Annotated in this window: 29 protein-coding genes (1 of these 29 only partly in view); 11 read left to right on the top strand and 18 right to left on the bottom strand. The window is 71.5% G+C overall.

Features of this window, described 5'->3' with window-relative positions; all coding sequences use genetic code 11:
* On the bottom strand, positions 1–42 hold the 5' end (the start) of the coding sequence (locus WME82_RS35005) for a glycosyltransferase family 39 protein (RefSeq protein WP_438038846.1). Its footprint begins 1,767 nt before the window's first position; only the first 42 of its 1,809 coding nucleotides appear in the window; the start codon lies at positions 40–42; its stop codon lies off the left edge, out of view.
* A gap of 318 nt (positions 43–360) precedes the next feature.
* Between WME82_RS35005 and WME82_RS35010 the strand changes: the two genes are divergently transcribed.
* Both WME82_RS35010 and glyA read left to right on the top strand, forming a co-directional pair.
* Complete coding sequence (locus WME82_RS35010; RefSeq protein ID WP_438038847.1) at positions 361–1,677, top strand: dihydrolipoamide acetyltransferase family protein; 1,317 nt, start codon at positions 361–363, stop codon at positions 1,675–1,677.
* Positions 1,674–2,945: a serine hydroxymethyltransferase gene (glyA, locus tag WME82_RS35015; protein WP_437740844.1), complete on the top strand. Its 1,272-nt coding sequence runs from the start codon at positions 1,674–1,676 to the stop codon at positions 2,943–2,945. The genes WME82_RS35010 and glyA overlap by 4 nt, the downstream gene beginning before the upstream one ends.
* 139 nt (positions 2,946–3,084) lie before the next feature.
* Here the strand turns inward: glyA and WME82_RS35020 are convergent, their stop codons facing one another.
* Positions 3,085–3,897 (bottom strand): hypothetical protein, encoded by an 813-nt coding sequence (locus WME82_RS35020; protein WP_437740845.1) that lies wholly within the window; start codon positions 3,895–3,897, stop codon positions 3,085–3,087.
* 206 nt (positions 3,898–4,103) lie between these two features.
* On the opposite strand from WME82_RS35020, the gene WME82_RS35025 reads away from it, so the two are divergent.
* Together WME82_RS35025 and WME82_RS35030 are read left to right on the top strand one after the other, a co-directional pair.
* Positions 4,104–4,451: a hypothetical protein gene (locus WME82_RS35025; protein ID WP_438038848.1), complete on the top strand. Its 348-nt coding sequence runs from the start codon at positions 4,104–4,106 to the stop codon at positions 4,449–4,451.
* A 179-nt stretch (positions 4,452–4,630) separates the two neighbouring features.
* The gene (locus WME82_RS35030) at positions 4,631–5,266 is read left to right on the top strand and encodes a hypothetical protein (protein ID WP_437740847.1); all 636 of its coding nucleotides are present in this window, start codon (positions 4,631–4,633) and stop codon (positions 5,264–5,266) included.
* Positions 5,267–5,466: 200 nt separating this feature from the next.
* Here the strand turns inward: WME82_RS35030 and WME82_RS35035 are convergent, their stop codons facing one another.
* A complete protein-coding gene (locus tag WME82_RS35035; protein ID WP_012239209.1) occupies positions 5,467–5,805 on the bottom strand; it encodes an HU family DNA-binding protein in 339 nt (112 codons plus the stop codon).
* A gap of 350 nt (positions 5,806–6,155) precedes the next feature.
* Positions 6,156–18,329 carry a tetratricopeptide repeat protein gene (locus WME82_RS35040; protein ID WP_438038849.1) on the bottom strand — a complete coding sequence of 4,058 codons (12,174 nt, stop codon included), beginning with the start codon at positions 18,327–18,329 and terminating at the stop codon, positions 6,156–6,158.
* A gap of 749 nt (positions 18,330–19,078) precedes the next feature.
* Between WME82_RS35040 and WME82_RS35045 the strand changes: the two genes are divergently transcribed.
* Positions 19,079–19,702: a hypothetical protein gene (locus tag WME82_RS35045; RefSeq protein WP_438038850.1), complete on the top strand. Its 624-nt coding sequence runs from the start codon at positions 19,079–19,081 to the stop codon at positions 19,700–19,702.
* A 212-nt stretch (positions 19,703–19,914) separates the two neighbouring features.
* On the opposite strand, the gene WME82_RS35050 is transcribed toward WME82_RS35045, so the two are convergent.
* Both WME82_RS35050 and WME82_RS35055 read right to left on the bottom strand, forming a co-directional pair.
* Positions 19,915–20,997 carry a hypothetical protein gene (locus WME82_RS35050; RefSeq protein WP_438038851.1) on the bottom strand — a complete coding sequence of 361 codons (1,083 nt, stop codon included), beginning with the start codon at positions 20,995–20,997 and terminating at the stop codon, positions 19,915–19,917.
* A gap of 116 nt (positions 20,998–21,113) precedes the next feature.
* Positions 21,114–27,140, bottom strand: coding sequence for an AAA family ATPase (locus WME82_RS35055; protein WP_438038852.1), 6,027 nt, complete (start codon positions 27,138–27,140; stop codon positions 21,114–21,116).
* A 363-nt stretch (positions 27,141–27,503) separates the two neighbouring features.
* Here WME82_RS35055 and WME82_RS35060 point away from each other — a divergent pair, with 363 nt between their 5' ends.
* On the top strand, positions 27,504–32,378 hold the full coding sequence (locus WME82_RS35060) for an AAA family ATPase (RefSeq protein ID WP_438038853.1): 4,875 nt from the start codon (positions 27,504–27,506) through the stop codon (positions 32,376–32,378).
* 97 nt (positions 32,379–32,475) lie between these two features.
* Here the strand turns inward: WME82_RS35060 and WME82_RS35065 are convergent, their stop codons facing one another.
* Positions 32,476–34,203 carry a leucine-rich repeat domain-containing protein gene (locus WME82_RS35065; protein ID WP_438038854.1) on the bottom strand — a complete coding sequence of 576 codons (1,728 nt, stop codon included), beginning with the start codon at positions 34,201–34,203 and terminating at the stop codon, positions 32,476–32,478.
* Between the two features lie 666 nt (positions 34,204–34,869).
* Here WME82_RS35065 and WME82_RS35070 point away from each other — a divergent pair.
* Both WME82_RS35070 and WME82_RS35075 read left to right on the top strand, forming a co-directional pair.
* On the top strand, positions 34,870–35,598 hold the full coding sequence (locus WME82_RS35070; protein WP_438038855.1) for an enoyl-CoA hydratase/isomerase family protein: 729 nt from the start codon (positions 34,870–34,872) through the stop codon (positions 35,596–35,598).
* Positions 35,599–36,119: 521 nt separating this feature from the next.
* Positions 36,120–37,211: a cellulose binding domain-containing protein gene (locus WME82_RS35075; protein WP_438038856.1), complete on the top strand. Its 1,092-nt coding sequence runs from the start codon at positions 36,120–36,122 to the stop codon at positions 37,209–37,211.
* A gap of 300 nt (positions 37,212–37,511) precedes the next feature.
* On the opposite strand, the gene WME82_RS35080 is transcribed toward WME82_RS35075, so the two are convergent.
* Positions 37,512–39,548: a DUF4041 domain-containing protein gene (locus WME82_RS35080; protein WP_438038857.1), complete on the bottom strand. Its 2,037-nt coding sequence runs from the start codon at positions 39,546–39,548 to the stop codon at positions 37,512–37,514.
* Between the two features lie 303 nt (positions 39,549–39,851).
* Here WME82_RS35080 and WME82_RS35085 point away from each other — a divergent pair, with 303 nt between their 5' ends.
* Positions 39,852–40,295 (top strand): hypothetical protein, encoded by a 444-nt coding sequence (locus WME82_RS35085; protein WP_438038858.1) that lies wholly within the window; start codon positions 39,852–39,854, stop codon positions 40,293–40,295.
* A gap of 371 nt (positions 40,296–40,666) precedes the next feature.
* Here the strand turns inward: WME82_RS35085 and WME82_RS35090 are convergent, their stop codons facing one another.
* The 4 genes from WME82_RS35090 to WME82_RS35105 form a co-directional block, all read right to left on the bottom strand.
* Complete coding sequence (locus WME82_RS35090) at positions 40,667–42,385, bottom strand: DUF262 domain-containing protein (RefSeq protein WP_438038859.1); 1,719 nt, start codon at positions 42,383–42,385, stop codon at positions 40,667–40,669.
* A complete protein-coding gene (locus tag WME82_RS35095; RefSeq protein ID WP_438038860.1) occupies positions 42,385–43,464 on the bottom strand; it encodes a hypothetical protein in 1,080 nt (359 codons plus the stop codon). Before WME82_RS35095 ends, WME82_RS35090 begins: the two co-directional genes overlap by 1 nt.
* Positions 43,454–44,719 (bottom strand): AAA family ATPase, encoded by a 1,266-nt coding sequence (locus WME82_RS35100; RefSeq protein WP_438038861.1) that lies wholly within the window; start codon positions 44,717–44,719, stop codon positions 43,454–43,456. The genes WME82_RS35095 and WME82_RS35100 overlap by 11 nt, the downstream gene beginning before the upstream one ends.
* A gap of 570 nt (positions 44,720–45,289) precedes the next feature.
* The gene (locus WME82_RS35105) at positions 45,290–46,867 is read right to left on the bottom strand and encodes a hypothetical protein (RefSeq protein WP_438038862.1); all 1,578 of its coding nucleotides are present in this window, start codon (positions 46,865–46,867) and stop codon (positions 45,290–45,292) included.
* Positions 46,868–47,178: 311 nt separating this feature from the next.
* On the opposite strand from WME82_RS35105, the gene WME82_RS35110 reads away from it, so the two are divergent.
* On the top strand, positions 47,179–47,415 hold the full coding sequence (locus WME82_RS35110) for a hypothetical protein (protein WP_438038863.1): 237 nt from the start codon (positions 47,179–47,181) through the stop codon (positions 47,413–47,415).
* Positions 47,416–47,485: 70 nt separating this feature from the next.
* On the opposite strand, the gene WME82_RS35115 is transcribed toward WME82_RS35110, so the two are convergent.
* A complete protein-coding gene (locus WME82_RS35115; RefSeq protein ID WP_437740857.1) occupies positions 47,486–48,163 on the bottom strand; it encodes a DNA alkylation repair protein in 678 nt (225 codons plus the stop codon).
* 338 nt (positions 48,164–48,501) lie between these two features.
* Complete coding sequence (locus tag WME82_RS35120; protein ID WP_438038864.1) at positions 48,502–50,664, bottom strand: toll/interleukin-1 receptor domain-containing protein; 2,163 nt, start codon at positions 50,662–50,664, stop codon at positions 48,502–48,504.
* A gap of 1,788 nt (positions 50,665–52,452) precedes the next feature.
* Between WME82_RS35120 and WME82_RS35125 the strand changes: the two genes are divergently transcribed.
* The gene (locus WME82_RS35125) at positions 52,453–53,544 is read left to right on the top strand and encodes an SBBP repeat-containing protein (protein WP_438038865.1); all 1,092 of its coding nucleotides are present in this window, start codon (positions 52,453–52,455) and stop codon (positions 53,542–53,544) included.
* Positions 53,545–53,857: 313 nt separating this feature from the next.
* On the opposite strand, the gene WME82_RS35130 is transcribed toward WME82_RS35125, so the two are convergent.
* The 4 genes from WME82_RS35130 to WME82_RS35145 are packed head-to-tail and all read right to left on the bottom strand — an operon-like array spanning position 53,858 to position 57,432.
* Positions 53,858–55,447 (bottom strand): caspase family protein, encoded by a 1,590-nt coding sequence (locus WME82_RS35130; RefSeq protein WP_437852135.1) that lies wholly within the window; start codon positions 55,445–55,447, stop codon positions 53,858–53,860.
* Positions 55,444–56,211, bottom strand: a complete 768-nt coding sequence (locus WME82_RS35135) for a DUF4384 domain-containing protein (RefSeq protein ID WP_438038866.1) — start codon at positions 56,209–56,211, stop codon at positions 55,444–55,446. The genes WME82_RS35130 and WME82_RS35135 overlap by 4 nt, the downstream gene beginning before the upstream one ends.
* Positions 56,208–56,717 (bottom strand): RNA polymerase sigma factor, encoded by a 510-nt coding sequence (locus tag WME82_RS35140; RefSeq protein ID WP_157907086.1) that lies wholly within the window; start codon positions 56,715–56,717, stop codon positions 56,208–56,210. The genes WME82_RS35135 and WME82_RS35140 overlap by 4 nt, the downstream gene beginning before the upstream one ends.
* Before the next feature lie 19 nt (positions 56,718–56,736).
* The gene (locus tag WME82_RS35145) at positions 56,737–57,432 is read right to left on the bottom strand and encodes a hypothetical protein (RefSeq protein WP_438038867.1); all 696 of its coding nucleotides are present in this window, start codon (positions 57,430–57,432) and stop codon (positions 56,737–56,739) included.
* Between the last annotated feature and the right edge of the window lie 239 nt (positions 57,433–57,671).

Below are 57,671 nucleotides of genomic sequence, written 5' to 3' on the forward strand. Positions count from 1 at the left end.
GGGGGCGGGGGCTGCGGTCGCATCCGGCGCGGCGTCACGCACGGGGCCCTTGTACCGGCTGGGGCCCGCCAGCGTCTACGTGCGTCGACATACGATTCCAGCCGCCCTGGCCTCGGTGGAGGCGCGCCCAGGTGGAGGCGTGCCTCGGTGGAGTCGGCTCGCCGTGGCCGAGACCGACGCAACTGACGCAACCGACGCGCCGACGCGACCCACAAAAAAGGATACACACCGGACGAACACTGTGTCGTTGCTCTCGAAGGGCGGGCGGCGTATACGACCGTGCCGCCTTGCCCGGAGAGGTGAAACGGGCGCTCACGGCGGCGCGCGTTGGAGGCGCGAGAAGCGATGGTCGAAGTCCGCATGCCACAGCTCGGTGAGAGCGTGGTCGAGGGAACCGTCTCGAGGTGGCTCGTGCGCGAGGGCGATTTCGTCAAGCGCGAGCAGCCGCTGCTCGAGGTCGCGACCGACAAGGCCGACACGGAGATCCCGGCGCCCGTCGCGGGTCGTGTCTCGCAGATCGCGGTGGCCGAGGGCACCGTCGTCGCCAAGGAAGGTCTGCTCTGTCGGATCGACGAGACGGCGCAGGGCGAGGCCCAGGCGACGGCCCAGCGCGCGAGCGCGCCGCCGGCGCCGGCGCCGTCCGAAGCGCGGCCCGCCGCGCCGGCGCCCGGCAGCAACGGACACGACGAGAGCGCCCGCCCCCTGACGAGCCCGTCGACGAAGAAGCTCGCGCGCGAGTCGGGCGTCGACCTGCGCGACGTGCACGGGACAGGCGATCACGGCCGGATCACCCGCGACGACGTGATGCGCGCGGCGCACGGCGCGTCGGCCGAGCCGGCGCCTCAGCCGAGCGCGGCGGCCCAGCCGGCGAGCGCGGCCGCGGAGCTCTCGCAGCTCATCCAGGCGAGCGGCGGGTTCGTGCCGCCGGTGCCCGGCGTCGGGTACGGCGCGTACAAGGTGCCGCCCTACTCCCCGAAGCCCGGCGACAAGGTGGTGCCCTTCAGCCGGCGCCGCCGCATCACCGCCGACCACATGGTCTATTCCAAGGTGACGTCGCCGCACGTGGTGACGGTCGCCGAGGTCGACCTGCACGAGACGTCGAAGCTGCGCGACCTCCACAAGGACGAGTTCAAGCGGGCGGGCGTGTCGCTGACGTTCCTGTCCTTCATCTGCGCCGCGGCCGTCCGCGCGCTGCGCGAGCACCCGGAGTTCAACGCTCGAGTGCTCGAGAACTCGTACGTGGTGCTGCGCGACGTCAACCTCGGCGTGGCGGTGGACACGCCCGGCGGCCTCATCGTCCCGAGCATCAAGCACGCGGACGAGCTGTCGCTGCGGGGCATCGCGAGGAGCATCGACGAGCTGGCCGGGCGCGCGAAGTCCGGCAAGATCACGGCCGACGATCTCGCGAACACGACCTTCACGGTCTCGAACCCCGGCCTCAAGGGGAACCTCTTCGGCGGCGCGATCATCTCGCAGCCGAACGTGGGCATCCTCCGGATGGGGGAGATCAAGAAGCGCGTCGTGGTGGTCACGAAGGACAAGGAGGACTCGATCGCGATCCATCCGGTCATGTTCCTCGCGCTGTCGTACGACCACCGCATCATCGACGGGGTGCTGGCGAACTCGTTCCTCTGGCGCGTCACCGACATCCTCACACGCGGGGAGTTCGAGGTATGAGCGCGACAAGCGAAGTGCAGGGCCTGCGGGCACTCAATGAGGTCGATCCGGAGATCGCCGAGCTGATCCGCCTGGAAGAGCGGCGGGAAGCGGACACGCTCCGGCTCATCGCGAGCGAGAACTACGTGTCTCGGGCGGTGCTCGAGGCGACGGGCTCGGTGCTGACGAACAAGTACTCCGAGGGGTACCCGCACAAGCGGTATTACGAGGGTCAGCAGCAGGTCGACGTGGTCGAGGAGCTCGCGCGGACGCGGGTGGCCAAGCTGTTCGGGGCCGACCACGTGAACGTGCAGCCCTACTCCGGGAGCCCGGCCAACCTGGCCGTCTACCTCGCGTTCGCGCAGGCGAACGACACGATCATGGGCCTCGGCCTGCCCGCGGGCGGGCACCTGACCCACGGCTGGTCGGTGAGCATCACCGGGAAGTACTTCAAGAGCGTCCCGTACGGGGTTCGCGAGAGCGATCACCGCATCGACCTGGATCAGGTCCGCGACCTGGCGCGCGCCCACCGGCCGAAGCTCATCTGGTGCGGGACGACGGCGTACCCGCGGACGCTCGACTTCGCCGCGTTCCGGGCGATCGCCGACGAGGTGGGGGCGATCCTGGCGGCGGACATCGCGCACATCGCGGGCCTCGTGGCCGCGGGGGTGCACCCGTCGCCGGTGGGCATCGCCGACGTGGTGACGTCCACGACGCACAAGACCTTCCGGGGCCCGCGCGGCGCGATGATCCTCTGCAAGAAGGAGCACGCGGGCGCGATCGACAAGGCGGTGTTCCCCGGCCTCCAGGGCGGCCCGCACAACCACACGACCGCGGCCATCGCGGTCGCGGCGAAGGAGGCCTCGGAGGAAGGGTTCCGGGCCTACGCGAAGCAGATCGTGGTGAACGCGCAGGCGCTCGGGCGCGCGCTGGAGTCGCGCGGCTTCCGGCTCATCACCGGCGGGACCGACAACCACCTCTTGCTGATCGACATGACGCCGAAGGGGATCGCAGGCAAGCCGTACGCGCAGGCGCTCGATCGCGCGGGCATCGTGGCGAACTACAACTCGATCCCGTTCGATCCGCGCAAGCCGTTCGACCCGTCGGGGCTCCGCATCGGCACGCCGGCGGTGACGTCGCGCGGGATGGGCGTCGCCGAGATGGAGCGCCTCGCGGCGTGGATGGATGAGGTCGCGCAGAACGTGAACGACGAGGCGCGCATCGCGCGCATCGCCGCCGAGGTCGCGGAGCTCTGCCGCGGCTTCCCGGCGCCCGGCATCCGGCTCTAGCCGGCCCTGCGCCGAGCCACGGCGCTGCGACCGAGGACGCCACGGAGAGCGATCTCCTGGCGTCCTCGGCGCTTTTGTGGCCGATACCCGAGGACGCCGGGGAGAGCGATCTCCTGGCGTCCTCGGCGTCCTGGCGCCGTCACTTCACGTAGAGCTGCGCGGCGGCGACGCCCGATCCGGAGGTGGCCTTCACGATGTACTTGGCGTTGATGCCGACGGGGAGCGACCAGCGATAGCAGTTGCCCCGACCGCCGAGCGCGGCGTTCGCGCCGCTCGAGTTGTCCTGCGCCAGCACCGATGAGCCCATCGGGATCGGGGTCAGCGCGACGAGGCTGATGTCGAGCTCGGTGATCCCCGCGCCGACGCCGACGATCGTGTAGCACTTGCCGGGCATCAGCTGGATCTGCTGCTCCAGGGTCTGTCCGGCGCTGAACTGCCCCGCGATCGGCCCTCCCTCCTTCGTCATGCCGGGCGCCTCGGTCGCAGCGAGGTTGTTCAGCGGGATCGTCGCGGCGGAGGCGAGGTTCGGATCGATCGCCGACGCGCTGCCGGAGCTGCTCCCGCCGCTCGGGGCCGGCTGCTGCCCGCCGGTGGTCTGCTGGCCAGGGAGCGGGAACGGCCAGGGAAAGCCGCCAGGCTGCGCCGTCGGGGCAGGCTGCGTCGTCGTCGGGGCAGGCTGCGTGGGGGCAGGCTGCGTGGGGGCAGGCTGGGTCGGAGCAGGCTGGTACCCCGGCTGCTGGTAGCCGGGCTGCTGGTACCCGGGCTGCTGATACCCCGGCTGCTGGTAGCCGGGCTGCTGATACCCCGGCTGCTGATACCCGGGCTGCTGGTAGTAGCCGGGCGGGGGCTGGTTCGCGTAGCTCGGCGGCGTGGACGCCTCCCGCTGTTGACAACCAGCAGCGAGGGCGGCGGTGAGGACCAGGGCGGACAGGACGCCAATCGTACGGAGCAAAAGAACCTCCTCGAATTTCCGGCAGAACGCCGCGTTCAATCTCACTGACGGGCTCGCGACGCAACGGGTCGCTCGCGGGAGCTCCCCGGCGCGCCCCCCCGAAGCCCGCTCAACCGGGCTCCAGGTCCGTCCGCCGGATGTCGCTTTGGACGTGGCACGCCCTCGCTTTCATCGCTCCCATCCGACGGATTGATGCTGCTTCTGCCATGATTTCCCGGGTTATTGCGGCCAGGCGCGGCTGGCTCGGGTCAAAAAGTGAGGTAGCCTACGGCATGACTGACCACGGCTCCCGAGCGAAGCTCGATCGTCCCGGAGAGTTTGCTCAGTGGTTCCTGGAACGAGAAATGCTGGCGAGCGCCGGCATGGGGCTCGCGGCCGACAGGGCGCGGCTGCACCTCGGACGCGCGGTCACGTTCCTGGAGCAGGGGATGCTGCGCGAGTCGCTTGTGGAGGCGAACTCTGCCGCGTACCTCGATCAGGCGATCCGACCCGAGGCGCTGCTCATTGCGCGCATGTGCATCCTGCGCGAGTTCGTGGGCGAGCCCGGCGGCTGAGCGGCGCGAACACTCGGACGCTCGCGCCGGCTTGCCAGCGGGCTTGCGCCGCCGGCGCAGCCGCGCAAGACGCCTCGCGCATAGCCCCCGCCCCCTGGCGGGTGTATGAGCGCCACGAGCACAGCTGTCCCAACGAGGGGCCGCGGCATGCGGCAGGGCTGTGCGCGAGGAGGCCGCAGATGACGGTGACGGGTAGGTCGTTGGGTTCAGCAGTGCTCCTGGCGCTGTCGGTGGCAGCGCTGGGCTGCGGCGGCAGCAGCAAGGAGTCGGAGTTCGCGGACGACGCCCCGGACGCGGGGACGCCGCCGCCCCCGCAGCCGACAGCGTCCGTGCCGCCCCCGGACGCCGGCCTGCCCCCGGTCGCGGTGCCCACGGTGGCGCCCTGCGATGGAGTCCAGTCGCTCGCGATGACCACCATGTTCCAGGGTCGCGCCGCCGGCGAGGCGCCGAAGATGCAGCCGGAAGGGGCGCCCGTCTGCAGCGTGGTGCCCGAGGGACAGACGGCCTCTGGGCAGACCTTCATGCTCCAGCCGGGCAATTGCTACACGTTCCTGGCGCAGGCGCTCCCCACCGTCACCGAGGTGGACATCCAGCTGGAGATCGACCTGAACGCCGGAGGACAGCCAGGGCTCGCTGCGTTCAACCTGAAACCGGTGCTCGCTGTCGACTCCGACACCGGCCCGACTGCCGCCATCGGAGCCAAGCAGAGCTGCTACCAATGGCCGTTCCCCATCGCGGCGACGGCCAAGCTGGTTGTCAAGGCGCGCACCGGCTCGGGACCGGTGGCGGCGCAGGCCTACAGCCGCAAGAAGTGAGCTGACCTCGCCGCGGGGGCGGCGGCGGCGTCGAGCCGCCCGGCTCCCTGGCGGCGCGCATTGCCGGCGCGCCGCGCGCGCCCCCCCGGTGCGCGCGCTGGACGCCCACCGCCGCCCCGGCGATGGCGCGCCGGGGCCATGGAGCAAGAACGGCCACGTCGCCGTGGCCGCCCTGCGCTCCGCTGGGAGATCCCGTAAGACTACAGGAGCGCGTCCTTGATGGCCTTGATCGGCCGAGCGCGGACCGACTTGCTCGCCGGCTTCGCGGCGAAGGTCATCGGCTGCTTGGTAAACGGGTTGATCCCCTGGCGCGCCTTCGTCGCAGGGCGCTTGACCACCCGGAACTTCGCGAAGCCGGGGAGCGTGAACACGCCCGACTTCTTCAGCTCGCGATGACCGATCGTGATGAGGGACTCGAGAACGTTCTTGACCTGCTTGCGGCTCAGCTCATCACCGGCAGCTTCGGTGATGGCCTGGATCAGGCCGCTCTTGCTCAACGTCTTCTTCGCGCCGCCCCCGGCCGTCTTCTTACTTGCCATGGCACTCTCCTCGGACATGAGCTCGCGCGCGACACCTCGCCGCGCACAGCCTCAGTGAACCTTACACACGGCACAGGACAAAAAAAGACAAAAATGCGGGGAGAAATAGCGATTTCTGAGACGGGGCATCGCGCGGACCCCTGAAAGACCGCGCCGGAGCGGCGCGCCAGAGGGGGAACCAGCCGCCGCGAAGGGCGGCGGCGCGGCGCCGTCGCGGTCCGGAGAGCGTCAAAAAACGCCTGGAGTCGCGCGGTTTTACGCGCTTCACGTCCTGCGCGCGCCGCCTGGGGCGGCCGCGGAGGCGGCCGCCGCGACCTGGGCATACCCGCGGAGACGCGCGGGACAGGCCCTCAGCCGGCGCGCAGCTCGTCGAGGAGCGCCCGGGCTGCCTCGAGCGAACCGTCCTCCGAGACGGACTTGTCGAGCATCAGGCGCGCTTTCCGGCGGTCGCCGGCCGCGAGCGCCATCGCGCCGAGGTGGTAATAGGCGAGCGCCCGCGCGGCGGGCGTCGTGCCTCCCTCGCCGGGCTCGGGGGAAATCTTCATCAGGGTGACCGCGCGGTAAGCGCGCGCGGCGATGTCCTCCTCCCCCAGCCCGAGCGCGCTCTCGCCGAGCTCCATGGCGATCTCGCCGTTCTGAGGATCGTTCTCGAGCGCCCTCGTGAGCGCCGTGAGCGACTCGTGCAGATTCCCCTCGGCGTCCTCGATCCGCGCGACGCGGTGGTAGACGGCGCCGAGGTGCCGCGAGCGGCGCCCCTTGGCAGCCACGATGAGCTCGGCGGTGACCGCGCGCGCCTCCCTCGAGTCGCCCGCGGCGATCAGCGCGTCCACGAGCAGGAGGGCGACCTCGTTCTCCTCGGGGCGCAGGGAGCGCGCCTCCCGGAGCGCCGCGGCCGCTTGCGCGGCGTCGCCGACATCGAGCAGCAGGCGGCCGGCGGCGACGAGGAGCGTGAAGCGGCCGGCCACGTCGGACGCCGCGGCGGCGTCCTCGAGCGTGATGGCGGCGAGCTCGCGGTTCGCGCCGATCTCGGCGTAGAGCGCGCGCAGGCGGTCGCGGATCTCGGCGTTGCCCGGCGCGGCGCGGAGCGCGCGCTCGAGCCCGCCGCGGGCGTCGCCCAGGTGGCCCGCGCGCGCGCAGGCGCCGGCCAGGAGGAGCGCCGTGGCGACGAGGGCGTCGCCCTCCTCGAGCGCGATGAGCCTGCGGTAGACGGCGCTCGCGGCGTCCCACCGCGCGGCGGACTCCTCGAGGCCGGCGAGCGCCTTGAGCGCGGCGCGGTCCTTGGAGTCGGCGTGGAGCAGATCGCCGAGGTGGGCGCGCGCGCGCTCGACGTCGCCCGAGCGCGCGAGGATCTCGGCGAGGCGCAGCCGGAGCGCGCGCGGCGAGGCGGCGCCCGCCGCCTCCGCCGCGGCCTCGCTGGGCGCGCCCGCGGCCTCGGCCTCGGCGGACCGCGCCGCCGCGCGCCCGAGCGCCCGCTCGAGCTCGGCGACGAGCTCGCTGGCGTACTCGGCGCCGCCGAGCGCGTAGGCGCGCTCGAGATCGGCGACGGCGCGGTCGCCCTGGCCGAGCGCGCCGTGGATCTCGGCCCGCGCGCGGTAGAGCCACGGGTCGTCCGGGCTCGCCTCGAGCGTCGCCGTGAGCGCGCGGGCCGCGCGGGCGTGATCGGAGACCGCGCCGCACGCGTCGATGAGCGCGATCAAGACGTCGCGATCCCCGGGCGCGACGCGGAGGGCGCGCTCGAGGAGCTCGGCCGCCGCCGCGGCGTCGCCCGCGCGATCGCGGAGGATCTCGGCGGCGCGGCAGAGCGACTCGACGCGCGCCTCGTCGCCGTCGGCGCCGTGCGCCGTGAGCACGTGGAGCTCGGCGAGGGCGTGCCAGGCCTCGCGGGCCGCGTAGCGCGACGCGAGCTCCTCGCGGAGCCGATCGTTCGCGGGGTAGACGGCGTACCCGGCCTTGAGGGCGGCCTCCGCCGCGGCGTCGTCGCCGCGCGCGCCGTGCAGCTCGGAGAGCTCCAGGGCGAGCTGGGCCGCCTCGGCGCCCTGCTCGGTGCGCAGGAGCTTCTCGAGCGCATCGATGAGGTCTTCCGCGTTGTCGCGCTTCCGGCTGAGGCGCACGAGCGCGCGGAGCAGGTCGCGGTTCGCGCCGTCCCAGTCCGCGGCCCCGAGGTAGACGTCGCGCGCGCCGCGATCGTCGCCGCGCTGCTCGAGGAGGGCGCCGAGGCGCATCGAGATCGACGCGATCGACGTGACGTCCGCGCGATCCTTGGCGGCGTCGAGCTGCAGCGCGAAGAGCTCGCCGAGCTCGTCGGTGCGGCCGGCCTCCTCGAGCATGGTGGCGAGGAGGATGGCGGCCTCCACCTGGGTCGGATCCTCGTCGAGGATGTCGCGGAGCAGGACCGCCGCCTCCTCCGACGACTCCCGCGCGAGGAGGCGCGCGCGCTCGAGGCGCAGCGCGCAGCGCTCGGAGAGATCGTCGACGAGGTGCGCCGTCTCCTCGAGCAGCGCGGAGAGGCGCGCCGCGTCGCCGCTCCGCCGGTACACGCCGGCGAGGGGCGTCCAGATCTCGCGCTCGGCGGGCTCGCGGGCGCGGAGCTCCTCGTAGAGGCGCGCTGCGCGGGAGAGGTCGGCGAGCGGGCCGGCGGCGAGCTCCGCGGCGTGCAGGAGCAGCGCGCGCTCCTCCTCGGGCGCCGAGGCGCGCGCGGCGCGCTCGCAGAGCGACGCGGCGGCCGCGAGATCGCCGGCCTCCTCGCGGAGCTCCGCGAGCGCGACGAGCGCCCACGCGGAGCCGGACGGATCGGACGAATCGGACGAACCGGACGAAGATCGCGCGCCCGAGCCGACGATGCGCAGCAGGATCGACTCGGCCAGCCCGCGATCGCCGAGCGCGCGGGCGGTGCGGACGGCCTCCTCGAGGACGCCGGGGCCCTCGATCTCGGCGAGGAGCAGCAGCGCGTCCACGAGGGCGCGCGGCCGCCCGCTCTGCCGGGCGAGGCGCTCGAAGAGGCGGATCGCGCGCGGGTTCCTCGGATCGGTGCGGAGCGCGTCGCGCAGGATCGCCTCGGCCCGGTCCGGATCGGCGTGGAGGTCGAGCGCCTCTTCGAGGAGCGAGATCGCCTGATCGACGTCCGCCGCGTCCGCGGCGAGCAGCGCGGCCAGGCGGTACCGCGGCCCGGCGCGATCCGCGACGCCCGTGGAAGCGGCCGGCGCGTCGGCGAGGCCGATGCGCTTGCCGAGCACGTCCGCCTGCGCGGCGCGATCGCCGAGGCGCGCGTAGATGGCCTCGAGCGAGCTCCACAGCTGATCGATGTCCGCGCCCGCGTCGCGGCCCGCGGGCGGCGCGCCGGCCGCGATCTTCGCCTCCGCACGGCGGTAGACGGCCGCGGCGCGCTCCTGATCGGCCGGCGAGAGCTCGAGGGCGCGGCCGAAGCGGAGCAGGAGCGCGACCTCGTACGGCTCGGAGGCCGCCCGGGCGACGAGCCGCTCGACGAGATCGAGGTACCGCTGCGTCTGGCCCGAGCGGCGCGCGAGCTCGAGGGCGGCGTCGTGCGCGGCGCCGGCGCCCGGGGTGAGATCGAGGGCGCGCAGGCGGGCCGAGAGCGCGAGCTCCGGGCGATCGAGCGGGCCTTCGTAGAGCGACGCGAGCTCGCCGAGCGCCGCGGCGGCGTCCTCGGCGGGCCCCTCGGCAGGGCCGGCGAGCCGCGCCTCGAGGGCGCGCGCGAGCAGGTCGTGGCGCCCGCGGGCGCGCAGCGCGGCGAGGAGCTTCTCGTGCTCGGCGTCGCTCTCGCGCGCCGCCTCGAAGGCGGACTCGACGTACTCCGCCTCGCGCTCGGGCGCCCCCTGCCGGCGCGCGATCTCGCCGAGCGCGAGCAGGACCTCGGCCCGGCTGAACGAGGTGGAAGGCGGGAGGCCCACGCTGGAGCGCATCGGCGGCATCGTGCTGCGCCGCGCGCCGACGAGCCCCTCGCCCTCGTCGCGGGGCCGGCGCGCGACGAGCAGCAGCGCGCGGTAGGCGCGGTGCGCGCGCTCGAGCTGGCCGTCCTCGAGGGCGAGGCCGGCGAGGCCGTGGAGCGCGTCGGGGTGCGCGGGGTCGACGCGCAGCGCGAGGTCGAACTCCGCCATCGCGCGGGCGCGATCGCCCGTGGCGAGCGCGACGCGGGCGAGCTCGTAGTGGACGAGCGCGCGCTCCTTGGGGCGGCGGGCGCCGAAGTCGGCGATGATCCCGCGCAGGGCCGCGGTCGCGTCGTCGGTCCTGCCGGCGGCGGAGAGGGCGCGGCTCCGCGCGAGGCGCAGCGAGAGGTCGTCCGGCGCGAGCGCGATGGCCTCGTCGAACAGCGGGATCGCGGCGGCGGGCGAGCCGCCGCGCGTGAGGTAGAGGTCCGCGGCCTCGCGGAGGAGCGAGAGCCGGGCCGGCGCCTCGTCGGCGCGCGCGGCGTCGCCCGCGATGAGCGCGGCCAGGGCGCTCCACGCGCCCGACGCGCGGTAGAGGTACGCGAGCCGCTCGCGCAGCGGCGCGGGCTGCGCGGCGCGGGGTAGCGCTCGCTCCAGGGCGGCGCGGGCGCGATCGGGCTCGCCAGCGGCGAGGTACGCGTCCGCGAGGCGGAGCGCCGCCTGGTGCAGCTCCTCGGGCGCCGCGCCGGCGCAGAGCCGCTCGAGCGCCTCGGCGGCGGCTGCGTGCTCGCCGCGGCGCGCGAGCAGCCGGGCGAGGGCGTCGAGCGCCTCGACGGACCCGATGTCCGCGGCGCGGCGGTAGCTGACGATCGCGCGCTCGGGCTCGTTGAGCTCGTGCTCGGCGAGGGACGCCGCCTGGAGCCAGAGCTCGGCGGCCGCCGTGCCGGCGTCCGCCGACCCGCGCGCGGCCGCCTGCTCCTCGCGGAGCAGCATGAGCTCCCGGTGCAGCCCGCCCGCCTCGAGGAGCGAGGCGAGCCTGTCGATCGACGCGCCGTGCCCCGGGCTCTCCGCGAGGTTCCGGCGGAGCAGCGCGATCGCCTCGGACGCGCGCGTGGCGTCCGCGAGGAGCTCCGCGGCGTCGTAGCGGAGCGCGACGCGGCGCTCGAGATCGCCAGAGACCTCGATCTGCAGCTCGCGCAGGCGCACGAGCTCCTCGCGCCGCCGGGCCGCACGGAGCAGCGCGGCGAGGCTCTCGCCGACCGACTCGTCCGTCGGATCGTCCGCGAACAGCCCGCCGTAGAGGGCGATCGCCTCGCCGGGCTCCGCCGCCTCGGCGGCGACGCGCAGCAGCCGGCGCCGCTCGCTCGACGCGAACGGGAGCGCGGCGCCGCGCCGGCACAGCGCGACGATCTGCGGCCTGTCGCCCGCGCCCGCGAGCATGCCGACGAGCGCGTCGATCGCCCAGAGGGCGGCGCGCGAGGCCGGCCACGCGCCGGGCGCAGGGGGCTGCTCCTCCTCGTCGACGAGGCGCTGCACGGCGAGATCGAGGAGCTCCGCCGCGATCTCGCGGGCCCGCGCCGCGTCGCCCGCGTCGCGCGCCGCCTCCACGGCCTCGCGGTAGAGGGCGAGGTCGTGCCCGGTCGCCGCGGCGAGCCGGAGCAGCGTCGGGACGAGCGAGGGCCCACGCCGCCGCCGCAGGAGCTCCGCGAGATCGAGCAGGATCGCGCGGTTCGCCGGGTCGTGGAGGAGCGCGCGCTCGAACGCGCGCTCGGCGGCGTCCTCGTCGGCGCGCGCGTCGCGGTGCCAGCGGCCCACGCGGGCCGTGAGGTCGCGGAGCGTGGCGGCAGGGACGTCGCCGCGGCGCTCGAGCTCGGGCAGCGCGTCGGCGATCGTGTGCCAGCGGCCCGCGAGGTCCGTGAGCCGCAGGAGGCCCTCGGGCGGCTCGGCGCCGGGCGACAGGAGGAACGCGCGGAAGGCGAGCTCGAAGGCGCCCTCCCGATCGTCGCCTCGCTCCTCGAGGAGCGCCGCGGAGGCCTTCAGGATGGCGACCCGCTCGGCGTCCGTCCCGGCCGCGGTGAGCCGCGGCTCGAGCAGCGCGATCTGGCCGCGCCAGTCGTCCGCGTCGGCGCAGATCTCGAGCAACGCGCCGACGGCGGCGACCAGCGCGCCGCGGTGCTCGGCCGACGCCGGGTCGATGCGGCGGAGCAGCTCCTCGAGCCCCGCGCGCGGCGCGGGCGAGCGCGCGTCCCGCTCGCCCCCTTCGGCCGCCCCCCACTCGCCCTCCCCGCCTTCGCCCTCGCCGCCCCCGCCCTCGACGCCCGCGCGGCGCGCGTTCCGCTCGGCTTCGTGCGCGCGGCGGTAGCCCTTCACGGCGAGCTCCCACGCGAGCGTGCGATCGCGGTGCGTGTCGCCGAGGCGCTGGAAGAGCTCCACGCTGCGCGCCGCGCCCGCCCCGCCGGGGAGCGCGCCGGCCGCGGACGCCTCGACCTCGAGCAGCGCGACGAGGTCGCCCCAGCGCTCCGCGCGCGTGTAGAGCGCGGCCAGCGCGTTCCCGCTCTCCGGGTCGGGCGCGAGCTCCTCGCGGATGCGGCGCCAGGTGGCGATGGCCTCGTCGGCGTCGCCGAGCTCGCGCTCGAAGAGCCGCGCGACGCGCCCGAGATCGCGCCGGCCGCCCGCGCCGCCGCGCACAGCCGCGCGGCGCTCCAGCACGGCCGTGAGCTCGCGGTACCGCCCGCCCTCCTCGAGCAGCGCCGCGAGTCCGTCGAGCGCCGCGAGATCCTGGCGGTCGTCGACGAGGCGCGCCGAGTACGCCGCGATCGCCCGCGCCTCGTCGCCGAGCCGCGAGGAGGCGAGCCGCGCGAGCTCGCCGAGAGCCTCGCGCCGCGCCGCCGGGTCCGTCTCGATCGCGGCGAGCGTGTCGAGCACGTCGCACCGCTCGACGACGCGGTCGGCCTCCGCGAAGAGCCGATCGAGCGCGCGGGCGGCGTCCCGCGCGGACTCCGCGTCGCCGCTCGCCTCGGCGAGCGAGAAGAGCCGGCGGAAGAGCGCGATCGCCCCGTCGGCGTCGCCGAGCCGGTCGCGGCGGAGGAGCGCGGCGTCGCGCACGAGCGAGAGCGCCTGCCGCGCGTCGCCGGCGCGCGGCTCGGCCGCGGCGAGGACCTCGGCGAGGCGGTCGTGCCGGCCGAGGCGCTCGGCGAGCTCGGCGAGCTCCGCGCGATCGCCGGCCTCCGATGGCGTGAGCTCGACGAGCTCGGCGAGCCGCGCAAACGCGCCCGGCTCGTCGCCGAGGGCGTCGCGGCGGAGCCGCACGATCTCGCGCAGCAGCGCCGGGCGGTCGCCGGCGTCGGCGCCCTCGAGCTGGATCTCGAGCACGCGCACGAGGTCGGTGGGCCTCGCCTCCTCGCGGTAGTGCTTCGCGAGCAGCGCGGCCGACCGCTGCCGCGCGGCGAGCGCGCCGGCCTCACCGGCGGGCGCCTGCTCGGGCGGCAGCCCCCCGAGGATCCGCTCGAGCAGCGCGAAGGCGTCGACGGGGCGCGGCGCCGCGCGGGCGGCGCGCGGCTCCGGGGGCGCGTCGAGGAGCTTCTCGACCACGGGGAGCGCCGACGCGGCGTCGCCGACGCCCTCGATCCAGAGGAGCGCGACGCGCTCGCGGAGCCGATCCGCGGCGTCGCCGGAGAGCCTCGGCAGCTCGGCCGACAGGAGATCGATGAGCGGGCGGTGCCTGCCGTGCCGCTCGTAGAGCCGCTCGAGCGCGGCGCGGGTGCGCGCGTCGTCCTGGAGCGGGAGGAGCTGCTCGAGGTAGCGCATCGTGCGCTCGCCGTCGCCGGCGAGGTCACGCGCGACGGCCGCGGCGTCCTCCAGGAGGAAGACGCGCTCGTCGGCCGCCGAGGTGCGCTCGAGCATCGCGTCGTAGAGCGCGAAGAGGTCCTCCCAGCGCTCGGCCGCGTTGTAGGCGAGCTTCAGCCGCTCGAAGCCCCAGAGCGAGCCAGGCACGAGCTCGACGAGCCGGCGGAGCAGCGCGAGGGCGGTCTCCGGCGCGTCGAACCACTCCTCGTGGTGCTCGACGGCCCGCCGGCCGATCTCCTCGACGATGTCGGGCGGGAGCGCCGCGCCCGCGTCGAGCGCCGCGGCATGCGCGGCCGCGACGCGCTCGGGCTGCTTCGCCCGGCGGCCGAGCTCCTCGAGCCGATCCCAGAGGGCGAGCTCGCCCGGCAGCTCCGAGACCGCGCGCAGGGCGACGCCGAGGCCGCGCGGCGCGTCGTGGTCGTGGTGATCGAGCAGGCGCTCGAACCAGCCGCGGCGGACGGCGGCGCGCTGCGCGGCCGCGAGGCTGCCCGCGTCGAGCAGGGCGCCCGGCGCGGCGTCCGCCGGCGAGCTCGCGAGGAGCGCCTCCAGCAGCGCGACGCGCGCCTCGGGATCGTCGAGCGCGTCGCACGCGCGCTCGAGGAGGAGCGCCGCGCGCGCCTGCGTCTCGGGGCGCCCGAGCGCGCGCTGCACGATCTCGATCACCGCGGGCTCGATCGTCCCGGCCTCGATCGCGGGCGCGACCGCGTCGAGCGCGTCCGCCGGCCGATCCAGCCGATCGAAGAGGAGCGTCGCGAGCTCGACGTCGAGCGCGACGCGCGCGCTGCCCTGACTCCGGTCGCGGCGCGCCGCGAGCACCTCCGCCGCGCCCTCGTGATCGCCCACCTCGGCGAGGAGGCGCCCCCGCGCCGCGAGCGCGTCGTCGTTCTCGGGATCCGCCTCGAGCAGCCGGGCGTAGAGCGCCGCGGCCGCCGCGCGGTTGCCGATCTCCTCTTCCCACGCGGCCCACGCGGAGAGCGCCCTCGGGCGCTCGCCCTCGCGCCCGCGCTCCACGAGGAGCGTGAAGAGCCAGCGCCGGTCCACGCGGCGCGCGAGCGTGTCGGGGCTCTGCGCGAGGAACGCGCGGAACGCCTCCAGGGCGGCGGCGTCGAGCGCGCCCAGCGCGGCGTCGCCGTCGTCCTGGGGCGAGAGCAGGCGCCGGTAGACGGACGCGGCGTCGTCCTGCCGCTCGGGATCGGCGGCGAGCACGCGCGCGAGCGCCGCCTCGATCGCCCGGGCGCGCGCCGCCGCCCTGCCGGCGGCCGCGCCCCCCTCCCCGTCGGCGCTCATGCGATCGCGGAGATCGAGCGCGGCGTCGACGAAGCGCGACGTCGCGCGCGCCCGGATCGCCGCGTCCTCGAGCGCCGCGAGCGCCGCGAACGCCTCGTCGTCGGACGCCGCGGTGTCGAGCAGGACCTCGCAGACGGCCGCGAGCCGAGCCCAGGCCCCCTGCCCGCGGTAGAGCGCCGCGAGGCGGGCGGCGGCGTCGCGGTGCTTCGGCGCGACGGAGAGCACGCGCTCGTAGAGCTTCTGCGCTCGCTCCGGATCCGCGAGCGGCCCCTCGGCGAGCCCGGCGGCGCGCTGCCAGGCCGTCACCGCGGCCTCGAGGTCGCCCGGAGCGGCCTGCGCCGCCGGGGCGTCCGCCGCGCGCGCGGCGTCGGGCGCGTCGGCCGCGCGGATGCCGAACGCCGCGAGCTCACCGAGGCGCTCCAGCCAGAGCGCCTCGTCCAGGGGATCGCCCGCGGCGGCGACGCGCCGCTCGAGCACCTCGCGGAGCAGCGCCGGGTCGCCCGCGGACAGCGCGAGCGCCTCCATCGCGGCGAGCGCAGCGCCGTCGAGCGCCGCGCCGCTCGAGAGGCTCGCGCGGTAGTGCGCGACCGCGCTCGGGACCTCCCCGCCCCTCGCGGCCGCGTCCGCCATGCGCAGCTCGTGGGCGACGCGCGCGTCGGGCGCCACGCCCGGGAGCCGCTCGGCCAGCGCGCCGTAGAGCGCGCCCCACGCGCCGCCCGCCGCGTACGTATCGAGCAGCGCCTCGTACGCCGCGTCGTCGCCCGCGTCGTCCTCGATGGCCGCGCGGTAGGTCGCGGCCGCCCCGGCGAGGTCGCCGACGTCGCGGCGCTGGATGGTGCCGATGGCGTGCAGGAGCTCGCGCCGCCGCGCGGGCGCGCACGGCTGCGCGAGCGCCTCGCGGTAGAGCGCGAGCCGCTCCTCGGGGCTGCCCTGCTCGCGCAGGAGCGCGTCGACGCGCGCGATGAGATCGAGCGACGAGGGCTCGAAGGCGAGCGCGCGGCGGTAGAGGGCGAGCGCCTGGGTCACGTCGCCGCTCGCGAGCAGCGCCTCGCCCGCGCGCCGCGCGAGGTGCGACAGCGCCGGGCTGTCCACCGCGCGATCCCCGAGCGCCCCCGCGAGCGCCGGCGCGCGGCGCGCGGACTCGCTGCCGTGCTCCGTCAGCCGCTCGACCTCGGCGACCCACCGCGCGAGCCGCTCCGGCGCGTACGCGGTCGCGAGCGAGAGCCCGCGCGCCGAGAGATCGAGCGCCTTCTTCGGGTCCCTGAGCTCGCGCTCGGCCACGGAGGCCGCCTCCTCGAGCGCCGCGAGCCTGCCCGACACGTCGGCCGGCGTCGGCGCGGACGCGCCGGGGGCCCACGCGACGGGCCCGAGCTCCGCCTTCGTCTCGAGCACGCGCACGAGCAGCGGCGCCGCTTTCTCTGCGCGCGCGATCGGCTCCAGCACCGCGCAGGCCGCGAGCCGCTGATCGTCGGTCAGCAGCAGGTGGGAGCTCTGCCGCGACGATTCCGCGCCGGCGGCGCTGTTGCCCGGGGGCGCGCCCAGCATCTTCTCGACCGCGAGCCGGCTCGGTCGGTCGGTCGGATCGAGCGCGAGCGCCTCGCGGTACGCGACGATCGCGCCGGCCGGATCGTCGAGCCGCGCCATGCGGATCGCGCCGATCCGGGCGAGCACCGAGGCGCGGTCCTGCCCGGCCGCGAGCTCCGCCTCGGCCTCGAGGAGCGCCTCGAGCTCGGCCCAGCGCCGCTCCTGCTCGAGCAGCGGGACGAGCCGCGCGTGCGCCTCGCGCGACGGCCCGAACGCCGCGAGGTAGCGGCGCCAGGCGGCGACGGCGGCGGGCAGATCCGCGAGCCGGGTGCGCAGCTCGGCCGCGCGGAAGGCGAGCTCCCGCGCCGCGCGGCGGTCCGGCTCCGCCTCGGCGCGCCGCTCGAGGACCCACGCGAGGCCCTCGTGCGCCGAGGTGGCCTCGTACAGCCGCTCGAGCGCGGCGAGCGCGCCCGGCTCGCGCGAGGAGCCCGACTCCGCGAGCCTGCGGTAGGCCGCGATCGCGCCCGCGGCGTCGCCGAGCTCCTCCTCGTAGAGCCGCGCGAGCCGCTCCGCCGCGGCCTCGCGCGCCTCGGCCTCCGGCTCGGCCTCGGCGAGCCGCTCGAGCGCGCCCGCGAGCCCGCGCGCGTCGCGCTCGCGCTCGCAGAGCTTCGCGAGCCCGCGGGCCGCGCGCCGCGCGGCCGCGTCGTCGGGCTCGCCGTCGAGCGCCTGCTGGAACGACGCGCGCGCCTTCCTGCCGTCCCCGAGGCCCTCGTACAGCTCGCCGAGCTCGGCGGCGATGCGGGCCTTGAGCGGCTTGTCCTTGGCGCCGGCCGACGCGCGCACGAGCACGCGCGCCGCGTCGGCCTGACGGTCGAGCGCCGACGCGAGCGCGACGAAGCGCTCGCGCACCGCCTCGTCGGACGGGTCGACCGCGAGGATCTGCTCCGACAGCGAGAACGCCGACGCGAGATCGCCGAGCCGCTGGAACTGCAGCTCGACGAGCCGCTTCTGCACCTCGACGCGGCGCGGCCCGCGCAGGTTCTCGATCTGGAGGGCCATCATCCGCGCCGCCTCCGGGGCGTCCCCGCGGCGCGCGTGGGCCGCCTCGAGCGCCGCGGCCGCGCGCACGAGGACGGTCTTGCGCGCGAGCAGGGCCTCACCGGCGCGGAGGGCGGCCTCGTGGCCCGGGCTCTGCGCGAGCACCTCCTCGACGTGCGGCAGCGCCCGCTCGATCTCCTTCAGCGGGCCGCTGTAGAGGTCGATGAGCCGCGTGCGGATCTCGAGCGCGTCGGGCGGCGGCGCCTCCGCGGTGAGCGCCTGCTCGAGCATCCTCGCGATCTCCTGGTGCCGCCCGGCGCGCGCGTAGCGCGCCTCGAGCTCCCAGCGCGCCGAGGCGTCGGCGGGGTCGACCTTGAGGATCTGCTGGAGCAGCTTGATCGCGCGCTCCTCGTCGCTCGCGCCGTTTCCGTTGACGTCGACGAGCTCGAACGCGCGGCGGAGCAGCGACAGCTGCTCGGCGCGGTCCGGGCGGTGGCCCGCCGCGAGGGCGTAGAGGTCCGCGAGCTTCGCCGGCTCGTTCGCCTCCTGGAGGATGCGCTCGAGCCGGAAGAAGGACTCCTGGTGCGAGGGCAGCACGGAGAGCGCCCGCTCGAGGTAGGGGCGAGCGCCGCCGGGGTCGCCGAAGGAGTCGGCGAGGAACTCGGCGGCGCGCACGAGGACCTCGGCCTGGGCGGCCTGCGGGAGCATCCCGAACCGCCGCTCGCCGACGAGGCGCTCGTAGGCGAACGCGAGCTCGGAGAACCGGTCGTGGCGGGCGGAGGTCTCGTGGAGCTTCGCCCAGAGCTCGGGGTGCAGGCTCCCCTTGGCCGCCGCGGCCACGAGCACGTCGAGCGCGGCTGCCTCGTTGTCGATCCCCTGCTCGAGCGCGGATTCGAGGTTGTCGATACGGAACGAGACGCGCGCGCTCTTCGTGTCCTGCTGCATGTGGATCCGGACCTCGGCTGGCGGTGGAGCAAGGGGCCGGCGTGCCGGCGCTTCCGTCGAACCTGCGCCCGCAGTGCGCTGCGGAGCGCTGCCCAAGGTAACAGGAGCGTTTCCCAAATGGGCTCGGGGATCGGGGCCCGGCGCTGGGGGGGCGGGCTCGACCGCCGGGGGCGGCGTCGCGCGGCATGCGGGAACGCCGCGGCGGCGCGACGAATGGCCTGGGCAGAGGTGATGAGACGCGGTGAGGCGTGTGGGGGCGACTGCCCCTGCTCCAGCCGGCGGGCGCTGCGCAAAGCGCCCGCGAGCGCCGCGAGCCAGCCCCCTGTCGAGGAGGCCTCGAAGGCGCGGCCAGCGGGCGCGCGCGTGGTGGCCTATTGTCTGCTCTTCAGCGCTCGGGTAGGCGCACCGCCGCGGAATTGCCACCTCGAGCGCCGGGGCGGCCCGAGCAAGGGGGCGATGACGCCGGGGTCTGCTCGATAGCGCCCGCCGCGCAGCGTGGCTGATCATGTTGGAGGCGCCCGCCCGACTCTCGCCTTCGACATACCCGAGCCTGCTTCGACGAACCCGATGAATCCAATCGTGATGCTCGACGACTCAAGGTCGGCGCCCTGGGCAACTTGACCGGTCCTCCGCTGGGCACCAGGAGATGCTTGGTATCCGCGCAGGGAAGCGTCCGCTCGTCGACGGCGAGCACCTCGCAAGATGAGGCGCAGGGCGCGCGGACGGGGTCTGCGCAGAAAGGAATCGTTATGCGCATCGAAAAGGCGATTCTCGGCAGCCTCGCCGCAGCCGCGCTGTTCGGGGCCGGGCCGCTGGACGCACGAGCGAGTGAGCCCGTGGCGACAGCGCAGAACGCGGTGGCCAGCCCGGCCGGCTGGAATCTCGCGGGGAGCAAGCCGGAGGCGTACGCGGTCGGCGTCGACAGCAAGATCAAGCGCAGCGGCAAGGCCGCCGCGTTCCTCAGGTCGGTGAGGGACCCAGGCGATGAGTTCGGCACCTTGATGCAGTCCATCAGCGCCATTGAGTTCCGCGGCAAGCGGGTCCGGCTGCAGGGCTGGGTGAAGAGCGAGAACGTCAAGGGCTGGGCCGGCCTGTGGATGCGCGTGGATGGTCGCCACAGCAACACGCTCGCTTTCGACAACATGAGCGATCGCGCCATCAAGGGGACGACCGACTGGACGCAGTACCACGTCGTCCTGGACGTGGACAACGCGGCCGAGTCCATCTCCTTCGGCACGCTCCTCACCGAGACCGGCGCGCTCTGGATCGATGACCTCGATCTCTCGCCGGTGCCGACGACGGTGCCCACCACGGAGCTGTCGCTGGCCAAGACGCTCCCGCAGCGGCCGGTGAACCTCGGCTTCGACGACTGACAGCGCCTCGCCTCCGATTGAACCCACACCTGCGCGCGCCCTCTCGACGACGCCTATCACGACGAAGGCGATCTGCCCGGTCGGAGCCAGCGTGGTCCTCTGCGGACGCGCGAGGTCGGTGACGTGCTGCCCGAGAACGCACGACATCTTGGGCCGCCGTGAGCCAGCCCGAGGGCCTCGGTCAAACGCCGGCTCCTCGCGGGCAACGGACGTTACTTGGCGGCTTCGAAGCCGAGCGCGAAGCGGGCGCGGCGCGGGGTCGTGCCGGCGAGGTGGATTCTCTCCACAATACGGCTCACGCATTGATCGCTGTCGACACCCGTGTAGCCGCCCAGCTTGGCGGCGCTATCCGGGCTGAGCTCGATATCGAGCTCGGCGGGGCTCTTCGGCGGCTCGGCGTAGCAATACGGCACCCGGCGCGACAGCACCTCCTCGAGCAAAGCGATCTCCTGCTTGCTCAAGGCCTTCGCGCTCTCCGCGTTCGCCTTCGCGATCACCCGCACCTTGGGCTTGCCTCCCAGGCGGAAGACGTCGCACGCGCTCCGGCCCTGCTGCGACCTGTCGTTCGCGGCCTCGACCCGCGCCCTCGCCGCGTCGGCCTTCTTCTCGCGGTCGGTGTCCGTGTAGACCTTCACGAGCGAACAGCACGCGCTCACCGAGCCGCTCGCGCACGCTCGATCCAGCGCCTTCTCGGCGATCGCCGCGTGAATCTTCGCGGGCTCGAGGTCCATGTGCAGCTCGCCGCGCTCCTCGCAAGCGGCGACGTCTCCCGCATTGCAGGCGCGGTCGAAGCTCTCGTCGACCTCCTTGTCGTGGCCGTCCTGACTCGAGAGCGCCCGGCCGAGCGCGGCGCAGCTCTTCGCGCTCTTCTGGCACGCGGCGCGGAGCTCCTTCAGGTGTACCTCGCGCTTGTCACACGCGCTCTTCGCGCCGAGCTTGCACGCCTCGCCGAACGCCGGCAGCGCAGACCCGAGCGAGAACCCCGGGGTCGCCTTGTCTTCCGTCTTCGCGTGGAGGTCGCCCAGCGTCTCGCACGCGGCCGCCTTGCCCGCCGCGCACTCGGTCTCGCAGGTCTCGATGTCCTGCGCTTCGCTGCACGTCTTCGCCGGAGCGGGGGCCGCGGTCGGCGCGGGCTCGGCGGGCGCCGGGCTCACGACCGGAGCAGGCGCCACGCCGCTCGCACCAGGGGGCGCCTGCGCGGGCGGGGCGGCCGCCGGCGGAGCCGGTTGACCGCACGCCACGAGCGAAGCAGCAGCGCAGCACGGGAGGAGAATGGCAGCGAGGCGCATTTTCACGGGCGCCACCGTACAGCCATTCCGAGCTGATAGGGCGGAAAAACGGGATCGCTGGAAGACGCCAATCACCCGGAAGAGGAGCGCGAAGGACCCGCTGCCTATTGCCGCCCACGCCGTCACGGCGAGGTGGATCCTCTCGCCGTGTCCGATTCGGCCTCTGCCGGGAGCAAAGGGAGCTCGACGATGAACGCGGCGCCTGCGCTCGGCGCGCTCTCGACGCGGATGGCGCCGCCATGGGCCGTGATGATCCATCGAACGATGTAGAGGCCGAGGCCGAGGCCGCCGAAGTTGCGGACGGAGACGGCGCGCTCGAAGCGCTCGAAGATGCGGGCCTGATCGGCCTCGGCGATGCCCATGCCGTGATCGCGGACGACGAGCAACGCGCGATCACCCTCGCCGCGCACGGCGACGTGAATGGGGCCCCCGGCGCCGTACTTGATCGCGTTGGACAGGAGGTTGATGAGGACCTGCTCCATGCGAGAAGGATCCCAGCGCCCGACCACGGGCTCGTCCAGATCGAGATCGGCGCGGCAGCGGGCGTCGTCGAGCTGCTGGTGCATCCGCTCGACGACCTCGCGCGCCACCGCCGCCAGGTCGACCGGCGCGCGCGAGAGGGTCAACCGGCCTGCGTTCAGGCGCGTGACGTCGAGCAGCTCGTTGACCAGGTGGGCGAGCCGCGCGATCTGGCGATCGAGGACGTGGAGCGCGGCGTCGATGCGCTCCGGGGCGATCTCCGCGCGCCGGTAGCGAGGCAATAGCCGGGCGAGGAGGTGGGTCTGCATCGTCAGCGAGGTGAGCGGGGTCTTGAGCTCGTGCGAGGCGACGAGGAGGAACTCGTCCCGGCGCTCGATCGCCTGCTGGGCCTCGGCGAACAGGCGCGCGTTGTCGAGGGCGAGCGCGGCGCGGCTGCCCAGCTCCTCGGCGAGCCACAGGTCGGCGGGCCGATAGCGGCGCCCGGGCGCGGTCGCCAGCAGGGTCATGACCCCGAAGCGCCGGTCGCGCGCGAGGAGCGGGACGCGGAGGAAGGAGCGAGCGCCGAGCCGCTCGAGGAGCAGCGCCACGCGGACGTCGCCCACCTCGATCCGGTCCGGCGAGGTCGCTGCCAGGGGCCGCAGCGCCTCGATCACCGCGTCGGCGAGCTCGGCCGGCACGCCCGCGGTGACCGCGGTGACCGTCGATCCAGGAGCGCCCTGGGCGAGATCCACGTCGATGACGCACCAGTCGGCCAGCTCGGGGACCACGAGCTGCGCCACGCTTTCGAGGGTGGCGCCGTAGCCGAGGGCCATCAGCTTGCGGCTCGCCTCGGCCAGGAAGCGCTCGGCCAGCTCGGCCCGCTTGCGCTCGGTGATGTCGGTGGAGATGCCGCAGAGCACGCCGGGCATGACCTCCTCGCCGAGAGGGAACTTGACCGACAGGAAGGTGCGCCGATCATCGTCTACCAGCGTGTCCTCCTCGAACTCCAGCGGCTCGCCCGCGTCGAGCACCCGCCGGTCGTTGGCCTGGAGCACCTCGACGGTCGCATTGCGAAAGAGCTCGGCGTCGGTCTTTCCGAGGAGCTCGTCGCTCGGCAGGCCGAGGAGGTTGCCCGCCTGGCGGTTGGCGAGCAGATACCGGCCCTCGCGATCCTTGAGGTAGATGGCTGCAGCGGAGTTGTCGACGATGGCCTGCAGCGTCGCCTGGTTGGTCTTCAGCGCCTGCTCCGCCCGCCGCCGCTCGGCGTTCTCCTGCTCGACCTTGGCATAGAGCATGGCGTTCTCGAGCGAGATGGCCGACTGCGAGGTGAGCAACTCGAGCACGCTGAGCCGCCCGGGGGTGAACGCGCCGGCCACGAGCCCGTTCTCCAGGTAGAGCATGCCGAGCAGCCGGGCCTGGCGCATGATCGGGAGGCACAGCACCGACCTCGGCCTCTTCTCCGTGAAATACTCGTCCTCGGAGAACGTGTGCCTGGCCGTGGCGTCGTCGAGCAGCACGCGCTCGTGGCTGCGGAGGACATAGTTGAGGATGGATTGCGGCAGCGCCTCCGACGCCTCGCCCGCGTCAAGCAGCCGCGCGGCGCTCCTGGACGTCGCGATCGCCGCCGTCGTCGACAGGCGATCTTCCCGGATCAGGAGCACACAGCCTTCGTCGGCGCCCGCGTGTTCGATCACCGTGCGCAGGAGCATCTCGAGCAGGCGCGGGAGCTTGAGCTCGCCGGAGATGCTCTGAGAGGCCTTGACCACCGACAGGACGTCGAACTGCTCGGCCCGGACGGCGAAGGTGACGGTGGGGGCGATCGGCCTGCGCTCGACGAGGTGGGGATAGCGCTGGTCGAGCTGCTCGACCTTGGCGTGGGCTCCCCAGGAGAAGTAGCCAGCGCGGGCGTCTCGCAGGTAGGCGTCGGCGGGCGTGGAGAGGCCGCGCGCGCGGTAGAACCCGGCGGCGAGCTCGCAGGCGATGGCCACGTGCTGGACGAAGCCGCCCTCCCGCGCCGACGCGATGGCCTGCTCGTAGAGCCGCATCGCCTCCGATTCCTGCCCGCGGAGCCGGGCGATCTCGGCGCGGACCAGGGCGTGCTTGTGGAAGAAGTTGTCCGGGCAGCTCGCGGCCCACTCGCCGAGCTGCCGCTCGCAGTCGAGTAGACCCGCGGGGAGCTCCTCTGCCGGAGATGGCCGCGCCCCGTGTTGCCCCTGCGGCGCGTGCGCGTCGTGAGAGACCGCCGCGAGCGCGAGGGCGTAATAATAGCAGTTCTCGGCGATGAGCGCGGAGGGCTCGGTCCTGAAGGGGTGGTCGACGATCACGCGCGTCGCCGCGGCGAGCGCCTCTCCGGGGGAGCCGAGCACGAAGAGCGCCTGGGTCTTCATGCTGTCATGGAGGCCGCGAGCGCCCCGCAGTTCGCCCTCGTCGAGCCGCGCCTCGAAGGCCGACGGGACCAGGTCGGAGCCGTCGAGCGTCGAGTAGCGAACCGGCCTCCCTCGCAGCGTCTGGATCATGGCGCGGCCGCTGAGGAGGGGGCCGTGCGCGAACGCGAAGCCCGCCCTGCGCACGAAGCCGAGGCGCTCCTCGACCTCGCGGAGCACGTCCTCCAGCGGCTCGCCGGAGAGCAGCGGGAACAGCGGGGCCCAGATGCAGTTGAAGCACGCCATCTGCAGATTGCCGGACTCGACCGCGGCGCTGAAGCCGGCGCGCGTGTACGGAGTTGTCTCTCGGTAGTGGCGTGTCCAGAAGACGACATGCTGTCCGAAGAGGGTGAACACCAGCGCTTTCATGGTGAGCAGGCCGCTCCTGTCCGCGAGGTCGTGGCCGAGCTTTCCGAACAGGTAGGCCTCACGGTATCGCCCGAACTGCGGGCCGAGCATTCGCGCGAAGGCCGCATAGGCGTGAGCGGAGCTCTCGGCGTTGCCGTGGCGCAAGCTGAGCTTCACCATGCGCACGATGACCAGGCAATGGAGGTCCTGGTCAACGGAGATCGCGGGGCTCGCCACGCCGTTCAGCACGGCCATCACGACCTTGCTCGCGGACTGCTCCATGGGGGGCAGCCGGAGCAGGTCCTCGATCGCATGGTCGCCCAAGGCCTGCCAGACGCTCTCGATCTCTTCTGTGACCTGTGCCTTGGTGGGGTGTGGCGGAAGGTCGATATCCCACGTGCGGAGCCACGAGAGCCCGAGCTCGACGGCGTGGTCGCTCCGCCCGCGGGCCTGGTAGAAGACGACCGCCAGCTCCACGACGGCGGCGCGCTCGATCTTGGTCCTCGCGTGCTCCAAGAGCTCCCCGAGGAGCCGCTCGGTCTCCTCGAAACCGCCGGCGACGTGCGCGGCGCGAGCGCGCTCGAGGCTCAGGTCGTAGGTCAGATCGTACCGGGTCTCCCAGCGCTCGCGGGGATCTTGCGCGAGGAGGGCCATGCCGGCGGCGAAGAGGGCCGCGGCGGACTGGTAGGCGGCGGCGGCCTTGGCCTTCCTGCCGGCGCGGAGGTTGAGGGCGGCGAGCTCGTCGCGCTCCGCCTGGGAACGCAGGAGGACGGCGCCGCGGTTGAGGTGGTCCACGATGTCGAAGAGCGCGTCCTCGCGCTCCTCCGGGCGCCGCGCCTTCAGGAGCAGCTGGCCGATCCGGAGGTGCACCTCGGGCAGCTGTCCCGCCGGGATGAGCGAATAGGCGGCCTGCTGCACCCGGTCGTGGAGGAAGCGGTAGGAGGAGCCTCTCCGGCAGACGAGCAGCCCCTCCCGCACGGCCTCCTCGAGCGCCTCGCGGAGCTCTTCCGCCGGGCGGCTCGCGACGATCGCGAGGGCGTCGAGGTCCGCGCTGCTGCCAAGGCACGCGGCGAGCTTGAGGGCGTCGCGCGTGAGGACGGAGAGCCGCTTCAGCTTGCCCACCATCAGCTCGACGATGTTGTCGGTGAAGCCCTGGTCGCGGATGGCGGCGAGGTCCCACCGCCACGCGCCCTCGTCGGCGTCGAAGGTGATGAGCCCCTCTTCGTGCAGGGTGATGAGGAACTGGAGCACGAAGAACGGGTTGCCGCCGGTCTTCTCGTAGACGAGCCGGGACAGCGGCCCGGCCGGGGCGTGGACCGCCTCGGCGACGAGGGCGCCGACGTGGGGGGCGGAGAGCGGCGCGAGGGCGATGTCGTCGACAGGGACGCCGTGCTTCTGCGCCTCGGCCAGCGTGAGCCGGAGCGGGTGCGTGGGGCCGACCTCGTTGTCGCGGTAGGCGCCGATCAGCAGCAGGTGCGCGGCGTCGGCGCGGGTGGCGAGCTGCTCGAGCAGCTGGAGGCTGGCCGCGTCGGCCCACTGGAGATCGTCGAGGAAGAGCGCGACGGGGTGCTCCTTCTGGGCGCACGCCGCGACGAACCGCAGGAGCATCGCGTGCAGCCGGCGCTGCGCCTCGGCGGGCGGGAGCTCGGGCACGGGCGGCTGGGGACCGAGGAGCAGCGCGAGCTCGGGGAGCAGGTCGGCGAGCAGCCCGCCGTCCTGGCCGAGCGACTCGCGGAGGCGCCGCCGCCAGCGGTCGGCCTGCTCCTCGCTCGCGCACAGGATCTCCTGCGAGAGCGCCCGGAAGGCCTGGATGAAGGCGTGGAAGGGGATGTCGCGCTTGAGCTGATCGAACTTGCCGGAGAGGAAGAAGCCGCGCTCGCGCACGATGGGCCTGCGCAGCTCGGCGACGAGCGACGACTTGCCGATGCCCGAGTAGCCCGACACGAGCACGAGCTCGGTCCGGCCGCTCGCGACCACGCGCCCGAACGCGTCGAGCAAGGCCTCTAGCTCGCGCTCGCGGCCGTAGAGCCGCTGCGGGACCTGGAACCGATCGGAGACGTCGCGCTGGCCGAGCGGAAAGGCCTCGATGGTGCCGCTCGCGCGCAGCCGGCCGACGCACCGGTCGAGGTCGTACCGCAGGCCGAGCGCGCTCTGGTAGCGCGCGTCGGCGGCCTTCGCGAGCAGCTTGAGCACGATCGCGGACAGCTGCAGCGGGATCAAGGGGACGAGCGCGTGCGGCGGCCGCGGCGCCTGGGCGACGTGGCAGTGGACCCACTCGACGGGGTCGCTTGCCTGGAAGGGCAAGGTGCCGGTCAACATCTCGTAGAAGGTGACGCCGAGGGAGTACAGATCGGTGCGCTCGTCGATCCAGCGGTTCATGCGGCCCGTCTGCTCGGGCGCCATGTACGCGAGCGTGCCCTCGATGAGCCCGTCGTGCGCGAGCTCCTCGGCCTCGCGGGGCGAGAGGGAGGCGATGCCGAGATCGGTGATCTTCACCTCCCCGGTGTCGGGGTTGTGGAGCAGGTTCTGGGGCTTGATGTCCTTGTGGATGACGTGCCGCCGGTGCAGCTCGGCGAGCGCGCCGGCGAAGCCGATGGCGAGGGGCAGGAAGCGCTCGATGGGCATGGGGCCGCTGAGGAGCCGGTCGAGCGAGCGGCCACCGAAGTCCTCCAGGACCAGGGTCACCTGGTCGCTGAACGTCTCGATGCCGTAGGCCTTGACGACGACCGTCGACTCGATCGACCTGGCGATCTCGAGCTCGTGCTGCAAGCGCCCCAGGGCGCGCGGGCTCGCGTGGTCGCGCCGCAGGACCTTGAGCACCACCGGCAGGCCGTCCTCCTCGCGCCTCGCGCGATAGAGGATGGTATCCGCACCTCGGTGCAACACTTCGAGTACGCGGTAGCGGGGACTATCGGGCATACGGGGAGGGGGCGAGCGCCGGAGCGGCCCCCGAGGCGCCGGCCAATTTGTGATGTTGCCCGAAGGACCGCGCTTTGCCACGGGAAACGGCGGCGCAATCTTGAGCCGGCTCGCCCGCGGCACGCCGTCATGCCCGGGGAGCCGGACGGACGCTGCGATGGCCGAGGTCATGAGAGGACGAGGACGTCAGCTCGCTTAATGAAAGCGCGAACACATGGCGATTTCCGGAGAGCGGGCTGAATCGATCATGGCCCTTTCTTCTCTGCCTGCGCGAGCAACTCCCTCGTCCTGTCGCCCTTGCCCGGCGAGCTGGCGCCGTGGTAATTTTTCGATGACTCGGAGTTCGGGGGGGTCGACTGGCTGATGCTCACTCTACCTAGCTACCACTCCGTCAGCCATTTCGATCCAAGAGGCGACTCCGCCCGATACCGCGCGATCCGTGCGAACGACGGAGCTCCCGTGGTGCTCAAGGTGCTCGGCGCGGGCGGCTCGCGCGTCGTGGACCGCGCCCGCGTCAAGCACGAGTACAAGCACATCGCGCAAATCGAGTCCGAACGCGTCGTCAAGGTCTACGGCGTGGAGGAGCACGACGGGGAGCTCGTCCTCGTCCTCAAGGACACGGCCGGCGACGAGCTCGAGGGCCACCTCGCGGCGCGCGGCAGGCTCGACGTCCTCGACGTCGACGCGTGCCTCGAGCTCGCCATCTCCATGGCCGAGGCGGTGCGCGTGCTGCACGGGCACGGGATCGTGCACGGCGCCGTCAGGCCGAAGAGCTTCCTCGTCTCTGGCGACAGTCAGGCCCGGATCCTGAACTACGGAATCGACGCCGCGGTCACGCGGGAGCGCGAGTCGCTCTACAGCGATGCTGTCATTTCCGACGTGCTCCCCTACATCTCGCCCGAGCAGACCGGCCGGATGAACCGGAGCGTCGACCACCGCGCCGATCTGTACTCGCTCGGCGTGCTCTTCTATCGCATGCTCACCGGGGACGTCCCTTTCAAGGCGAGCGACCCGCTCGAGCTCGTCCACGCCCACATCGCCCAGATCCCCGAGCACCCCGCGGCGCGAAGCGCCGCCGTGCCCGCCGCGCTCGGCGATGTGGTCATGAAGCTGCTCTCCAAGAACGCGGAGAACCGTTATCAATCCGCGAGCGGCCTCCTCGCCGACCTTCACGAGTGTCGGCGGCGCCTCGACCATGGCGAGCTCGATCGCTTCGACCTGGGCCAGCGCGACGCCGCGTACCTGCTGCAGATCCACCAGAAGCTCTATGGTCGCGAAGAGAGCATCGAGCGCCTCACGGAGGCGTTCTTCGGAGTCCTGGGCGGCACGCGCAAGATCGTCCTCGTCTCGGGCTACTCCGGCATCGGGAAGTCGTCCCTGGTGCAGGAGATCCTGAAGCCCCTCGCGCGCGAGAAGGGCTATTACATCACGGGCAAGTACGACCAGTTCAATCGGGACCGGCCCCTCGGCCCGGTGCTCCAGGCGTTCGACGCGCTGCTCCGGCAGATCCTGTCCGAGAGCGAGGAGCGCATCGCGCGCTGGCGAGCGGCGATGATCGAGGGGCTGGGGAGCAACGCGCAGGTCATCTGCGAGGTCCTCCCCGCGCTCGGGTTCCTCATCGGCGAGCAGCCGCCGGTGCCCTCCCTCGGCCCCGTCGAGGCGCAGAACCGCCTCAACCTCACCTTCCAGCGCTTCGTCTCCGCCTTCACGGGGCAGGGGCGCCCCATCGTCCTCTTCCTCGACGACCTTCAGTGGATCGACGCCGCGAGCTTGAGCCTCGTCAACGCGCTGCTCGAGGCCGAGGGGCTCGGGGCCTTCTTCTTCTGCGGCGCCTACCGCGACAACGAGGTGAGCCCCGCGCACCCCTTCATCCGCGCCGTCGAGGAGCTCCGGAAGAGCGGCGTCGAGATCGAGCCCATCGTGCTCACCCCGCTCGAGCTCCCGCACGTCAAGGCGCTCATCAGCGACAGCCTCGGGCGCTCGGACTGCGCGCAGCTCGCGGCCCTCGTGCTGAAGAAGACGGGCGGAAACCCGTTCTTCATCAAGCGCTTCCTCAAATCGATCCACGACAGCGGCGCGCTGTCCTTCGATGAGGCCGGCCGCTGGTCGTGGGATCTCGCTGCGATACGCGCCCTCGAGTACACGGATAACGTCCTCGACCTCATGGGGAGCAACATCCGCCGCCTGCCCCCCGCCGCGCAGGACGCGCTCAGGCTCGCTGCGGCCCTCGGCAACCGCTTCGATCTGGGCACGCTCTCGACCGTCAGCGAGTGCTCCATCGACGAGTTTTACGGGCGCGTCGAGCCGGCGCTCAGGGAAGAGCTCATCGCGGGCGACGGCGCGTGCCATCGCTTCGTCCACGACAAGATCCAGGAGGCCGCCTACGCGATGATCCCCGTCGAGGAGCGGCCGGGGCTCCACCACCGCATCGGGGTGCTCCTGCGGCAGCAGCTCGGGTCCGACGCGCGCTCTCTCTTCGACGTCGTGAACCACCTGAACCTCGCCGGCGACCTGATCCAGGACCCCGCGGCCCGCGTCGATCTCGCGCGGATGAACCTCGCCGCGGCCGAGCGGGCCGAGGAGAGCGCGGCGTTCGACGCCGCGCTCAAGTACCTGGCCGAGGGCATCGCCAGGCTCCCCGGCGATCCGTGGGCGACGGAGTACGAGCTCAGCTTCGCGCTCACCACGAAGATGGGCCTCATGCAGGGGCTCTCCGGCCGCCCGGACGACGCCCTCCCCACGCTGGAAGGGGCCGTGGTCCACGCGAGGAGCCGGCTCGACAAGACGCGGGCCCACGGGCTCAAGGTGCGGGTCCACATCCTCAAGGCCGATCTGCACGCCGCCCTCGAGGAGGGGCTCGTGGCCCTGCGCGCCTTCGGGATCGATCTCCCGCCCTTCCCGTCAGACGAGGCGGTCGCCGGCGACGTCGAGGCGACGCTCAGGTTCCTCGACGGCCGCTCGATGGAGTCGCTCTGCGATCTGCCGCGGCTCGCCGACCCCGAGGTCGCCGTCCTGCACAGCGTGCTGGAGGAGATGATCTCGTCCTGCTACTTCCTCGCGAGCAACAACTTCGGCTTCTGCGTGATGAAGATCCTGCGAGACACCGTGCAATACGGCGTCTCGCAAAGCTCGGTCTTCGCCTACGTCGTCTTCGGCCAGATCCTGTGCGTCAGCGGCCGGATCCCGCTCGGCTACGCCTTCGGCGAAGCCGCGGGCGAGATCCTCCGGCGCTATCCGGACAAGCGGAACGACCCGATCCTCGCCTGCATGTGGGGCGCGTTCGTCATGCACTGGCAGACGAGCTACGAGAAGGGGCGAGAGGTCCTGTTCTCCGGCATCCATGCCGGCCTGGAGACAGGACAGTACGTCTGGACCTTCTACTGCATGACCAACGCGAACACGGCGACCCTCCTGCTCGGCCGCCCCCTCGCCGAGATCAAGGCCGAATCGCAGTCGCTGCTGCCCATCAGGAAGTTCGACAGGTGGAATTTCATCACCTGGATGGTCTCCTGCGTCGGCCAGATCTGCGAGAACCTCATGAGCCCGGATCCCGGGCCGACGGAGCTGGCCGGCGAGTGGGTCCAGATCAAAGAGCTCGTCGACAGCGCGGTGCAGGTCAACAACCAGGCCTCGCTCTTCTTCACCATCTTCTACCGCCTCTTCCTGCGCGTGTTCCAGGGCGACTACGCGGGGGCGGCCGCGCTGGCGATGGAGGCGAACCCCACCATCATCGGGATCGCCGGCTGGCAGGGCAACCCGCCGTTCCACTTCTATGGCGGCGTCGCCCTCGTCCAGGCGGCCGACAGCGCGGATCCGGAGACCCGGGAGCGGTATCTCGACAAGGCCCGTGCCCTCGGCGAGAAGGTCGCCTTCTGGGCGAGCCATGCGCCCGACAACATGAGGCACCGCCACCTCCTGCTCGCGGCCGAGCTCGCGCGCGTGAGCGGCGACAGGCGAGAGGCGCTGGATCTCTACGACGAGGGCATCCGCGCGGCTGTCGAGGGCGGCTATCTCCACGACAGCGCCCTCGGCAACGAACTCTGCGCGCGCTGCTACCTGGCTCTCGGCAGGACCACGAGCGCGCGCGCCTACATGACCGAGGCCCACGCCCAGTATGCGCGCTGGGGCGCCGCGAGCGCCATGGCCCGCCTCGAGCGCGACCATCCCGATCTCGTGCTGCTGCCCGCCCCGACCGGCGCAAGGACCGGCGCCAGGGAAGACCTCGACCTGCGCAGCGTGCTCAAGGCCTCTCAGGCCCTCGCCGGGGAGATCGTCCTGTCCCGGCTGCTCGAGGCGCTGATGCGCATCATGCTCGAGAGCGCCGGCGCGCGCCGCGGCTTCTTGATCCTGAAGGACGACGGGCGCCTCACCATCGAGGCCGCCGGCGACATCGCCGGGGGCGTCGAGCGGATCGCCTCGACCCCTCTGGATTCCCGCTCCGATCTGGCCGCCAGCGTGGTCCAGTATGTCGCGCGGACCGAGGACAGCGTCGTCATGGCCGACGCCCCGAGCGATCCCGCCTTTGGATCCGACCCTTATATCAAGGCCGTCCAGCCGCGATCGCTCCTCGCGACGCCCATCTTCCACCAGGGGCGCGTCCTCGGGATCGTCTACCTCGAGAACGCGCTCGCCAGCGCGGTCTTCACGCACGATCGCGTCGAGCTCCTCGGCCTGCTCTCCTCGCAGGTCGCCGTCTCGCTGGAGAACGCCCGCCTCTTCGCCCAGCTCGAGGACAAGGTGGAGGCCCGCACGGCCGAGCTCCGCGCGGCGCACGCCGAGCTGGGCGTGCTCTATGCAGCGCGGGAGCGCGAGCAGGAGGAGCGGATGCTGGAGCAGCGCGCCCTCATCGAGCAGCAGCGCGAGGTCATCCACGCCCTCTCCGCCCCCATCCTCCATGTCTGGGATGGCGTCCTGGCCGTGCCGCTCATCGGCGCCCTGGACGGCGAGCGCGCCAGCGAGCTGATGCAGAGCCTTCTCAACGCGGTCTCGCGCGGCGATGTGCGCTTCGCCCTCCTCGACACCACCGGCGTCGAGACCATCGACGAGGCCGTCGCCGACCACCTCGTCCGCATCATGCGCGCCGTCGAGCTCCTGGGCGTCCGGCCGATCGTCACCGGCATCCGCCCCGCGGTCGCGCGCACCATGACCTCTCTCGACGTCGATCTGCGCTCCCTCGGCACGCACGCCACCCTGCGCGAGGCCCTCAAGTTCTGCATGCGGAGCCTCGCGGCCCGCTGATCCCGCCAGCGCAGCGCCGCTGCGAAGCGCCGCTGCGCGCGTCCGAGCCCGGCGCGCGCTCGCGTCGTCCGCGCGCGGCGGCGGGCCCACCGCGGGCTCAGGGCGAGCAGGTCCCGGTGCCGTTGTCCTCCTCGCGCACGCTCTCGGGCACCCAGTCGAGGCGCTCCACGAACGCGTCGACCTCGCAGCTCGGCAAGCTCTCGTTGCCCATGATCTCGATCCAACCATTGACCGTTCGGGCGCCCAGGCCGCGGAGCGTCGCGAGCGAGAGGTTCCCCTCGACGATGAGGCTATCGAGATCAGCCAGGCCCTCGAGTCCGGTCAGCCCGAGCAGCGCGTCGTTGTCCTTGATGACGAGCTGGCTCACGCGGACCAGGCCACGCAGCGCGTCGATGTCCACGAGCGATTCGTTGCCTTCGAGCGTCACGACATCGGTCACGCCGACGCCCTCGCTGAACGAACCGAGCCCGTCGAGGCTGGTCAGCGCGGGGTTACCCAAGATCTCGATCCCGTTTCGGACGTTGCGGAGGCCGCTCAGGTGCCGCAGATCCGTGAGCCCAGGATTGTACGCGATCGACAGCAGAAAGAGATCCGAGATCTGCTCCACGCCTGTAAGGCTCACGAGCCCGGCGTTATGGCCCAGGGAGAGCACCGACAGCTCGGTCACGCCGGCGAGGTCGGACAGGTCCGCCAGGGAGCCACAATCGGAGATGAACAGCTCTCGCAGGCGCGTCAGGCCGCCGAGATCGATCCTGGTGAGCTTGGGGTTGGAGGTGAAATAAATCGACTGCACTTCGCTCGAGTCCGAGCCGAGGTGCGCGAGAGCGTCGGCGATCACCAGCTCGGGATTCGATTCGATAACGGCATACAGGACACCACGGAGCGAGAGCATGCCCGTGAGCGTGCCCATCGATGAATTGCCGGTGATGATGAGACCGTCGACGGTCTCGAGCCCCCCGAGCCCGACCAGGTGCCGGAGACGCTCGTTCCGCGCGATGGAGATGGATCCCGCGTGACGGAGCTGGTCGAGGCCGTACAGCGAGGTCAGCTGCGGGTTCTCCGCCAACACGAGGTTCTGGACGGTCGAGAGCCGCGAGACACCGTTCAGCTCGCGGAGCCCGTCGTTCCCGGAGATGTCGAGCACATCGAGCTCCTCGACGGCCTCGAGGCCGTCGAGGCTGATCAGCGCATCGTTCTCGAGCACGCTGATCTGCCCGCGGCGCAGGCTCGCCAGCCCGCGCAGCGACGAAAGCCCGTCGTTGCCCACGATCCAGAGCTCCCCCTCCTCGAAATTCTCGACGCCTGGCAAGAACAGGAGCGCATCGTTGTCGACAAGGCGGAGCGTCCCCCGGCGGAGGCCCTGCAGCCCGTCCAGCGACACGAGCCGGTCATTGCCCTGGATCAACAGCACCCCCTCCTCGAGCCTCTCGAAGCCTGACAAGGAATCGAGCGCATCGTTGTCGATCACGTGCACCTCATGTGACGTCAACCCGACGCCGGCGACGCTCTCGAGGATCGGGTTTTCACGGATCTCGATGATCCCCTTGACCCGTTGCAGGCTCGGCAGCCCGCCGAGGCGCAGCAGCGACGCGTTCCGCGCCACCTCCAGCCGCGCCCCGATGAAGGAGAGGGAGTCGAGCCCGCTCAGGCTGGACAGCCGGCTGGTGTCGCTGATCACGAGGCGGCCCGAGATCCTCGTCAGGCACGCGAGCGGGGACAGGTCGGAGACCTCGCCGCCGATGTCGAGCCTGCCATTGAGCACGGTGACGCCGCGCAGCTTCTCGAGATCCTCCTGGCGATTGACATTCCAGGTGCCGCTTTCCACGCGGGCCGGGTCGCACCCCTGCTCGGCGCCCCCCGCGCCACCGGCACCCGCGCCACCGGCACCCGCGCCACCGGCACCCGCGCTTCCGACACCCGCGCCCCCCGCGCCACCGACGCCCGGCTCGCTCGGCCCACCTCCCGAGGATTGACCGCCTGAACTGGCACTCGCGCCGATCGCTGGGTCGCCCGAGCTCGATGACGTGGCGCCGGCGCCGCCAGCCCCTGCCGTCGATCCGACCTCGCCTTCATCCGCCGGCGGTCCCTCGATGTCGAGCGCATCCCGGGCCCCACAGGCCGACGCGAGCGCAATCGCCGCAAACACGCCCACCCACCACGGGTTCCGCATGCCGCGAGGTTGGGCTCACCGCGATCCCGCGTCAAGAACGACCGGGTGCTGGAACTGTGCGGTTACAGCACGGAAATTTTGCAGGAGATGCGGAGCGCGCCGTGCCCGTCTCGCTCGTCTGGGACCGCTGACAGGTCCGCTCAGGGTGGCTGTGGAGTGAAAGCAACCCTTCGTTGCATGGATCATCTGTCGATAGAGCGCCGCGCTTGCAGGAGGGATCGCTTGCGATCTCGCACACGCAGCCTGATCACCGCGGGCCGCGGCCCGGGAGCCAGGGCGCGCGAGCTTGCGCCGCGCTCGTCTCTGCGCGATCGTCTCGCCATGCAATTCGTCGAGGTGCTCACCAGAGACGGCATCGCCGAGGTCACGCTGAGCCGACCGAAGGTCAATGCCATGAACCAGGCGGTGCTCCGCCAGCTCGCCGACGTCTTCCAGCGGCTCGCGGAGGACGACGCCGCGCGTGGCGTGCTCGTCCGCGGCGCCGGCAACTGCCTGTCTGCGGGTCTCGATCTCCGCGAGGTCGCGTCGCTCGATCGAGAGGGGCTTGGAAGCTTCCTCGACGACTTCGACGCCGCCTTCGGCGGCGCTTTCCGTTTTTCGAAGCCGTTCGCCGCCGCCGTTCACGGCCATGCGATCGCGGGCGGGCTCCTGCTCGCGATGTGCGCTGACTTCCTCGCCCTGGGCGCCGGCGACTACAAGGTCGGTCTCCCCGAGCTCGCCGTGGGCATCGCCTTCCCGCGCGTCGCCTTCGAGATCGCCCGGACCGCCTCTCCCGCCCGCGCGCTCCGGAGGCTCGTCTTCGGCGCGGAGCTCCATTCCCCCGCGAGCCTCTTCGACATGGGCGTCGGCGACGCGCTCTCCGCCGAGCCGCTCGAGGACGCGCGCCGCTTCCTCGCCACGGCGTGCGGCCGCCCCGCCGCGGCGTTCCGCCTCGCCAAGGCGAGCCTCCGCAGGGACGCGTGGGAGCGGGTCGCGGCGCAGCCGACGGCCGAGCGGGAGGCCCTGATGGACGCGCTCCTCTCCTCGAAGCAGGCCTTTCTGCCGGCATGAACGCGCAGCCCTCGGCGCGCAAGGGCCGTCGCTCCCGCCCCTGAGCGCGCCAGTCGCCGAGATCCCCGCCTCCTCGCCATCACGGATGGTCCGGCGCTCTCATCCAGTCGCGCCGCCACGCCGCACACGACGACTGACCGACGATCCTTCGGACGATCGGGCTCCCCTCCTGGAGAGGCGATGTTCGTTCGATCGCCTATCCATGCGTCGAGGTGGCCACCTTCATTGCACAGCCTGCCGGAGCGATGAATCGATGAGACCGCCTGTACGCGACGAGCGCCCCGATGACCACACTGTCATCGTCGCATGCGACGGGCGCAGATCGGCGGACACAGCCGCGATCAAAGTAATGCTTGCCGGGAATGACGACTTCACCTAATCGATCAACGGAGCTCGCGGGCACGCTCTGATTCACTTATTCATATTGGACGGAACCCTGCGACTCACTTGATCTTGCTTGGAGAAATTTGATGCGTACAACTCGCTTTCTTGGACATTGCTTCGCTTCGTTTGCATGCTTCTTGCTCGCCTGCAGCCCTGGGCCGCTGCACGACGAGCGCAGCGATTCCCTCGTCTCGGGGTTGAGCAGCCTGGATGGCACGATGGAGGCGGAGCTCACGGTTCCGGCACAGTGGCAATCTGGATACTGCGCGCTTGTGACGGTGAAGAACAAGAGCACCGACCGGACCACCACCGCCTGGGGCGTGGTCGTGGCGCTCAACGGCTCGTCGTTGCGCCATGCGTGGACCGCCAGCGTCACGCCGTCCGATGGGCAGCTGCGCGCCGTCAATGAGAGCTACAACGGCACGCTGAGCCCGGGCGCCACGGCGTCGTGGGGGTTCTGCGCGGACGGCGCCGAGAAGCCCGCGCTCGTATCGGTCGACGGCGGCGATGGCTCGAGCACATCGGCGAGCAGCGGCGAGGGCGGCGCCGCGGCGACCGGCGGCGGCGGCGGTGAAGGTGGCGAAGGAGACGGCGGCGCCACGGGCACCGTTGGTTCTGGCGGCGCGGGCGGCGAAGGCGGCGCCACCACCGCGGGCGCGGGCGGCGAAGGCGGCGCCACCACCACCGCTGGCGCGGGCGGCGACGGCTCCACGACCGCAGGCGCGGGCGGCGAGGGCGGCGCCACCACCACCGCTGGCGCGGGCGGCCAGGGTGGCGCCACCACCACCGCTGGCGCGGGCGGCGAGGGTGGCGCCACCACCACCGCTGGCGCGGGCGGCGACGGCTCCACCGCTGGCGCAGGCGGCGCGCCGCCGCTCGATCCCGCCTGCAGCACGGCGACGGCGACCTTCGCCGATGTGCAACCCATCCTGGAGCGGAGCTGCTCGAACGAGTACTGCCATGGCAACGCCAGCACGCCGGCCGGCGGGCTCGACCTCCGCGCGAGCGCGGCGGTCGGCGAGCTCGTCAGTCAGGACGCCGGCCGCTGCTCCGGCGACCAGGTGCTCGTGAGGCCGTTCATGCCCAGCAGCAGCTATCTCATCAACAAGCTGAACGGCACCGGCCTGTGCGGCGATGCCGAGATCCAGATGCCCCCGGGCGCGCCGCTGCCCGAGGCCGACATGAAGACGATCATCGACTGGATCTGCGCAGGCGCGCCCGACCGCTGAGCGTCGTCGGCGTCCGCGGCAGAATCACCTCGTGGAGAGGTTCAATCTCCTCACGCCACGGAGTTCACTCGTGTCGTGTGATGACCACCGCGACTGCCAGCTCCACCCACCAGGAGCCCGCCGCTCGTGGACTCGCTGCCGGAGCCTTGCCGCTCCCCAGCGCCCGCGGGCTCCGCTGAGATCGCCCGCGCGCAGTGGTTGCGTGCCGACGAGCCGGCAGAGAGGTAGTGCACGTCCTACGGAGGGTAGCGCGGAGGCAGCCTTGCGCCGCTCCACCGCTGGCCTTGAAACGCGTCGGTGTCAGGCGGTGGCCTCCGCGAGATCGCGCTCGAACGCCGGCGAGGCTTCGGCTTTCGCTTGCGCCTCCAGCCAGGCGGCTTCGTCGAAGGTCCTATTCGCCATCGCACGCTCAATCGCCTGCGTCTCTCGGAACTCCCGCGCGTCTGCCGCTAGCGTCCACGTTACCTCCAGCGACATCCGCCCGATCTCCTGGCGGATGTCGTGGAGCGGCACACGGAAGAACTCCTTGCGGGGGTTCACCTTGTTCACCTGGTTGCGGACAAAACGCTGATGGAGCGCCCGTTCGAGGGCTGGAGCATCCTGGCTAGAGATCATCGCGTGCACGTCGAACTCGAACGGCACGCTCGCATCGCCCAGCTCACGGACTCGGTCCAGGGGTTCGAGCCGCCGCGTCATGCCGATCTTGTAGACGTGCTCTCCGAACGAACCGACGTTCGAGATGATGTAGACGTGCCCGGCCTTCGTCTGCTGCGCCATCGAGACGGCGCGCTGGTTTTTCTCCTCCGCCGCGCGGAGACGCTCGGAGAGTTCGAGGAGCTTTTGCTCGTACTTGGCGCGTTCTTCGTCGTTCGCCTTCTCCACATCGCGACGTGCCTTTTCCATCGCCTTTCTGATCGTCTCCTCCTCCTTCTCGGCCTCCCTCTTCGCCTTCTCGAACTCGCGCTGGGCTCGCTCCTCCTCCCGGATTCGCTCCTTAATCTGCCGCTGTTCCTCGCGCTCCTTTAGCTTCAGCTCCTGCGCGATCACGGCCCATCGGAGCTCCTCGAGCCGGGCGTCGAGGTACTCGGGTAGGATCCGCGCCTCGCGGAAGGCGCGCCCGTTCTGGTTCACCAGCATGAAGGCATCCCGGATCTTCTGCTGCAAGGTCCCAAAGTTGTCGTGCCGAACATCGGCGAGAATCGTGTCCACTTTGCCGTTGAACGCGTCGAGCACGAAGGCGATGGCCGTCGTGCGGCGGTTCGCCTCCGCGTACTCGCACGTTGCCGCCGCGCCGTCGCTGATCATGTCGCGGCACTTGCCGCGCGCCGTCTTGAGGCGCTGACCTGCCTCGGCGAAACCGAACTCCTCGGCGAGCTCGTCCAGGAGACCCGCCGTCGGCATGACGTAGCGATCGCCGTAGCCCTCGATCACGTTTTTCATCGCCTGCGCGGTCTGCTCGAGGCGCTTCGCTTCCCGTTGCGCGGTGAGCGCAGCGCCGGCGATCTCCTCGGCGCGCCGGTTCGCGTTGTCTACGATACGGGCCGCGTCGACAGAAGCCTGGCCCAGCGTCGCTTGAACCGAGGCGCGCGCCGCCGCCTGGGCGGCCTGCGCCTCTGCCGCGACCTGCGCCTTGAAGGCGTCGGCCGCGGCGTGCTCCTGCGCGTGTGTCGCGCGCGCGTCGGCGAGGAGGCGATCGGCCTCCCGTCGAGCGCCGCTGGCGAGCTCCGCCGCAGCCGCCTCCGCGTGCGCCCTGAGCTGCGCTGCCCACGTCTCGGTTTGCGCCTTCAACGCGTCGGCGGCGGCGAGCGCTTGGGCGTCCGTGCTGCGCGCGTCGGCGAGGAGGCGATCGGCCTCCCGTCGAGCGCCGCTGGCGAGCTCCGCCGCAGCCGCCTCCGCGTGCGCCCTGAGCTGCGCTGCCCACGTCTCGGTTTGCGCCTTCAACGCGTCGGCAGCGGCGAGCGCTTGGGCGCCCGTGTTGCGCGCGTCGGCGAGAAGGCGCTCGGCCTCCCGTCGGGCGCCGCTGACGAGCTCCGCCGCAGCGGCCTCCGCGTGCGCCCTGAGCTGTGCTGCCCACGTCTCGGTCTGCGCTCGTATTCCGGCTGCGGCGGCTTCGGCGTCGACGATCGTCTGATAGCGGCTGAGGCGCTGAAGTTGCTCCTGCAGGCTCGCGACGTGCTGGCAAAGACCTCCGTTCGCATCGAGCGCCCGCTTGAGCTCGCCGCTTACCTGCTGGCGTGAGCTCTCCATTTGCCGGAGCGAGCCCTCCGCTTGCCGGAGTGAGATGCTGGTCTTGTGCTCCTTAAACGCGAAGAACGCCGCGATCGCGAGCGCGACCACGACAAGGACGATGAGAACGAGCTCCACGATGCTCCTTCTGCGGACGGCAGCACGCCGCGCTTCCAGAGTACGCGACCATCGTGTCGCGCGTCCCGGCACGGATCTGAGGGCGGCTCATCTTTGTCGATCGCGGGAGCATCCCTCAACACGCCTCACGACATCAGGGCCATCCCATGTCGCGCCAGCACGCACGACGCCCTACGTCGGCGCCAGCGTGAACGTCGCCTTCGCTCGTCTCCGAGCGCCTGCGGCCTGAACGGCAGAATCGTTGCACTTGCTCGTTTCCACGGAGAAGAGGCGGGCATGAAAAGCTGGGAGCCGCTCTTCGTGGAGAAGCTCGAGGCGACCGACCTCGGCGATGACGCCATCCACGATCTCGCGCACATCACACGGATGGTCGCGACGGCCGAGGCCCTCGCGGCGGACGAGGCGGTCAGGCTCGATGTCGTCGTTTCAGCGGCGTGGCTGCACGATCTCGTAAACGTCCCTAAGAACGACCCCAGGCGCTCCCAGGCCTCGCGTCTCTGCGCGGAGGCGGCGCTGGCCTTCCTCCAGAGAATCGATTATCCCGAGGAGCTCCTCGACGACATCCCCACGCCATCGAGGCCGACAGCTAGGGTGCAGCGTGGCCGCACGGTGGGACCGGTGATGTCGCGGGCCCATCACCGCGGACGACGCGGCGGCGGAGGGCGCCCCGTTGGGCCACACCGGAGCCGCCCTCGGCGGCGAAACAGGCGGAAACCGTGAAATCACTGCTGTTTCCGGCGACAGCTCGTTGTCGACCGGCTTTTCTGGCGGGACGATTCCGCGGGGGCGAACCGTCGCGATCCGTCGGATCCTCCGGGATTTTGGGAGAGTGTGACGACGGATCGCACCCCCTCGGGAGGCATGGACCCAACCCGGGCCCAATGGTCGAGCCCCGGGCCTGGAGCGCTCGCCGTGACCGCTCCATCGCCTCGGGCGGCCGTGGTCGCCTCGCTCGCCAGCACCCTGAGCCGCGCCGTCGCCCTCGGGGATGAGGTGGCGGCCCGGGTCGTTCACGAGACGATCGGTCGGCTGCTCGGCCTATCGCGAGCACCAGAAGGCCGAGCGAGCTCGCGCCGGTAGTCGAGCTAGCGTCAACCCGCGGCGTAGGTCCGCGGTTCGCGGAGGATGTCCACCTTGCCGCCGCGCTCCTGGACCCAGCGCTCCTCCGCAGCGATGATGGCATCGCGGCGGAGCTCGAAAAAGTCCTCCAACTCGCTGGCGAGCAGCGCGGCGTGCGCGTTGGCGCCGATGAGGTGACTGCGCCGGATGCCCTCCGGGCAGTCGGGCCGAAGCAACGCGGCTCGCAGGCTCGGCAGCGCCTCGGACGGGCACACGACGCGGTTCGCGGGGGAGCGCAGCGCGACCTTGAGGCGCCTGTCCGTGGCCACTCTCTTGCGCAGCGACGCCGGAAGCCCTTCTGCGCCGTCGGCCAGCAGCATGCCGAGATTGTCGGTGCCGCGCGCGACCATCACGCCGGGATTTGCAAAGGGCTTGTCTCCTGCGTCCCGCGGGCCCTGCGCGGCGAGCACTAGCGCTGTGCCACGGCTCCGCGCCCAGGCCATGGAGAACACCCAGCACTCGTTCACCTTCGGTCGCTTCTCGTCCCTCGCCCGCGGCGGGTCGGCGTCGGGAAGTCCAAGGCGATTCGCCAGGGCACGCCAGTCAGCACGAATCATGTGCGTCGGCGCGCCGCCGAACCGTGCGTCGAGGCACACCTCGGCAGCCCACGCCGTCAGCTTCTTCTGCTGCTCTGGCGTGAGCGCACCTCCCGCGTGGTCCAGCGCGCGCGCCACGAAGACGAGCACCTGCTCGTACGGCAACGCCCCTGGGCCAGCGATCCCGAGCCCGTCACCGAGCAATTGAACCGCGCCCAGAACACGCTCGCCAGCGGTCTCGACGAGCGATGGCGTCACCTGGATCTTCTTCGCCAGCTCTTCCGGGTTGACTTCGGTCGGTTCCAACTTCGAGACGACCGCTATGACCTTGTGGAGAGCATCTTCCTCCAGGCTTCCCCAGCCGTGCGGGTTCAGCTCCTCTCGGGTCCTGTTGATGTGATCGCGCAGGTCGAAGCCCTTGCTCCAGGCGAGCACGCGGGTCATGTCAGCGTCGCCCATCGGAGTTCCGCCGCTGTTGACCCGCTTGAAAGTCAGGGTCACGACAGAGATGTCGTCCGTCACCAGTGGCACTACCGGGATGAGATAATCCGTGAACGCAGATCGCAGCGCCCTTGCTCGGTTGGTTTGCTCGCGCGACAGCTTGTTGCGACCCCGCCACTCGTCGTAGGCATTGTCATCAAGGAGCACGCTGAGAGGCAACAGGGGCCGCTTGTCAAATAGGAAGGTTCCCTGAGAAGGAATCTCTTCGTATAGGAAGTTGCTTGGATCGTCGCCGTTGCTGTCGAGATCAAACATGATGCTCCACGGTGTGCCGTCAGGGGCATTCCTGTTCGACCCCGTCAGCTCCGGCGGAGTCAGGCCGTCACTCGTCCAGAAGCTCGGTGCCAGCGCTGCATAGAGGGTCGTCATCCGCTGCCGGCCGTCCAGTAGATACTGCGAGGCGGGCGTCCGTGGTTGCGGAAGAGAATAGGGGCCGATGGGGTCCTCAGATTTCAATGCGTGCGACGTGCGCCACACCATGAGAGCGCCGGTCGGCAGTCCCATCCGCACGGAGCTGCAGAGCGCTAGTCGTTGACGTCCATCCCACTCAAAGTCTCGCTGAAACGGCGGGATACAGAGAGAGCCCCGGTGTAGCTCTTCCAGGATGACAGGGAGCCGCTCGACGCTCGGGTTGCGGAGATAGGATTGTGCCATCAGACTCTCTCCACGATCTTCGAGAGGAGTGGGGCGATCTCTCCGCTGCTGTCCCCCAGCGCCCTGTGAGCGCCGTAGAAGTCATCAGAGAAGCCCGCCCCGAAGCCGTCCTCCAGGGCGGCTCGCTGAAAGCCGTCGAGCTTGGCCCAGATCGCGGGGGCGTTACGCTCATTTCCCTTGTAGAGCCGCCCGTGCTTCATGTCGAAATGGGCGATGACGTCTGCGTGCTTCTGTTGTTCGAGCTCGCGGAGGGCAATGGCAGCCAGCAGGTGACGCCGCGCGCTACCCGCGTTCCCCGTCCCCACCGTCAACTGGTCTCGACCCGCGAGGTGGGTAGTTTGCAGGAACAGCTCGTGAGCCCGCGCGCCGAGCCTCTTCATCGCCCAGCCGAGCACCGCGCCTGGCGGGGCGTAGTTCTCGGCAGCTCGGCGCGCAAGGACCCTCCCGAAATGCACACCAGGCCGATGATACCGCGCGCCCAGGGCCATTAGCGCGTTGCCGATGGCGACCGCGGGGGCGTCCGGCTGCCCGGGTAAACGCGCGTCGCTGTCGCACAGGTAGATCGTGCGAAAGACCTCGCGCGGCGTTGGGTGGGTCGCGGCATCGAGCGCCCGCACCTCCAGCTCCTTGATCCCGCCGGCCGTCTCGAACACCAGCCACCCCGCCTGCTCCGCCTCCACGAGCGCCTTGTGGGTCGCCGCGTCGGCGAAGGCGAGCAGGAAGGCACGGTCATACCGGCCGTTCTCCAAGAAGACGCGGAGCGGCCGGCCGAGCAAGTTGAGCGCCTCGCTCGGTGTAAGCACGACGGGCTCCTGGTCGAACCGATGGGGGCCGGTCGGGACCACACGCACCTGCTCGGAGGCGGCCCCCGTCGTGGACCGTCGCAGGCTGTCTTTCCACACATTCTTGATCTGATCCTCCAGGTTGGGGGGCAGCGTCTCCGCCCACGCATCCCACACCCCCTGTGTCTGGGGCAACACTCGGTGGCGCCCTGCCCAGCCGAGCGCGCATATGGCGAGAATGGCCAGCTCCTCGCACGGCTGCGCCGTCAGGAGGGCATCGTCGAGCTCAACCTCCATGGCTGCGAGGCTTCTCGGCGCCGCCGAGGGGCTTAGAGCTGCTCGCAGTTGCATCGCGACCGGACCTACGGGCCTGGATCAGATCGCGCTCCATCGCGCCCATGGTCGCGAACGCCTGTTCGAGCCGCGGCGTGGTGGGCCGGCCCGTCTCGTCGAGCGGGATGCTCTCGATGGTCGCCAAGCCGTCCGCGCTCGTCTCGACCCAGAACAGCCGCACGGCCCCGGCGAGCGGCTTCAAGGCCGCTGTGAGCGCAGCGACGAGGAACAGCTCGGAGTGCGTCTCCAGTACCACGGACGCGCTCGGCTGCTCGCTGAGCACCTCGACGATCAGCTCCGCGAGCCCCTTCTGCAGCCGAGGATGGAGGTGCCCTTCCGGCTCCTCCACGCACAGCGTCCCGCCCGCCCGGCGCAGGTGGGCGAGGGCGACGACGACGGGGAACACCTGCTGGAGCCCCTCGCCGGCATCGGGGAAAGGAATCTGGATCGCCGCGCCTTGGAGGGGGTCGAGAACCAGGCGCCGCAACTCCGAGCCCAGCGACGCCACCGTCACGCGGTGCCGCGTGTGCTTCTCGAACCAGCGCGAGACCTCCGCGCGCAGGTGCTCGTCGGCGAGCAGCAGCGCGGCTGCGCCCTCGCCGTTGCCCGTGAGGAAGCCCGGCGCGCCGACCGCTGTGCCCTCGCGCGCGGGCGCCTTTCGCGTGGCCGAGAGCCACACGACCCCTTCGAGCGCGCCGATCAAGCCGTCACGGCAGCCATCCACCAGCGGATGCGTGCCCGGACGCGGGATGATCCCGTCGAACTGGAGCCGCTGCGCCCCGTTCGTTCCAGTGTACTCGACATCCTTCGGGTCCGGCGCCTCGAGATCGGCGCGCACGAAGACGACAGGCTCGGCTCCCTGCGAGACGGCGACCTCTTGGATGACCGCCAGCCCTCGGGGCAGCCACCGGAACGTCCACTTCCAGCTCGTCCCATCCGAGAGGCCTAGGCCGAGCACCACGTCGTCGTCCTCCCCGCTCGGGACGCCGCCCCGCCACTGCACCTCACGGAACGCCGCTCGCCGCACCGGATCGCCCAGCGCCAGCCCTGCCCTGCCCGGCGTGCGACTCTCCGCCAGGACCGGCAACGCCCGCAGGAGCGCGCTCTTGCCCGCGTTGTTCTCGCCGTAGAACAGGGTGAGCCGCCCGAGCGACCATTGCTGGGCGTCCCGGAAGCCGCGGTAGCGGGCCACCTCGACGGACTGGATCTGCGGGGCCACAGTCGGTCGGTACCACGATCGCACCGCGGATGTCACGGGGGGCTGTGTCGATACCGACGCGGTGGCGGGACGCGATGGGCGGGCGGCGGGCAGTGGAGGCTCGGCGTTGGGAGCGGCGATCAGATCGCGCTACGGCCCTCGAACGAACCGACCGACCGCCACCGAACAAGCGGCTGCAGCCGACCGCGCTTCGCGCGGCGGCTGAGCTGCGGACCGTTGGGCCGGCGGAGTGCAGGGACGCAGGCACGATCCCGAAACAGGCGGCAGCGCATCGGAAGGGCCCGGCAACGCGGTGGCGAGCGAAGGAGAATCCCTCGGCGCTGCGCCGCCGGGTCAGGCGCCGACCCCGAGCGGTGATGCCACCAGCCCTTCACCGCAGGCGACGTAGCGGCGGAGGGCGCACCGTTGGGCCACACCGGAGCCGCCATCGGCTGTGAAGCAGGCGGAAACTACGAAAATCGCTACTGTTTCCAGCGACCGCTCGCTATCGCCCCGTTTTTCTGGCGGAAACTCTCTTTCTCAACACCTCGGACAGCCAGAAGCGCGACGGTCCAGCGCTCTCCTTCGAAGCTAATCGGCGACGGATGACCCCGCCGCCCAGGGCGCGAGCGCGAGCTGAACATCGAGGTTGTCGACCTCGCGGAGCGCGTCGCACCGTCCCGGGTGGAGACCGAGACGCTCGCACGCGGAGAGGAGCGCGACGTGAACCGCCCAGGTAATCTGCGGCGGCTCGGCGAGCAACGGGAGGAGCGCCTCGACCTCGGCGTGCGCGCCGAGCTTCGCGAGCGCGTCGACAGCGCCGCACCGGACCGGCTCGCGCTCGTCGCTGCGCGCCAGCGCGAGCAGCCGGGGGATGGCCTCCTCCTTGAGCGCATGAGCGACGTACGTGTTCAGGGTCTCGAGGGCATGCGTGCCAGTCGTCCCGAGCTCGCCGAGGTGCTCCCAGGCGGGCCCCGCGAGGGCCCGGTTCGCAGAGAGCTCGCCGAGCCAGTACATCGCGCTCTTCCTGACGTGAAAGGCAGGATCGCGGGTGAGCCCGAGGAGGGCCTCCTGCTCATCCCACCCCGCGAGGAGCGACGCGGATCGCTCGCGGATCCAGGGATCCGGATGCCCCGCCAGGAACGCCGCCGCTGCGCCGCGCTCCGCCGCAACTCCCGCTGCTCGGAAGCGGTCCGCGAACCGATGCTTCCTCTCCGCCCAGCAGCCGTCGAGATCGGCATAGAGCGCGAGGAGCTCGGCCATCTCGAGATCTGCCCCCGATCCGTGATCGCCGCCGGGCGAGGAGATCCGGCCGCGCGCGGCGGGATCGTCCGCCTCCGACGCGTCCTCGTCTCCCAGAACGCCAAGGAGATGCCGGACCGGCTCCATCCACGCGAGGAGAAACCGCCGCTCGGCCGGCCCGGCGCGCTCGAGCGCCCACCGGAACCTCCCCTCGCGGATCTCGAAAGCGCAGGCGGCCGCCGCGGCGCGCACCCGCTCGTCAGGGTGCCCGCAAAGCGCGGCGACCGCATCGAGGCAGCGCCGGCTCGGGTAATAGTGGAGCGTCTCCAGCGCAGCGACGGCGACGTCGACCGCGGGATCCGCGGCGGCGCGCAGGAGCGGCGCCTCCGCCGCGACGGGCTCGTCCCATACCAGCGCGTCGGCGGCGACCTTGCGGATACCCGCGTCGGGGTGCCCGAGGGCGGCGATCATCAGCGCCTGGAAGCGCGGCTCCGAGAAGCCGAGCGCGAGGGCCTGTATGGCTTCCTTGTGAAGCGGGTGCGCGGGATCCCGGGCAACCGGCTCGACGAGGTCCGCCTCGGCGCGCTCCATGAAGAGCAGCGCGTGACGGCGAAGCACGATGTCGCCCTCCGCCCAGGCGGCCCTGAGCCAGGCGCCGCCCGGCGGATTCCCGGCGCCCCGCAGGATCGCGCCCGCAGCCTCGCGCGCCGCCTCGGGCAGCTCGCGTGCCTCCACGATGCGCATGAGCCGCGCCGCCGCGCGGGGGTCCTCGACGCGCGCCAGGGTCGTCGCGATCTCGTCCCGCTCGGCCTCGGGGAGCTCGGGCAGCACCAGCCAGCCGAGGAGCCGATCGGTCCACGACCGGTCCTCGGCGCGCTGGATCTCGTCGTGGGGAATGGCCTGGAAGCTCTCGCGGCGATCGTTCACGGTGACGCCCGCGATCCTATCAGCTGGCGAGGCGCTCACCGAGCGGCGGATACGTGCGCCGGTATCGAGCAGGAAGAGGCGGGTCGAGGGGCGGATCGGCTCGGCCGGGAGAGGCCCGCCGTCGTTGCCGGAGGTCGAGGGCTGGTTGCGCTGCGCCCCAGCAGCGTTTACCGGCGGGCGCGCCGGTCAGCCGTGAACGCGGCAGGGACCTGCTCGACGGGAACGGCCGGAGGTCGCATCAGGGGAGCGGCCCCCACAGCGTGCCGCAAACACCACCCGTATAGTTGATGCGGTCCACGTATCCATACCCCGTGACTGGTGTGTCGGGACACTGGTATCGATTCGTGCCGATCGAGGTCGGGCTCTGGGACGACGGCGAGCCGGTACCCCAACCCGTCCCCACGGGCGTGCTGCACCGGACCCTCGCCGGCGAGCAGAATCCCTGGCCACTGCTCGTGACGCACTGGACCCCCGTCGCGACCTTGTCGCTGGGGCAATCGGTCGTCCAGACGTGGTTCGTCGTGGACGATGGACCGGGCGTACAGTAGCTCCGGAACTGGGAGCGAGACGAATTGCTCTCCCAGCGGGTCGCGAAGCTCCCGCTCGCGCATCGCCCCCTCACTTGCCCGGCGTCTTCGCCGCCTTCTGCCGCCGCACCATCTCCGCAATCCAGACCGGCGCGAACGGCGGCGTGCAGCCCGGCGACGCCGGGTAGTCCTTGAGCACCTCGAGCCGCTCGCCGATGGCCACTGCGCGGGCGCGCAACCCGGGGTTGTGGATGCCGATCTCGGCGAGGCAGTGGTTCATCGACCACTGCTTCGGGCCCGGCGCCGTCTTCATCTCCGCCTCGATCTGGTCGAGCAGCGCGGAGAGGTCGAGGCCGGCTGGGCTCTTCACGACGCGATCCGTCGTCAGGCTCCAGCCGGCGCGCCCGACCAGCTCGCTCGCGGAGTCCTTCCAGCGGACACGCAGCTCCTCGACGTGCCGCGACGCCTTGACCACGTTGACGATGAACCAGTCGAGGAGCTTGGGATAGCCGATCTCCCGGACCATCGCGTCCAGCTCGTCCGCCGAGAACGTCTTTGGCTTGAACACGAGCGTCGCCAGGAGGCGGGCGTCGGGGTCCCCGGTGCGCCACAGCTCGCCGGCCAGGGCGTGGTCCGTCTTCAGCTGCTTCGCGAGCGCGCGGAGCTGGGTGAGGTTCACGCCGTGGGCGTCTCCGGCGCGGGCGTTGACCTCGCGCATCTTCTCGTTGCTCAGCGCGGCGAGCTCCCGCATGACGTTGGTGAGGTTCATGGTCTGGAGCTAGCCGTACCCGCGGGCGCCGTCCAGCGCCGCGACGCCGCCTCGAGCGGCGACGCGGATTGGTTGTTGAACCAGCGTCGTTGTTCCAGGAGGGCCTGGCATGCCCTCGCGCGGCAGACCAAGCCCGATGACCAAACCGGTAATTCGTTCATTCGCAGCATGCGGAGACTCCTAACGCGGTGCAGCCGGCCATGTCGATAGCCAAACTTTTCGGAGCCGTGACGGCTGTGGAGTGAAGGCGGCCCCTTCGGTGCACGGTCGTGCACGGCGCGCGAGAGGCCGCGACCGATCCCGGGCTGTGACACGGAACAACATCGCCGCCAAGGGCATCACGGGTTGCAGGCGTCCCCCAGCAACAACGAGAATCCATTGCGCCTGATAGCCTTCACGTCACGGTATGTCTCGATCGCCGCCTCCGCCGTCAGCACGCCTGCCCCCATCGCGATCACCGCGGAGGGCGGCAGCCCAGCCAGGACGAGGCCGACGATCGGGATGGATCCCACTTGAACGTTCCTCAGGAACTTCACGACGAACGAGTCCTGCGATCTCTGAATTTCTCTCCGCAGCGCCTCGACTGCGGGCCTGATCCTGACGCTCAGCACGTGCTCGACCCTCTTGGGAAAGAGCTGGTCGTACGGCGATTCATCAATCTCTGCCGCCAGCGACAACATGGCGCTCCGGAACGAAAGGAGATGTTCGGATAGCCTCTCTCGAGCCTCGAGGACATGCTCGAAGCTCTCGAACCGAAAGCTGGGCAGGTACTCCTCGACGGCGCGTATCGCGAGCGAGCCGGCCTTGATCTGCAGCTCCCTGCGGAAGTCGACGAACTCCTTTCGAGCGCTGATGCGAGCGAGCTTCCGCTGGAGCAGCCGCGCCATGCCTGGATCGTCGGTGACCGGAATGAGCCCGTATCGCTCCGCCGTCAAGAAAGCATGATTCAGCAGGATGGAGGACGCGAGGACGGGCGTCACCATCTTGACGCCGTAAAAGCTGTCCCCGGGGAACAGCTCTCCCCTCCGATCGCCGGAGCGACCGTATCCTGCTCGCCGGTGAAGGTCACGACGGATGGAATCCACGTCTCCCCCCTCGCCGATCAGCGGGAGCAGGGACTCCATCTTCTTGGCCGCTATGAACACGGGCTCGTGGGTGGTCGCACTCGCGAGCGACACGAACCCGGGGTCGTCGAGGTCGGACGTGAGGAGCCGTACGAAATCTGGATGCCGGTGCATCTGTGGGGGCACGCAGTGAAGGACGAGCGCCTCCTTGAGCGGCAACACAGCCTGATCGAACACGGACAGACGATCCAGAAATTTTTGGTCGTCCTGGCTGCAACCAGGCTCGCCAAAACGTTGGAACACGCGCTGTTGTCTGGACAGGGTACTACCCGGGTGGATGACGAATAGCTCGTCAAAGTAAAGCACGGCCTGAAACAGGAACGAGTGGGACGGAGTGGCGCCGGGGTAGTAGAGCGCGCACCACCGCTTCGATCTCCGCTCTGTCGCTTCCTCGATCAGCTTGCGGCGAGCGAGCTCTTCGTAGATGCGCGCCCGACCCACGAACAGGCGGTCATCCAAACCACTGATCCCATACCCCTCGTCCACATGAAGGGTCAGGCTCAAGGCCTCTGGCCAAGCGTCCTTCAGGTATTCAACGAGAAGATCGACCTCCATGGGCGTGAGCCTGCCGGGCGACTCCTGCGTGTAGACCGGCTCGCGCCTCGGCTGCTCTCGGACGGGCTTGGCCCTCCCCTCCTGCGGCGCTGGATCGGCAGCCGTGCCCGGGGGTTCGCTCGCTCGCTGGCGAGAGCGCGCCAGCCTCTTGACAACCTCTCGTATCCCCTTGACGACATCGACCCATGCGTCGTCGTGGTTGGGCCAGCTGGCGACTGGCGCTCGGTTGGATGGAAGCCCCTGAAAACACGCGAGCGAAGTGATTTCCCAGTCGGCGGCGCGAACGAGGATGGGGATGATCTCCGCTGGCCTTGGCGCGGAATGCGCCAGCTCCAGCGCGCGCTCGGCGAGCCGCATGCAGGCAGGTGAAGCGAGGAAATCCGCGCTGATCAGCAGGAGGACGATGTCGGCTTCATCGAGCCTCGCCCCGATCTCGACCTCTCGGTCGGCGCCGGGATCGAGCCGGCGTTCACTCCATGTGCGGACGACACCTCTCGATTCCAGGGCGGCGAGGTGGTTCTCGAGGCAGCGCGCGAAGGCGTCGTCTACCGGGGCAAAGGCCACGAAGAGCTGGATGGGGCGTGACGTTGCCAGCGCTCCGTCGACAAGGCCCTCCGAGTCCTCAGGTGTGACCAATGGTACCACCGCCACCGCCTTCGGCACGCCCCTATAACCCGGCTTCGTCCCGCGGACCTCGACGCGCGTCCCGACCGAGACCCAGGCGAAGCCCCACTCACGGGGGAGAGACGTACCTCCAAACCGCACCCGCCCGCCCTCGTCGAGCTCGATCCATCCGAGGGCGTCGGTGACGTTGAACTCCACGATGGTCCCTAGCTGTCCGCGCATCGCGACCAAGTCTACTATCAGCCCGCAGGCGGACCGGCTGAATTTCGGACGTTCCAGGAGGGCTGCACCACTCCGGGTGAGCGGCCGCTGTGTCAACACTGCACTGGCGCCGGGAGTCGCCTCGTCCGTTCCGGAGATCGGCGTGCCGAGTTGCTACGCGCGGGCACGGTGCCACGCTCGCCAGGCGACGGCGGAGCTCCTCCGACGTGTCCGGTTGCGCGGCCACGATCGGCTACGCGCCCATCTGGTCCGACGGCGCCATGCAGAAGGCCGCCTGAATCGGCGCGAGCGCCGTGCGTCCGCGCTGGGCGAGCTCCGCCCTGTATCAGCAACTCATCCATGCCTCGTGGGGGCCGCGTTCACTCCACGACCTGCGGGCGCCGGGGGAGAGCGTGGCGTGTCGGCGAGCCCCCGCGGGTTTGGATTTCCTGGCCCACAACCCGCGCATTGGATCGCGGAAGGCAGGGGCGCTCGCGTCGCGGCGCCGGCAGATCGCCGCGAGCAGCAATACCACAACCTATCATTCACACTGAAAGCGCAGGCCAGCTCGAGGAACTAGCCGACATCCTCAGCAGAGTGGCGTACGCTACTTCAGCACCCGCGCTGCGCGGGGGGGGCATCGGGGTCAGTATGCATTCAATGCACGATCGCCAGCGGCCAGCGCACCGCCAGGTCAGCGGCTTGCTCATCGGCGGAATCGTCCTTTTCGGATGCGGAAGCACGGTCCACGACGAGGACACCCACCCTTCTTCCGGAGGCACAGGTCACTCGGAAGGCACCGGAGCGACAGGCGGCGGAACATCGAGCGGCGGAACGGGCGGCAGCGGCGGCCTTGGGAACGACGCAGGGAACACGACCGCCGCCGCGGGGAACTCGGGCGGCAGCGGAGGGACGTCGGGCGGAGCAACCGGCGAAGGCGGAGGGACGTCAGGCGGAGCCACGGGCGAAGGCGGAGTGGGGTCGGGCGGAGCCACGGGCGAAGGCGGAACGCCGGGCGGCGGAGGAGCAGGCGGCGCGCCGGACGACAGACCCAAGATCTGTCCTGATGGTTCGTTCGATCATGACGGCGACCCAAGCAATCCCTGCAAGGCGTGGTCGCGATGCCCCCCGGGTCAGTACATCGCGAAGGAAGGCACCGACACCAGCGACCGCCAGTGCGTGATCTGCGGCGATGGTACCTTTTCGACGATGCAGAACGTGCGCGCGTGCACGCCCTTCACGGATTGCGCGCCCAGTACATATGTGAGCCACGCCGGATCCACGACGGCCGATCAGCGGTGCAGCGCCTGCCCGAGCGCGAGCCAACCCGCGGCAGGAAGTCAGTGCCTTCCGGCAGGAGCCTGCCTCTTCTCGGGCGCTTGCGAGCCCGGCACCGTGGAAGTCGCAGCCGCGAGCGGAGCCACACCGGCGGAATGTGAGGCCTGCAACGCCGGCGATTACTGCGCAGGCGGGCTCACCCCCCAGGTGCGTTGCGACAACGGCACCTGGGATCACGACGGTGATCCTGCCACGTGCTGCTCCCCGTGGGCCACGTGTGCTGCCGGCACGTACGTCTCGCGCGCAGCCAGCGCGGCCACGGATCGAGAGTGCGCGAGCTGCCCGTCTGGCAGCTTCAGCCTGTCCTCCAACATGGACAAGTGTTCGCCGTGGACGGGTTGCGCGCCGGCTTCGAGTTCATGGCCACAGGGCGGTGTGGCGACCCCCGGAACAGCAACCGCCGATGCCGTATGCGCCGACCCTTATCACAAATTCGGTTCGGAGGGCTTGTACGCGGCCTTTGCCGTGGCGGTCGACGGCGGCGGCAACGTTTACGTCGCGGGGAACACCCACGGCGCGCTCGGAGCGGACGGCGGTGAATCGAACGCCTTCGTCCGCAAGCTCGATGCGCATGGAGCCGTTGTGTGGACTCAGCGGTTTGGGACATCGAGCGACGACCACGCCAAGGGCGTGGCGGTCGACGGCAGCGGCAACGTCTACGTGGCTGGAACCACGGGGGGCGGGCTCGAAGGTGCCAGCGGAGGCTTTGGCGACGCGTTCGTGCGGAAGCTCGACTCGAGCGGCGCGACGCTGTGGACACGGCAGCTTGCCACGTGGCGCTCGGAGTCGGCAAACGCCTTGGCTGTCGATGGCCAAGGAAATGTTTATGTTGTCGGAACCAGCTACGGCGGCGGCCAGAACACGGGTGAGGCGTTCGTGACCAAGATCGACACGAACGGCGCGCCGGCGTGGACTCAGCTGTTTGGTGGGCCGGACGAGGACGAAGCCATGGCCGTAGCGGTCGACGGCAGCGGCAACGCCTACGTCGGCGGGTACACCTCCGGTGGCGTCGTCCCAGACTCGGACCGAGGACAGCGGGACGCCTTCGTGCGCAAGCTCGACTCGAGCGGCGCGACGTCATGGACTCGGCAGTTCGGCTCCACGGAGAACGACTTCGTCTTCGCCGCGCGCGTGGACGGCAGCGGGAACCTCTACGTCGCGGGGAGCACCGCCGGCGAGGTCGGCGGCCCGAGCGAGGGATCCCCGGACGCCTTCGTGCGCAAGTTCGACGCAGGCGGCGCGACGACATGGACTCACCAGGCCGGCAATGCGTCCTACGACTACGGCTTTGCCCTGGCAATAGACGGCAAGAACGACGTCTACCTCGTGGGATCCACGAGCAGCGGCGAAGAGGACGTCTACGTGCGCAAGCTCGACGCGAGCGGCGCAGCGCAATGGACCAAGGAGATCGGGACGCCGCGCAGCGACACGGCGCTCGCCGCGGCCGCAGACGCCGACGGCAATCTGTACGTCGCCGGGTACACCGGCGTGTTCTTTACCACGTCGGACGCCTTCGTCCTGCACGTGCCCGCCGAATGACCCTGCGCCATCTGCCCGGCGGGCTGCCGGGAACACGCGGAGCGTCTTTGGCGGCGCAACTCTCCGAGCCCGTGGCGCCGGACTCTCCGGTCGCGGCGCGGTCTGCCGGCGTCAGCTGCGCGACGTCCGGGCGCGCCGATGCGCCCCACGCGCCCGCCTCCCGCCGCGCCGCCCGCGCGGTGCGGGCGCGCTCGCCCACGACGAATGGGCGGCCCACGGAGGCGCATTCCGCGGTGTAGTCGTAGCAGCACTGGCCATCTCGAAGGACGCCCTCGCCGACTTCGTATGCTCCGCAGCAGGAGCGCAGCCCGCGTCAAAGGCTCATGCCCACACCCACGCGGAGCCGCATGGCCACCGCGGGGCCGACCTCGCCCTCGTCGCTGCCCGCGCGTTGCTGCTTGAAGACGTACGTCTGCGCCGCCGCCTCGACGCCGAGGTAGAAGCCCTCCGGCAGATCGATGTTCACCCCTGTATCGACGCCGAACGCCCCTGCCAGGCCATGGCGGTCGGGCGCGCGCCCGGCGGTCTCGAACCGCTGCCTCATGACGGCGAGGCCGACGTTCAGCCCGACGCCGAGGCTGATCACGGGAAGGTCCCAGGAGCGGGACAGGCGCACGTCCAGGCCGAGCTCATCATCGCTCGCCGTGAGGTGCTCGTTCTGGAAGGCGCTGCGGCACGCGCTGAGCCGGGGCGCGACGCCGAGGTGCTGGAGCTCGATCCCGTACCCGACGAAGCCGCCGTGACAGAGCGAATCCCCGGGGACAAGGGGCGTCCTGAGCTGATAACCCGCCACCGGCCCGTGCGCGACCTCGCGGACGCCGCCGCCCTTGCGCACGAGCCGGGCGAACATGACGCGGCTCAATCGCTCGTCGCCGACATCCATCGTCTGCCCGGCCCCGGCGTCGACGCTCCCCTCCAGGAGAAAGTCGGGGCCTCGCCCCCGCACGAAGTAACGGCCAGGGCGCAGGCTGACGGTCCGCGTCGCGTCGCTCGCCCCCACCTCGGCCACCACCGCGCCCTCGCTGGAGTCTCGCATCACGAGGTAGGCCCTGCCGGCAGGAAATCGGAGCACGCCCCGGAGCGACGCATGGACCGGCAGCTCGGTCAGGACGAGCTTGCCCTGGCCGCGGAGGTCGTAGCGGAAGGTGGGGTGTTGCGCCCCGGCCCACGTGCGGCTCGTGGCGCGCAGGGTGCTCTCGTACGCGTGGCGGTACGCCTCCTCGAGGGAGACGGCGCCGTCTCGATCCGCGTCGGCCGTCCCGAGCAACCCCGAGACGAGCGCGTGGGTGAAGAACGACCCTTTGAGCTCATCGGACTCCTGAGCGTCCTCGTTTCCGGAGCTCGACGTGAGCGTCACCATCCCTTGCCCGGCGAGCCGCTGATCGAGCTTGATGACGAAGGGGGGCGCGCTCGTGCCGCCCTTGACGCGCGTCAGCGCCCCGGACCGGCACGAGTCGACGATCAAGAGCCGCGCCGAGGCCGCCGAGCCGCGGACGAGCTGCTCGAACTCCGTCAGCGAGAGCGGCGTCGGCCCGAGGTGAAGCGCGTTCGCGTCGGCGTGGCCGGAGTAATAGACGAGGTAGAGGACATCGGTGTCCGGGCTCGAGATGGCCGCGCGGACACGGTCGTTCATCGTGATGAGCGTGCGCCGGACCGTCTCCGCGCCCTCGCTCCGCAGGAGCACCAGGTTCGCCGGGGGAAAGCCGCCGAGGTCCTTGAGCACGTCGTACATCTTCGACGCGTCGTCCTCCGCGTACCGGAGCTCGACCTCGCCCTTCTCTCCGGCGTTGTTGCCGATGAGCACCGCGAAGCGCTCGATGCGCGCCTCGGCCGGGGCCGCCGCGGCGGCGGCGGCCAGGCCGCACGCCGCGGCGGCGAGCGCCGCTCTGCGACGGCGGATCACGGCGACGCCGCGACCTTCTCCGCCGTGAGCGCGTCGACGTCGCAGCCCGGCGGGGCGGGCGGCGCGTCGGGGTGCGCCGCGAGCGCGGCCCGGAGCGGCTCGACCGCGATCGCCTCCGAGCAGAACAGCCCGAAGATCCGCTCGGTGCCGAGCGTGCCGTCGAGCACCGTGCTCTGGGGGAGGAGGACCTCCCGGCCCGGCTCGATCCGCGCCGCGACAGGACCGCTCGGGTAATAGACGCTCGCCTGGGAGGCCCCGTCGACGCTCAGGATCACGAGATATCGCGCTTCCGCGCTGGAGTACGTGAACTGGATCGCGTCGCCTGGATGGAGCCTCTCGCCGGCGCCGCCGGGCAGGACGCTCCCGCCGCGCTTGACGTAGAAGCCGATGTGCTCCGCTCCCTTGATGCGCTCTCCGGGGATCTCCGCGTCTCGCCCCTCCGGCGCGGCGTGGAAGCGGAAGAAGAAGAGCGCCGCCGCCGCCGCGGCGAGCGCGCTCGCCGCCGCGGGCGCCAGCCATCGGCGCGGCGGGCGGACCTTCGCCACGGCGCGGCGCTCCGAGATGGTGGCGCCGCGGGCGAGCCGCAGGGGCGGCGCTGACGCCGCGAACGAGGCCCGCGCCGCCTCCATCTCGGAGCGCCGCGCCGAGCACCGCGAACAGCCAGCCACGTGCGCGCTCGCCTCCTGCGCCGCGGCCGCGTCGAGCTGGCCCGCCATGAGCTCGTCGAGCTTCAGCTCCGAGAGGCACCCTTCGGGTCGCGTCATGGACTCGAACTCCCTTCTCTCATCCGGTCGGAGAGCGTGGCCTTCAGCCGCTCCAGCAGATTGCCGACGTGCCGGCGGGAGCAGCCCATCACGCGCGCGATCTCCTCGTGGGTCATCTCATCGGAGTAATAGTGGACGGCGACCTGCGCGAGGTCGCCCGGGAGCTGCGCGAGGAGCTCCCGCGTGAGGAGGGCGTTCTCGGCGGACGCCGCCGCGCTCTCTTGCTGCAGGGGTGCAACGTGGGTGTCGAGGAGCCGCAGCCGGTTCTTGTGATCGCGGATGCGGTTCAGGCACGCGTGCGTGGTGGCGCCGTAGAGCCAGCCCACCATCGGGCCCTTGCCGTCGAGCTGCCCGGGCTCGCCGAGCAGGGAGGCGAAGACATCCTGGAGGATCTCCCGCGCCTCCTGCTCGTTCCCGAGGAGCCGCCGCGCCCGGCGCAGCACGAGGTGCCCATGCTGCCGGTAAGCCGCCTCGATCAGCGACACCAGCGCCTCGCGATCCTCCACGTCCGAGCGTGTACCACGATCAGTGCCAGTCGGGGTACGTCAAATCCGCGGAGGGCGCCATTCGGACGGTGAGCGACGTGCTCGACCCGCCGGCGGAGGGACGGATCTTGACCTTCACGTCATAGCCGGCGCAGGCGTTGTGCTCCGCCTCCGTCGTCGCCGCGGCGTCGCAGGCGTCGAAGGCCGCTTGCAGCTCTGCGTCCACGTCGCCTTCGCGGCTGACCACATCCATGACATGGAATCCGGGGGAGAGCTGTCCTCCGAAGAGGTTCGACCAGAAGCCGCCTTCGGCCATCTCGCTCTCGACGTACACGATCACATGATCCTCGTCGACGCCGAGCGAGGTGCCCTCCCCGGCCGAGGCCTCGTCGAGCGCCGCTTCGACGGTGGCGATGCCGACCCGGGTGTCCACGAGGCCGAACTCGCTGAAATCGTTGAGCGCGCTCTCCTGCGGGGGCGCATGGATCGACAGCGTGAAGCTCGCGGGAAAGCTCCCGGTCACCGCGGTCTGGACGGGGTAGTTTTCGACATCGCCCTGGGTGTTCCAGACCAGCACGGCGTCGACCGGCCCCGCAGGCGCGACGTCGAGCTCATTGACGATCGTCCCCTCGACCGTCAGCAGAGCCTCGCCCGGATACTCGGAGCCCACCTGAGGGTCGCCGCACGCGGCGAGCAGGAGCGGAAGAGCAAAAGAGAGCATCGAACGAAAGTTCATGACATTTCTCCTTGAAAAAAAGAACAACGAGCCATGGTGAACGAGCAAACCAGCCATCCGCGAGAGGACGCCGCGCGCAGCGCGCGCCGTCACCGCCGTGGTGCGGTCGCGCCGCCGACGGAGCTCTCCTGGAGGCACGGCGGGACGCCCGCCGTTCGGTGCAGCGCGGCGCCCCAGAGGGGGACCCGCCTTCGCTGGCCCCTTCGACCTGGAGAGACCGCAGGGGTCCCGGTTTGGGC

The organism is Sorangium sp. So ce128, from assembly GCF_051525245.1.
GTDB classification, from domain to species: domain Bacteria; phylum Myxococcota_A; class Polyangia; order Polyangiales; family Polyangiaceae; genus Sorangium; species Sorangium cellulosum_B.

Coding starts and splice junctions, on each gene's coding strand:
- WME82_RS35010 (WP_438038847.1), top strand. CDS start 361: ATGCCACAGCTCGGTGAGAGCGTGGTCGAGGGAACCGTCTCGAGGTGG.
- glyA (WP_437740844.1), top strand. CDS start 1,674: ATGAGCGCGACAAGCGAAGTGCAGGGCCTGCGGGCACTCAATGAGGTC.
- WME82_RS35025 (WP_438038848.1), top strand. CDS start 4,104: ATGATTTCCCGGGTTATTGCGGCCAGGCGCGGCTGGCTCGGGTCAAAA.
- WME82_RS35030 (WP_437740847.1), top strand. CDS start 4,631: ATGACGGTGACGGGTAGGTCGTTGGGTTCAGCAGTGCTCCTGGCGCTG.
- WME82_RS35035 (WP_012239209.1), bottom strand. CDS start 5,805: ATGGCAAGTAAGAAGACGGCCGGGGGCGGCGCGAAGAAGACGTTGAGC.
- WME82_RS35040 (WP_438038849.1), bottom strand. CDS start 18,329: ATGCAGCAGGACACGAAGAGCGCGCGCGTCTCGTTCCGTATCGACAAC.
- WME82_RS35045 (WP_438038850.1), top strand. CDS start 19,079: ATGCGCATCGAAAAGGCGATTCTCGGCAGCCTCGCCGCAGCCGCGCTG.
- WME82_RS35055 (WP_438038852.1), bottom strand. CDS start 27,140: ATGCCCGATAGTCCCCGCTACCGCGTACTCGAAGTGTTGCACCGAGGT.
- WME82_RS35060 (WP_438038853.1), top strand. CDS start 27,504: ATGCTCACTCTACCTAGCTACCACTCCGTCAGCCATTTCGATCCAAGA.
- WME82_RS35070 (WP_438038855.1), top strand. CDS start 34,870: ATGCAATTCGTCGAGGTGCTCACCAGAGACGGCATCGCCGAGGTCACG.
- WME82_RS35085 (WP_438038858.1), top strand. CDS start 39,852: ATGAAAAGCTGGGAGCCGCTCTTCGTGGAGAAGCTCGAGGCGACCGAC.
- WME82_RS35090 (WP_438038859.1), bottom strand. CDS start 42,385: ATGGCACAATCCTATCTCCGCAACCCGAGCGTCGAGCGGCTCCCTGTC.
- WME82_RS35095 (WP_438038860.1), bottom strand. CDS start 43,464: ATGGAGGTTGAGCTCGACGATGCCCTCCTGACGGCGCAGCCGTGCGAG.
- WME82_RS35115 (WP_437740857.1), bottom strand. CDS start 48,163: ATGAACCTCACCAACGTCATGCGGGAGCTCGCCGCGCTGAGCAACGAG.
- WME82_RS35135 (WP_438038866.1), bottom strand. CDS start 56,211: ATGACGCGACCCGAAGGGTGCCTCTCGGAGCTGAAGCTCGACGAGCTC.
- WME82_RS35145 (WP_438038867.1), bottom strand. CDS start 57,432: ATGAACTTTCGTTCGATGCTCTCTTTTGCTCTTCCGCTCCTGCTCGCC.